At 70.0% G+C, this 53,442-nt stretch carries 61 protein-coding genes, 1 tRNA gene and 1 riboswitch (2 of these 63 cut by a window edge); of the genes, 31 read left to right on the top strand and 31 right to left on the bottom strand.

Going from position 1 to position 53,442, the window contains the following annotated elements; genetic code table 11:
• The 3 genes from JYK17_RS08035 to JYK17_RS08025 all read right to left on the bottom strand — a co-directional run.
• Nucleotides 1–404, bottom strand: the 5' portion of a protein-coding gene (locus JYK17_RS08035; protein WP_108008896.1) for a nucleotidyltransferase family protein. It extends 328 nt beyond the left edge of the window; the window shows 404 of its 732 coding nt (coding positions 1–404); its start codon is at nt 402–404; the stop codon falls past the left edge of the window.
• A gap of 103 nt (nt 405–507) precedes the next feature.
• On the bottom strand, nt 508–963 hold the full coding sequence (locus JYK17_RS08030; RefSeq protein ID WP_108008894.1) for a hypothetical protein: 456 nt from the start codon (nt 961–963) through the stop codon (nt 508–510).
• Between the two features lie 226 nt (nt 964–1,189).
• On the bottom strand, nt 1,190–2,329 hold the full coding sequence (locus tag JYK17_RS08025; RefSeq protein WP_108008892.1) for an ABC transporter ATP-binding protein: 1,140 nt from the start codon (nt 2,327–2,329) through the stop codon (nt 1,190–1,192).
• A gap of 216 nt (nt 2,330–2,545) precedes the next feature.
• Here JYK17_RS08025 and JYK17_RS08020 point away from each other — a divergent pair.
• From JYK17_RS08020 to JYK17_RS08010, 3 genes are all read left to right on the top strand, one after another.
• Nucleotides 2,546–2,619 (top strand) — tRNA-Thr (locus JYK17_RS08020).
• Nucleotides 2,620–3,437: 818 nt separating this feature from the next.
• Complete coding sequence (locus tag JYK17_RS08015; RefSeq protein WP_128802271.1) at nt 3,438–4,751, top strand: NucA/NucB deoxyribonuclease domain-containing protein; 1,314 nt, start codon at nt 3,438–3,440, stop codon at nt 4,749–4,751.
• A 77-nt stretch (nt 4,752–4,828) separates the two neighbouring features.
• A complete protein-coding gene (locus JYK17_RS08010) occupies nt 4,829–5,467 on the top strand; it encodes a DUF6461 domain-containing protein (RefSeq protein ID WP_108008888.1) in 639 nt (212 codons plus the stop codon).
• Between the two features lie 59 nt (nt 5,468–5,526).
• Here the strand turns inward: JYK17_RS08010 and JYK17_RS08005 are convergent, their stop codons facing one another.
• A complete protein-coding gene (locus tag JYK17_RS08005; RefSeq protein WP_108008886.1) occupies nt 5,527–6,951 on the bottom strand; it encodes a condensation domain-containing protein in 1,425 nt (474 codons plus the stop codon).
• A gap of 304 nt (nt 6,952–7,255) precedes the next feature.
• Between JYK17_RS08005 and JYK17_RS08000 the strand changes: the two genes are divergently transcribed.
• The 4 genes from JYK17_RS08000 to JYK17_RS07985 all read left to right on the top strand — a co-directional run bounded on the left by JYK17_RS08000 (nt 7,256) and on the right by JYK17_RS07985 (nt 9,104).
• A complete protein-coding gene (locus JYK17_RS08000; protein ID WP_108008884.1) occupies nt 7,256–7,507 on the top strand; it encodes a hypothetical protein in 252 nt (83 codons plus the stop codon).
• Between the two features lie 175 nt (nt 7,508–7,682).
• The gene (locus tag JYK17_RS07995; protein ID WP_108008882.1) at nt 7,683–8,048 is read left to right on the top strand and encodes a hypothetical protein; all 366 of its coding nucleotides are present in this window, start codon (nt 7,683–7,685) and stop codon (nt 8,046–8,048) included.
• 203 nt (nt 8,049–8,251) lie between these two features.
• Complete coding sequence (locus JYK17_RS07990) at nt 8,252–8,608, top strand: hypothetical protein (RefSeq protein WP_108008880.1); 357 nt, start codon at nt 8,252–8,254, stop codon at nt 8,606–8,608.
• Nucleotides 8,609–8,723: 115 nt separating this feature from the next.
• Nucleotides 8,724–9,104 (top strand): hypothetical protein, encoded by a 381-nt coding sequence (locus JYK17_RS07985; protein ID WP_234548047.1) that lies wholly within the window; start codon nt 8,724–8,726, stop codon nt 9,102–9,104.
• Between the two features lie 77 nt (nt 9,105–9,181).
• On the opposite strand, the gene JYK17_RS07980 is transcribed toward JYK17_RS07985, so the two are convergent.
• The 3 genes from JYK17_RS07980 to JYK17_RS07970 all read right to left on the bottom strand — a co-directional run bounded on the left by JYK17_RS07980 (nt 9,182) and on the right by JYK17_RS07970 (nt 10,599).
• Nucleotides 9,182–9,493: a hypothetical protein gene (locus JYK17_RS07980; RefSeq protein WP_108008876.1), complete on the bottom strand. Its 312-nt coding sequence runs from the start codon at nt 9,491–9,493 to the stop codon at nt 9,182–9,184.
• 189 nt (nt 9,494–9,682) lie between these two features.
• Nucleotides 9,683–9,976 carry a hypothetical protein gene (locus JYK17_RS07975; protein WP_108008874.1) on the bottom strand — a complete coding sequence of 98 codons (294 nt, stop codon included), beginning with the start codon at nt 9,974–9,976 and terminating at the stop codon, nt 9,683–9,685.
• 143 nt (nt 9,977–10,119) lie between these two features.
• Complete coding sequence (locus tag JYK17_RS07970; RefSeq protein WP_108008872.1) at nt 10,120–10,599, bottom strand: hypothetical protein; 480 nt, start codon at nt 10,597–10,599, stop codon at nt 10,120–10,122.
• A 351-nt stretch (nt 10,600–10,950) separates the two neighbouring features.
• On the opposite strand from JYK17_RS07970, the gene JYK17_RS07965 reads away from it, so the two are divergent.
• Together JYK17_RS07965 and JYK17_RS07960 are read left to right on the top strand one after the other, a co-directional pair.
• On the top strand, nt 10,951–11,694 hold the full coding sequence (locus JYK17_RS07965) for a hypothetical protein (RefSeq protein ID WP_108008870.1): 744 nt from the start codon (nt 10,951–10,953) through the stop codon (nt 11,692–11,694).
• 74 nt (nt 11,695–11,768) lie between these two features.
• The gene (locus JYK17_RS07960; protein WP_108008868.1) at nt 11,769–12,056 is read left to right on the top strand and encodes a hypothetical protein; all 288 of its coding nucleotides are present in this window, start codon (nt 11,769–11,771) and stop codon (nt 12,054–12,056) included.
• A gap of 131 nt (nt 12,057–12,187) precedes the next feature.
• On the opposite strand, the gene JYK17_RS07955 is transcribed toward JYK17_RS07960, so the two are convergent.
• Both JYK17_RS07955 and JYK17_RS07950 read right to left on the bottom strand, forming a co-directional pair.
• Entirely contained in the window at nt 12,188–12,673 is a 486-nt protein-coding gene (locus JYK17_RS07955; RefSeq protein WP_222810096.1) for a GNAT family N-acetyltransferase, read from the bottom strand.
• A 9-nt stretch (nt 12,674–12,682) separates the two neighbouring features.
• Nucleotides 12,683–13,603: an aminoglycoside phosphotransferase family protein gene (locus JYK17_RS07950; RefSeq protein ID WP_222810095.1), complete on the bottom strand. Its 921-nt coding sequence runs from the start codon at nt 13,601–13,603 to the stop codon at nt 12,683–12,685.
• On the opposite strand from JYK17_RS07950, the gene JYK17_RS07945 reads away from it, so the two are divergent.
• Nucleotides 13,602–14,258 (top strand): rhomboid-like protein, encoded by a 657-nt coding sequence (locus JYK17_RS07945; RefSeq protein WP_108008862.1) that lies wholly within the window; start codon nt 13,602–13,604, stop codon nt 14,256–14,258. The two genes, JYK17_RS07950 and JYK17_RS07945, sit on opposite strands and share 2 nt — an antisense overlap.
• Before the next feature lie 10 nt (nt 14,259–14,268).
• Nucleotides 14,269–15,675, top strand: coding sequence for an NAD(P)/FAD-dependent oxidoreductase (locus tag JYK17_RS07940; protein ID WP_181362384.1), 1,407 nt, complete (start codon nt 14,269–14,271; stop codon nt 15,673–15,675).
• 17 nt (nt 15,676–15,692) lie between these two features.
• On the opposite strand, the gene JYK17_RS07935 is transcribed toward JYK17_RS07940, so the two are convergent.
• From JYK17_RS07935 to JYK17_RS07925, 3 genes are read right to left on the bottom strand one after another with little or no spacing between them, the layout of a single operon-like run.
• The gene (locus tag JYK17_RS07935; protein ID WP_222810094.1) at nt 15,693–17,189 is read right to left on the bottom strand and encodes an MFS transporter; all 1,497 of its coding nucleotides are present in this window, start codon (nt 17,187–17,189) and stop codon (nt 15,693–15,695) included.
• 56 nt (nt 17,190–17,245) lie between these two features.
• Nucleotides 17,246–18,226, bottom strand: coding sequence for a zinc-binding dehydrogenase (locus tag JYK17_RS07930; RefSeq protein WP_128802269.1), 981 nt, complete (start codon nt 18,224–18,226; stop codon nt 17,246–17,248).
• 42 nt (nt 18,227–18,268) lie between these two features.
• A complete protein-coding gene (locus JYK17_RS07925; protein ID WP_108008856.1) occupies nt 18,269–19,429 on the bottom strand; it encodes an FAD-dependent oxidoreductase in 1,161 nt (386 codons plus the stop codon).
• Nucleotides 19,430–19,570: 141 nt separating this feature from the next.
• Between JYK17_RS07925 and JYK17_RS07920 the strand changes: the two genes are divergently transcribed.
• Nucleotides 19,571–20,314, top strand: a complete 744-nt coding sequence (locus JYK17_RS07920) for a pentapeptide repeat-containing protein (protein WP_222810093.1) — start codon at nt 19,571–19,573, stop codon at nt 20,312–20,314.
• A gap of 42 nt (nt 20,315–20,356) precedes the next feature.
• Here JYK17_RS07920 and JYK17_RS07915 read toward each other — a convergent pair whose 3' ends face one another.
• Entirely contained in the window at nt 20,357–20,857 is a 501-nt protein-coding gene (locus JYK17_RS07915; RefSeq protein WP_108008852.1) for a hypothetical protein, read from the bottom strand.
• Between the two features lie 67 nt (nt 20,858–20,924).
• Between JYK17_RS07915 and JYK17_RS07910 the strand changes: the two genes are divergently transcribed.
• Entirely contained in the window at nt 20,925–22,328 is a 1,404-nt protein-coding gene (locus tag JYK17_RS07910) for a M1 family metallopeptidase (protein WP_308011655.1), read from the top strand.
• Nucleotides 22,329–22,345: 17 nt separating this feature from the next.
• Here JYK17_RS07910 and JYK17_RS07905 read toward each other — a convergent pair whose 3' ends face one another.
• From JYK17_RS07905 to JYK17_RS07885, 5 genes are all read right to left on the bottom strand, one after another.
• A complete protein-coding gene (locus JYK17_RS07905; RefSeq protein ID WP_108008848.1) occupies nt 22,346–22,813 on the bottom strand; it encodes a hypothetical protein in 468 nt (155 codons plus the stop codon).
• 29 nt (nt 22,814–22,842) lie between these two features.
• Nucleotides 22,843–23,367: a GNAT family N-acetyltransferase gene (locus JYK17_RS07900; RefSeq protein ID WP_108008846.1), complete on the bottom strand. Its 525-nt coding sequence runs from the start codon at nt 23,365–23,367 to the stop codon at nt 22,843–22,845.
• Nucleotides 23,368–23,405: 38 nt separating this feature from the next.
• On the bottom strand, nt 23,406–23,975 hold the full coding sequence (locus JYK17_RS07895; protein WP_108008844.1) for a Uma2 family endonuclease: 570 nt from the start codon (nt 23,973–23,975) through the stop codon (nt 23,406–23,408).
• Nucleotides 23,976–23,988: 13 nt separating this feature from the next.
• Nucleotides 23,989–24,816 carry a helix-turn-helix domain-containing protein gene (locus tag JYK17_RS07890; protein WP_128802264.1) on the bottom strand — a complete coding sequence of 276 codons (828 nt, stop codon included), beginning with the start codon at nt 24,814–24,816 and terminating at the stop codon, nt 23,989–23,991.
• 219 nt (nt 24,817–25,035) lie between these two features.
• On the bottom strand, nt 25,036–25,497 hold the full coding sequence (locus JYK17_RS07885; protein WP_128802263.1) for an ATP-binding protein: 462 nt from the start codon (nt 25,495–25,497) through the stop codon (nt 25,036–25,038).
• A 115-nt stretch (nt 25,498–25,612) separates the two neighbouring features.
• Between JYK17_RS07885 and JYK17_RS07880 the strand changes: the two genes are divergently transcribed.
• Both JYK17_RS07880 and JYK17_RS07875 read left to right on the top strand, forming a co-directional pair.
• Entirely contained in the window at nt 25,613–26,467 is an 855-nt protein-coding gene (locus tag JYK17_RS07880) for a helix-turn-helix domain-containing protein (RefSeq protein WP_128802262.1), read from the top strand.
• Nucleotides 26,464–26,646: a DUF397 domain-containing protein gene (locus tag JYK17_RS07875; RefSeq protein ID WP_222810092.1), complete on the top strand. Its 183-nt coding sequence runs from the start codon at nt 26,464–26,466 to the stop codon at nt 26,644–26,646. The genes JYK17_RS07880 and JYK17_RS07875 overlap by 4 nt, the downstream gene beginning before the upstream one ends.
• A gap of 71 nt (nt 26,647–26,717) precedes the next feature.
• On the opposite strand, the gene JYK17_RS07870 is transcribed toward JYK17_RS07875, so the two are convergent.
• A complete protein-coding gene (locus JYK17_RS07870; protein ID WP_108008836.1) occupies nt 26,718–27,293 on the bottom strand; it encodes a TerD family protein in 576 nt (191 codons plus the stop codon).
• 181 nt (nt 27,294–27,474) lie between these two features.
• Here JYK17_RS07870 and arfB point away from each other — a divergent pair, with 181 nt between their 5' ends.
• Complete coding sequence (gene arfB / locus JYK17_RS07865; RefSeq protein ID WP_222810091.1) at nt 27,475–27,912, top strand: alternative ribosome rescue aminoacyl-tRNA hydrolase ArfB; 438 nt, start codon at nt 27,475–27,477, stop codon at nt 27,910–27,912.
• A 119-nt stretch (nt 27,913–28,031) separates the two neighbouring features.
• Nucleotides 28,032–28,913: a sigma-70 family RNA polymerase sigma factor gene (locus tag JYK17_RS07860; protein ID WP_222810090.1), complete on the top strand. Its 882-nt coding sequence runs from the start codon at nt 28,032–28,034 to the stop codon at nt 28,911–28,913.
• A gap of 33 nt (nt 28,914–28,946) precedes the next feature.
• Here the strand turns inward: JYK17_RS07860 and JYK17_RS07855 are convergent, their stop codons facing one another.
• Nucleotides 28,947–29,423 carry a GNAT family N-acetyltransferase gene (locus JYK17_RS07855; RefSeq protein ID WP_108008830.1) on the bottom strand — a complete coding sequence of 159 codons (477 nt, stop codon included), beginning with the start codon at nt 29,421–29,423 and terminating at the stop codon, nt 28,947–28,949.
• Nucleotides 29,424–29,514: 91 nt separating this feature from the next.
• Nucleotides 29,515–30,099 carry a flavin reductase family protein gene (locus tag JYK17_RS07850; RefSeq protein WP_108008828.1) on the bottom strand — a complete coding sequence of 195 codons (585 nt, stop codon included), beginning with the start codon at nt 30,097–30,099 and terminating at the stop codon, nt 29,515–29,517.
• A gap of 308 nt (nt 30,100–30,407) precedes the next feature.
• Between JYK17_RS07850 and cdgB the strand changes: the two genes are divergently transcribed.
• Both cdgB and JYK17_RS07840 read left to right on the top strand, forming a co-directional pair.
• A complete protein-coding gene (gene cdgB, locus JYK17_RS07845) occupies nt 30,408–32,066 on the top strand; it encodes a diguanylate cyclase CdgB (RefSeq protein ID WP_108008826.1) in 1,659 nt (552 codons plus the stop codon).
• 141 nt (nt 32,067–32,207) lie between these two features.
• Nucleotides 32,208–33,167, top strand: coding sequence for a carbohydrate-binding protein (locus tag JYK17_RS07840; protein ID WP_222810089.1), 960 nt, complete (start codon nt 32,208–32,210; stop codon nt 33,165–33,167).
• Here the strand turns inward: JYK17_RS07840 and JYK17_RS07835 are convergent.
• The 3 genes from JYK17_RS07835 to JYK17_RS07825 all read right to left on the bottom strand — a co-directional run bounded on the left by JYK17_RS07835 (nt 33,156) and on the right by JYK17_RS07825 (nt 36,352).
• Nucleotides 33,156–34,085: a 1-phosphofructokinase family hexose kinase gene (locus tag JYK17_RS07835; RefSeq protein ID WP_222810088.1), complete on the bottom strand. Its 930-nt coding sequence runs from the start codon at nt 34,083–34,085 to the stop codon at nt 33,156–33,158. The genes JYK17_RS07840 and JYK17_RS07835 overlap by 12 nt on opposite strands.
• A 114-nt stretch (nt 34,086–34,199) precedes the next feature.
• On the bottom strand, nt 34,200–35,411 hold the full coding sequence (nagA, locus tag JYK17_RS07830; protein ID WP_234548057.1) for an N-acetylglucosamine-6-phosphate deacetylase: 1,212 nt from the start codon (nt 35,409–35,411) through the stop codon (nt 34,200–34,202).
• Complete coding sequence (locus JYK17_RS07825) at nt 35,411–36,352, bottom strand: ROK family protein (protein ID WP_222810087.1); 942 nt, start codon at nt 36,350–36,352, stop codon at nt 35,411–35,413. Before JYK17_RS07825 ends, nagA begins: the two co-directional genes overlap by 1 nt.
• Before the next feature lie 110 nt (nt 36,353–36,462).
• Here JYK17_RS07825 and JYK17_RS07820 point away from each other — a divergent pair, with 110 nt between their 5' ends.
• From JYK17_RS07820 to otsB, 3 genes are read left to right on the top strand one after another with little or no spacing between them, the layout of a single operon-like run.
• Complete coding sequence (locus JYK17_RS07820) at nt 36,463–37,728, top strand: ABC transporter substrate-binding protein (RefSeq protein WP_222810125.1); 1,266 nt, start codon at nt 36,463–36,465, stop codon at nt 37,726–37,728.
• A gap of 60 nt (nt 37,729–37,788) precedes the next feature.
• A complete protein-coding gene (locus tag JYK17_RS07815) occupies nt 37,789–38,022 on the top strand; it encodes a DUF3263 domain-containing protein (protein WP_108009169.1) in 234 nt (77 codons plus the stop codon).
• Nucleotides 38,023–38,050: 28 nt separating this feature from the next.
• On the top strand, nt 38,051–38,920 hold the full coding sequence (gene otsB, locus JYK17_RS07810) for a trehalose-phosphatase (RefSeq protein WP_222810086.1): 870 nt from the start codon (nt 38,051–38,053) through the stop codon (nt 38,918–38,920).
• Nucleotides 38,921–39,319: 399 nt separating this feature from the next.
• On the opposite strand, the gene JYK17_RS07805 is transcribed toward otsB, so the two are convergent.
• Together JYK17_RS07805 and JYK17_RS07800 are read right to left on the bottom strand one after the other, a co-directional pair.
• Complete coding sequence (locus JYK17_RS07805; protein ID WP_108008812.1) at nt 39,320–40,717, bottom strand: alpha,alpha-trehalose-phosphate synthase (UDP-forming); 1,398 nt, start codon at nt 40,715–40,717, stop codon at nt 39,320–39,322.
• Between the two features lie 105 nt (nt 40,718–40,822).
• Nucleotides 40,823–41,767 (bottom strand): glucosyl-3-phosphoglycerate synthase, encoded by a 945-nt coding sequence (locus tag JYK17_RS07800; RefSeq protein WP_128802258.1) that lies wholly within the window; start codon nt 41,765–41,767, stop codon nt 40,823–40,825.
• Between the two features lie 129 nt (nt 41,768–41,896).
• Nucleotides 41,897–42,052, top strand: a riboswitch (SAM riboswitch).
• A gap of 17 nt (nt 42,053–42,069) precedes the next feature.
• Here JYK17_RS07800 and thrC point away from each other — a divergent pair.
• The 6 genes from thrC (at nt 42,070) to JYK17_RS07770 (ending at nt 48,654) form a co-directional block, all read left to right on the top strand.
• Nucleotides 42,070–43,356, top strand: coding sequence for a threonine synthase (gene thrC / locus JYK17_RS07795; protein WP_108008807.1), 1,287 nt, complete (start codon nt 42,070–42,072; stop codon nt 43,354–43,356).
• Nucleotides 43,357–43,444: 88 nt separating this feature from the next.
• Nucleotides 43,445–43,720 (top strand): MoaD/ThiS family protein, encoded by a 276-nt coding sequence (locus JYK17_RS07790; RefSeq protein ID WP_108008805.1) that lies wholly within the window; start codon nt 43,445–43,447, stop codon nt 43,718–43,720.
• A gap of 450 nt (nt 43,721–44,170) precedes the next feature.
• Nucleotides 44,171–44,377, top strand: coding sequence for a cold-shock protein (locus tag JYK17_RS07785; protein ID WP_016436693.1), 207 nt, complete (start codon nt 44,171–44,173; stop codon nt 44,375–44,377).
• A 384-nt stretch (nt 44,378–44,761) separates the two neighbouring features.
• Nucleotides 44,762–46,384 carry a chaperonin GroEL gene (gene groL, locus JYK17_RS07780; RefSeq protein ID WP_108008803.1) on the top strand — a complete coding sequence of 541 codons (1,623 nt, stop codon included), beginning with the start codon at nt 44,762–44,764 and terminating at the stop codon, nt 46,382–46,384.
• 189 nt (nt 46,385–46,573) lie between these two features.
• On the top strand, nt 46,574–47,701 hold the full coding sequence (locus tag JYK17_RS07775) for an NADH:flavin oxidoreductase (protein ID WP_222810085.1): 1,128 nt from the start codon (nt 46,574–46,576) through the stop codon (nt 47,699–47,701).
• A 74-nt stretch (nt 47,702–47,775) separates the two neighbouring features.
• On the top strand, nt 47,776–48,654 hold the full coding sequence (locus JYK17_RS07770; RefSeq protein WP_108008799.1) for a metallophosphoesterase family protein: 879 nt from the start codon (nt 47,776–47,778) through the stop codon (nt 48,652–48,654).
• Between the two features lie 2 nt (nt 48,655–48,656).
• On the opposite strand, the gene JYK17_RS07765 is transcribed toward JYK17_RS07770, so the two are convergent.
• From JYK17_RS07765 to JYK17_RS07755, 3 genes are read right to left on the bottom strand one after another with little or no spacing between them, the layout of a single operon-like run.
• Entirely contained in the window at nt 48,657–49,226 is a 570-nt protein-coding gene (locus tag JYK17_RS07765) for a hypothetical protein (protein WP_108008797.1), read from the bottom strand.
• A 5-nt stretch (nt 49,227–49,231) separates the two neighbouring features.
• Nucleotides 49,232–49,486: a DUF397 domain-containing protein gene (locus JYK17_RS07760; RefSeq protein ID WP_128802252.1), complete on the bottom strand. Its 255-nt coding sequence runs from the start codon at nt 49,484–49,486 to the stop codon at nt 49,232–49,234.
• Complete coding sequence (locus tag JYK17_RS07755) at nt 49,470–50,309, bottom strand: helix-turn-helix domain-containing protein (protein WP_128802251.1); 840 nt, start codon at nt 50,307–50,309, stop codon at nt 49,470–49,472. The genes JYK17_RS07760 and JYK17_RS07755 overlap by 17 nt, the downstream gene beginning before the upstream one ends.
• A gap of 115 nt (nt 50,310–50,424) precedes the next feature.
• On the opposite strand from JYK17_RS07755, the gene JYK17_RS07750 reads away from it, so the two are divergent.
• Nucleotides 50,425–50,817, top strand: a complete 393-nt coding sequence (locus JYK17_RS07750) for a hypothetical protein (RefSeq protein WP_222810084.1) — start codon at nt 50,425–50,427, stop codon at nt 50,815–50,817.
• A 6-nt stretch (nt 50,818–50,823) separates the two neighbouring features.
• Here the strand turns inward: JYK17_RS07750 and murQ are convergent, their stop codons facing one another.
• Complete coding sequence (murQ, locus tag JYK17_RS07745; RefSeq protein WP_108008790.1) at nt 50,824–51,759, bottom strand: N-acetylmuramic acid 6-phosphate etherase; 936 nt, start codon at nt 51,757–51,759, stop codon at nt 50,824–50,826.
• A gap of 73 nt (nt 51,760–51,832) precedes the next feature.
• Nucleotides 51,833–52,768, bottom strand: a complete 936-nt coding sequence (locus JYK17_RS07740) for a MurR/RpiR family transcriptional regulator (protein WP_108008788.1) — start codon at nt 52,766–52,768, stop codon at nt 51,833–51,835.
• A 55-nt stretch (nt 52,769–52,823) separates the two neighbouring features.
• On the opposite strand from JYK17_RS07740, the gene JYK17_RS07735 reads away from it, so the two are divergent.
• Complete coding sequence (locus tag JYK17_RS07735) at nt 52,824–53,207, top strand: DUF8819 family protein (protein WP_108008786.1); 384 nt, start codon at nt 52,824–52,826, stop codon at nt 53,205–53,207.
• On the top strand, nt 53,204–53,442 hold the 5' portion of the coding sequence (locus JYK17_RS07730; protein WP_108008784.1) for a DUF4031 domain-containing protein. The gene runs 25 nt beyond the window's last position; only the first 239 of its 264 coding nucleotides appear in the window; the start codon lies at nt 53,204–53,206; its stop codon lies off the right edge, out of view. Before JYK17_RS07735 ends, JYK17_RS07730 begins: the two co-directional genes overlap by 4 nt.

The raw sequence follows: 53,442 nt of genomic DNA, 5'->3' as shown, positions 1-53,442 counted from the left end.
GCGTGGAAGTCCGCCATGTCGCGCAGCGAGAAGCGGGTCCAGATGTCGCCGTTGGTGGCGTACCAGGGCCGGTCCGGGTGCGGGAGATGGGCGGCGGCGTACTTCAGCCCGCCGCCGCGGCCGAGCGGCTCCGTCTCGACGACCGTGGTCACCTTCACCGGCAGGTCGGCCGACTTCAGCCAGTCCTGCAGCACCTCGGCGAGGTGGCCGCAGCTGACCACCACGTCCGTGACGCCCTCCTCGGCCAGCCACACGAGCTGATGGCCGATGATCGGAGTCCCCGTACCGGGGATCTCGACCATCGGCTTGGGCCGGTCGTCGGTGTAGGGGCGCAGCCGGGAGCCCTGGCCACCGGCCAGGACGACGGCTTGAACGGGGCGGGAGGCGGCGTTCGGATCGGTCATGACCGAACTGTACGGCGCGCCCCGCCCGCGGCCCGAGCCGGCAACCGTTCCTCGGCCGGCCGGTGCCCTCCTCCCGGCCGTCGGCGGGGGAGGAGGGGCCGCGTCAGATGTGTGAAGCCGCGACGCCGGAGGCGAAGGACGTGTCGCAGACCGGGCGGGCGTACGACTGGGCGCGCGTCGGGCCGTAGATGCGGACGGCGGCGCGGCCCAGGGCGCGGGCGATGGACGTGCAGTGCTTCGCGAGCGATGGACGCTCGGCCACGGCCTGCTGGAGGTGCGTGAGCACCACGCCCGGATCGTCCTCCTGGAGCTCGGTCAGGAGCTTGTCGCGCAGCACGTCCTGGGGGGCGCGGTGGGCCGCCTTGGCGTCCGCGGCGATGTCCGAGGCGTCGGACGCGGTGAGGACCGAGCTCGACGGGTTTCCCGACCAGTTGACTCGGGTGACCGCGAGGGTCCCGGAAAGCACCAGGACGACGGGCAGGACGAGGGCGAGGGTGCGGCCGATCCGTCGGGCGGGGCCCCGGCCGCGTCGCTTCTGTTGGTTAGTGGAGTGCTTCACGCGAGTGAGAGTAGCGCCAGGTGATGATTTGGCGACATTTAGTCACCGGTTCGAGGGAAGAAGAGCCGCCCCGGACGAGGTACGGCGTTGACGTACGCTGCTCGAAATGACCGGTCTGCCGGGGTATTTGTCGACAACGAAAAGGGCCCCGCAGCGGTTTGCGGGGCCCTTTTCGTCAACCTGGGTGAATTACCCGGGATGAGATGTTTCCGGGGTGACGTTTGCGTCAGTCGCTGAGGCGCTCACCCGTGGAGGTCGAGAACACGTGGGTCTCGCCCGGACGCGGCACGACGTGCAGCGTGGCGCCCTTCTCCGGCACCCGGCGGCCCTCGACGCGGACGACGAGGTCCTTGCTCTCGCCGCCGACCTGGGCCGCGCCGTACACGTAGCCGTCGGCGCCGAGCTCCTCGACGACGTTGACGGAGACGGCGAGACCGGCCGGCTTGTCCTCGGTGTCCTTGGACAGGGACGAGGTGGCGCCGCCGCCGTTCTCCTCGACGATGTCGAAGTGCTCGGGGCGGACACCGACGGTGACCGTGGTGTCACCCTTGTCGGAGGCGGCCTTGAGGGCGTCGCGGTTGACCGGGACGACGCTGTTGCCGAACTTCACACCGCCGTCGGTGATCGGCACCTCGACCAGGTTCATGGCGGGGGAGCCGATGAAGCCGGCGACGAAGAGGTTGGCCGGGCGGTCGTACATGTTGCGCGGCGAGTCGACCTGCTGGAGCAGACCGTCCTTGAGGACCGCCACGCGGTCGCCCATCGTCATGGCCTCGACCTGGTCGTGGGTGACGTAGACGGTGGTGATGCCGAGGCGGCGCTGCAGCGAGGCGATCTGCGTACGGGTGGAGACGCGGAGCTTGGCGTCCAGGTTGGACAGCGGCTCGTCCATGAGGAAGACCTGCGGCTCACGCACGATCGCGCGGCCCATCGCCACTCGCTGGCGCTGACCACCGGAGAGGGCCTTCGGCTTGCGGTCCAGGTACTCGCTCAGGTCGAGGATCTTCGCGGCCTCTTCGACCTTCTTGCGGATGTCCGCCTTGTTGACGCCGGCGATCTTGAGCGCGAAGCCCATGTTGTCGGCGACGGTCATGTGCGGGTACAGCGCGTAGTTCTGGAACACCATGGCGATGTCCCGGTCCTTCGGCGGCAGGTGGGTGACGTCGCGCTCACCGATGCGGATGGAGCCGGCGTTGACGTCCTCGAGCCCCGCGAGCATCCGGAGCGAGGTGGACTTGCCGCAGCCGGACGGACCGACGAGGACGAGGAACTCGCCGTCCCCCACCTCGATCTCCAGGCCGTCAACGGCGGGCTTCTCGGTGCCCGGGTAGATCCGGGTCGCCTTGTCGAACGAAACAGTGGCCATGGTGAAGGGCCCCCTTCTACCGGCAGGAACGTGCCGGACGATCCGTTGTAGGAAGGTGGTGGTGTAGTCCACACGAGTGAACTGGCTCAGGACGCTACCTGGAGTTCGCCCGATCTGTCAGTACCCGAGGACCAGTGAACTTCGCGGAAATTTTCGACAGGCACCCCCTCGGACCTGGGTACACTGCACGGGCACACACACGAAACACACGTGCATGCCTCCTTAGCTCAGCTGGTCAGAGCGCCGCTCTTGTAAAGCGAAGGTCGTCGGTTCGAATCCGACAGGGGGCTCTTTCACTGCCTGGGACAACGCCCCCGAGATCCTCGATCTCGGGGGCGTTGACGGTAGTTCTTGACGGCAGTGCCCTGTGACGGCGGCGCCTGTGTCACCGCGATCTGCTAGTGCTCGAGGATCTCCATCACGGTCCGGGTGCCGCTCCGGTCGTGAACAGGAGTGCCCGCATCCGTGCCGGGTGTCGCGGAAGCGGACCTGCGGTAAACCTGCGGATTGCTGTGTCAGTCCTTCCTGGCGGTCGCGCGCTGTGCCGCCTGCCGTAGACGCTGCCATCGGAGCGGTGCCACACACATCAGGGGAGTCGGAATCACACGCGCCCGGCGCCTCTGTGGTGTCGAGACAGAGCAGATTGTCACCACGGCGCAGCGTGAGCGACTGCAGCCGTCGACCGCCGAGGAGAAGGACCCTGTTTTGGGGGTCAGGCTGCCCATTCAGATGATGAGCACGGTGGAGCCGGCTCATGCCAGTGTCGTGCATCGTGATCTTCATGCTCGTTGGGTTAAAAGCGAAGAGCGGGCTGGGTCGTTCGGCCGTAGTGGGGCTGAAGATGCCGCTCCTCCGGTGGCGACGGTGTGCAGGGTACGGAGGATCGCTAGCAATCGGCGCCCTTGAGGAGATAGCCACGGGTCCCTGCGCGCATCAGGCGCCAGTGGCTGGTTATGTGCAGATTCTTTGACCTTCCTGTGTGCATCGTGATCGGATCCATCTGGCCCGGCGCGAGATTCATCCGTTCCGGGCCGCTTGGTGTGCGCGCCTGACCAGCGCGTACGGACATGCCAACACGGGAGAACACTTGCGACTCAGACGAGTCCTCATGATGGTGCCCGCGCTCGTCCTCGCGGCGGGTGCAAGTAGCACCGCCGTCGCCGACGACACGGCCAGTTCCACGCGGGCGGCGGCTGTTTCCTCGGCGCCGACTGCCGGATCGGCTGGCTCATCGCAGATCGTGCAGCCGCGCTCGTCAGTCGGCAGCGCTGCGTCATGTGACCGAATACGTGAGCAGGCCGCGGCTGTGGGCCGGACGACGGCGCTGTGCATAGAACCTGTCGCACCGTCACAGGTGCCCAGAAAGATCGCGCGGTCGGCTGCCGCAGGGGGCGGGATTACGTGGTGCGACGGCCAGCAGTCGGGGGTGGTGCACGTGACCCGGACGTCCATCTGCGAGGACCAGGTCGTCAACCTCACACTGTTCGATACACAGAACAAGGAAGTCCTTGGAACGGCCTATCTGACCGTCAAGCAGCAGGTCGATACAAAGAACACCGACACCAGCTTCGGCGAATACTTCTTCCTCCGCGTGCAGGGCGCCACAGCGGCACTGGCCAGCGGTTTCAACGTAGCGGTCAAGGCCAACTGCCTTCCCGCGTGCAAGCAGGGGTCGGGCCCATGGACCGGCGCCGCACCAGTCACCATCCTTTCGGAGAAGGAGGGCACCTGGCAGCGGAACTGGACCAAGAACACGCTGCACGACAACCTGATGCTTGAGTACACCCTCACTGCCTCCTATGCCAACGCGAAGGGCTCCTACACGTGGGGCGTAAACCAGAGCGCCGGGTGGGAAGTTCGCTGCGACAACGAGATCGGCGGTGGCACGACACCCGGTTGCGTGGTGCCCTCCTTCACACCGACCCTCGAAATCCCTGCCAAGTACAGCGAGGCACGGCAGTTCATCGGCATGGCTCAGGCCAGCATGGCCAGCCACCCCGGCTGGGAGGGCAGGGGGCAGCCCTTGCACCGAGAGGCAAATGAGACGACCGCTCGCAAGAACCGCGAGAAGGTGTGCGACAGCACGTTCAAGGCCGATGCGAGCACGCCCAAGCCGGCCCAATGCGACGAGTACCCATTCGCCAAGTCCAAGGAGAGCGGCGCTCAGCAGGGGGTTACCTCGGGCAAGACATGCCAGCAGTACATGGTGGTGTCCGAGACGATCGACGGCAAAAGGTATCTGTCGTTGACCTGGCCCGGTTTCAGCCAAGGCAAGATGCCTCCTGCGAACGCGCAGTGCGCTCGCGCCAGCATGCCCAAGGCCCAGAATGAGGGCGTCGGCGGGGACCTCGGGCGCAAGACCAAGCAGTGGCGTCTTCTCGACGGCGACGGATACTGGGTTGACGCCGGGAACAAAAAGTAACCTCCGCACGCCACTGCGCTGCCCAGCCGTTGTGGCCGGGCAGCCAGCGGACGTGCGATGAAACATCCGCCGAGGCCATGATGAGCAACGAAACCTTTCCGAACATGCGGCTGTACCCGTTCGGGTACTGCGCGATCTTCGTCAAAGGTGCTTCCCCGACAGAGCTCCTCGCGCGAGCGGCCGGCACTTCCGCGCAGCCGATCGCATTGAGCCGGGCCGAGGCCGACATCATCACGATGCGTGGGGATGACATCGGCGCAGACGACCTGCCCGGCCTGGACACCGATGGACTCCGCGAGGCAGGGCTTCTTGAGGGACACGGCACCGTGCTTCGCGCCGGCAGGCACGGAGACTGGTCCTTCGCCGTCGAGGCGGAGGGCGTCCACCTGGCTGCCGATGAGATTCTTGCCGCCATGTCTCGCGACACGGTCGCCTTGTCCCTGCGGGAGAGCGACTCGGGATCGTCCTGGATTGCCTATGCGGAAGACGGGGACATCCTGTCCTCCTTCGACCCGCTCTTCCCCGACGACGACTATGGAAATAACACTGCCCGATTGGAGCAACTCACCCGGTATCGGGAAGCCATCAGCGGCGGCCAACGCGCCGACGCCTTCGTCAACGCCGTACGCGCCATCCAGCATGCACTGAGGTGCACGGTGCCCGCCGAGTTGGACGAGCATCGAATGCCGGCGATCGGAATCGCCGACGGTGACTGACGTTCGGAGCGGACGGCAGGCTCGCCCCCCGGTGGGGGCGGGCCTGCCGTGGTGTGGGGTCATCCGGCCAGGTCGGCCGGGGCGAGTTCGGCGGTGTGTTGTTCGCGGGCCACGGTGAGGATGACGTCGCGCAGGCGCTCGACGTAGAGCCGCATGTTCTTGTACGCGGCGTCGGTGTCGGGGTAGCGGCAGGTGAACCACAGGCCCTCGTGGAGCCGGTTCAGCCAGACGCAGACCTGGTCGCCGTAGGAGACCCTGACGAGGCCGTAGGCGCTCAGCTCGTCCCAGCGCTCGGAGCCGGGGATGCCGCGGGCGTCAACGTACGACACGATCGAGTACAGGTCGGGCGAGGTGGGGCGGAAGTCGGCGCCGAGCAGGCGCAGCACCCGGGCCAGCGGCATGCGTGCCAGTGACCTGTTGGCCTGCAGTTCGGCGCGCACCGTCTTGACGGCAGCCAGGAAGTCGGGTGCCTGGTCGACCGCCACCTCGATGGGGGCGCCGCCGACGTACCACCCCACGGAATTGGACCACTTGGACTTCACCCGCGTGTGGAAGGGGACGACCGCGCGGTAGACGGGCTGCCCGCCGATCTCGTGGACGATCAGGCTGGTGGCGGCCAGGATGCCGACGAGGCTGCCGCCGAAGGGCCGGCAGTACGACTCGAAGGCCGCGGCGGTGTCCGCGTCGACGAGCATCTCGCGCATCAGCTTCTGGGTGGGCAGCGGGCCGCCGGGCTCGAGGCCCAACTCCACGGGGAAGTTGGGCAGTTTGCCGTCGCACCGCACGATGAAGTCGCGCCAGCGGCTGACGATCTCGTGGGTGGCGTCGATGCGGTCGGCGTCCGCGCGCTCGATCTCGCAGAAGTCGACGTAACTGCCCACCGGCGCCGCCTCGGTGGGCCGGCCCGCGACGGCCGCCGCGTAGAGCTCGTGGATCTCGGCGGGGATACGTTGGATGGAGTAGGCGTCGACGTTGCTGTGGTCGAAGCCGACGTACACGCTGGTGCAGTCGTCCCTGATCACCGCCGCGTAGAGGAAGTTGGGCCAGCACAGCGCGTTCGCGCAGGTGTCGAAGCGGTCCTGGAGGTGCTGGACGAGCCGGTCCGCGTCGGCGAACTCACCGACGTCCGCCCGCTGCAACGACACCGCCTCGGGTTCGAGGGTGAAACGGTGCATCTCGTCGCCGTCCCAGCGGAAGCCGCTGCGCAGCGTCTCGTGCCGCAGCGTCCAGCCGCGCAGCGCCTGTTCCAGCGCGTCGAGGTCGACGGTGCCGGGGATGTCGAAGGCGGTGCCGAGCCAGGTCGGCACGAACAGCCCGTCGTCCCGGACGGTCTTGGCGGTCCTGATGTGTCCTTCCTGGACGTACGCCGGCGGCCGGGGGTCGGCCGGCAGGTCCGCGGCGGCAGCGACGGTCGCCGGACTGAGCGCCCACTCGACGAGCCGTCCGGGCCGGACCTCGCAACGCTGGATGTCGGTCATTCGCACGGGCGTCTCCGTTCGCAGTTGGAGCCCGGATCGGGCGGACCCGATCAAGGGAATGCCGCGACCGCGAAAGGAGATGCCCGGAACATGATGTGTTCCCACTTTTGAGTGGATTGAGTGATCGGCGGTTGTGAGCCAATCGGTCTGCCGGGCATCACGCGGCGCTTGATACGGCGCAACTCCCTTGTCCACGTTCGGACACGGGGCATTGGGCAGCACGGAATCCCCTTTTGTGACTGATAGTGTTCGTCCAGTCACAGTAGGCAATCAGCCTCGATTTACCGGCGAATGAAGGACCGAGGGTTCCATGCGCAAGCTTCAACAGGCCATGATCGCAGCGGCAGTGGCGGCCGGCGGTCTGTCCGCCATCGGCGCCGGCACCGCCTATGCCGGTGGCTACGGCTACGACGACGCGCCGAAGGCGACCGAGCACTACCGCCCGTACCAGGAGTGCAGCCCGCAGACGGCCGCCGAGGGCGATCTGCCGATCAGCGTGCTGGGTCTGTCCGAGACCTACGACACCACCTGCGGCCAGTTCAACAACGCCTTCACCGACTGAGGCCGGCAGCCCAGTCCTGCGCGACGCTCTCCCGCGGGCCCCTCGGGGTCGACCCCCGACGGGGCCCGTTCGTGTGCTGCGGCCCGGAGTGCGAGGCCGCCCCCAACTTGTGGCCCGGCGCGGCCGGTTCGCGGCGCGAGGCGTACGGGCGCCCCTCTCGAAGGAAACGGATCACATGTTCAGTGGAAAGAAGACCGCGGCCGTCTCCGGGCTGCTGTGCGGCCTCATCATGACCGGCGCCGGCGTCACCCAGGCACACGCCGCCGCGGACCCGGGCGCCTGCTCCGTCGACCTCCAGGGCAACGTCACCTGTGTCCAGCGCATCACCGGTGAAATGCCCGCGGGCGACGGGGGGTTCGCCGTCCGCAAGTCGACGACCTGTGTGCCGGTGCAGCCCATGAAGCTTCCGGTCATCCCCCTGCTGAACAACGGGGCCACGCGGATCGGTCCCGAGGTGACCTGTAATCCGGACGGTTCCACGGCGCCCAAGAACGACCAGAACGACGACGGTTTCGAGCTTCCCGGTGGCCTGCTGGGCTGACCCTCTGTCATGTGTGAACGGCCGGGCCGGGGTTATTCGGACCGGCCGTTTTCCATGGTGATGAATAAGAAAAATGTTTATCACCATAAACCGACACGGTGCTGAGAGAGCCAATAGATCCCAAATGACTACGTTTCGTCTGTATATGCTCACATTAAGTAGTCAAACCAGGGCGTCAAGCCCAGCCAGGGAAGGGTCTCAATATGCGCAAGTTTCAGCGGGCCGCAGTCGTAGCGGCTGCGGTCGCGGGACTGTCCGCTCTCGGTACCGGCGTCAGCATGGCCGACGGCTTCGGCGGAGTCACCGCGGTGGCCTCCTCGCAGGCCAACGCCGTGGCCGGCTGGGGCGCCCCGTCCGCTCCGCAGGCGGCTCCGCAGGCGGCCCCGCAGGCCGCCCCGTACTTCGCGCCGACGAACGGTTTCAACTACATGCCCCAGGCGGGCTACGCGGCACCCCAGGCGGGCTACGCGGCCCCGCAGACCGGCTACGCCACGCCCGAGGCCGGCTACGCCGCTCCGCAGACGGGCTACGCCACCCCGCAGGCCGGCTACGGCCAGTAAGGCGCCCAGCAGGGACGCACGCAACATCCTCACAGAGCAACAAGCAGCCCGGACGCGCGGCAGAACCCTTCAGGGTGCGCGCCCGGGCTGCATCAATTGCAAAGGAAAGCAGCGCATGTTCAGTCGAAAGAAAATGGCCGCCGTCTCGGGGCTCGTCGGAAGCATCGCCGTGATCTACGTCGGCGGCGCGCAGGCGTACGCCGCCGACTCCTCGGGGGACTGCAAGACCACCGCCGCCGGGGAGACGACCTGCGTGCACAAGAGCGAGGTCGTCCACAAGGACAAGCGCGGCACCTTCGTCGTCAAGCAGGACCAGAAGTGCTCGACGACCTACCGGCCGCAACTGGTGCTGACCGACGACGAGATGCTCACCCGCCCCGGCACCACGACGGTCGGGCCCAAGGTGGAGTGCTCGAACACGACGCCGGTACCGAAGGGTTTCAAGCGCCCGCACATCGAGCGCCCTCGGATCGAGCGCCCGCACATCGAGTTCTGACGTACCGGGTTTTCCGGCGAAACAAAAACCTCGGTGCCCCGGCCTTTCGACCGGGGCACCGAGGGAGTTCTACGGCCTTACTTGCCGACGCTGTTGTTGCAGCCCATGTCCGAGCCCAGCGAGGTCTGCTGCGCTCCGGCGTTGCCCTCGCCGTTCAGCAGGTTGCCGCCGAGGCCGTTGAGGATGCCGACCTGGCCGAGGACGTCGACGTTGGCGTCGTGTGAGCGGCAGGTGGTGCTCTGCAGGACGCTGAAGCTGGAGGTCCCGCGGTGCCCGTCCTCGCCGCCCGAACCCCAACCGCCCTGGTCGGCCTGCGCGGCGCCGGCACCGAGGAGCCCGACGCTGCTGATGGCGGCGACCAGGACGGCAGCCTTGCGAAGCTTGTGCATGTCATCTCCGGTGGAGTGAAGTGGATGCGACCTGTCACAGATCGACTTCGTGCAGTTACGGAGGCTAATACGAAATATCTGTGCAAATACGTACGGCACGCCGAATTCGGGCAATCCTCACCGGCTTGGTCGACAAAAAGGTCCCGGCGCCGAGTCGGGCTCGGTGCCGGGACCTGATCGCCGCGTGAATCAGAAGGCGCTGTTGTTGCAGCCCATGCTCGAGCCGATGTGGGTGTCCTGGGCGCCCGGGTTGCCCTCGCCGTTGAGCGCGTTGCCCAGCAGGCCGTTGAGCAGGCCCACCTGGCCGAGGACGTCCAGGTTCAGGTCGTGCGACTTGCAGTTGGAGCTCTGCAGGACGCTGGTGCGCTGGTCGCCGCCTTGGCCCCCGTGGCCACCCTCGCCGGCCTGGGCGGTGCCGGCGCCGAGGAGCCCGACGGTGCTGATGGCGGCGACCAGGACGGCAGCCTTGCGAAGGTTGTACATGTCATCTCCGGTGGAGTGAAGTGGATGCGATCTGTGGCAGATCGACTTCGTACAGCCACGGAGATTAGTAAGAAATATGAGCAAATCGGGCATCGACGCGCCGAATCCTGTGATCTTGTCGTAACGGCGGCCCGGTATGGGTGCTAGTTGGACTGTGCCTTGGCCAGGGCGTTCGCCTGGTTGTTGGCCTGGCCGCAGTCGACGCCCTTGGTCTCGGCGGCGGCGAGCAGGGCGACCGGGACGTTGGCGTTGAGCAGGTTCTGCGGGCTGCACTCCTGGTACGGGCGGAAGAGGTTGTTCTGCTCCACTGGACCGGACTGCGCCGAGGCGGGCTGCGGGCTGAGCTGGGGGCTGAGCTTGGGGCTCACCTGCGGGTTGAGCTGAGGGCTGACCTCGGCGCCCTGCGTGGGCAGCGACATCCGCTGCGGAGCGGCGGCGGGCGAGCCGTAGCTGTGCGACGTGGCCTGCGAGCTGCTCAACGCCGCGGCCTGGGCGTCCTGTTGTGGAGCGGGCGGCGGAGCGGTGTACGCAATGGGGGCGTCGGCGAAGCTGGGGGCGACGCCGATGGCGGACAGGCCCCCGGCTGCTGCTGCGACGAGCGCGACGTGCTGGAACTTGCGCATGGAACCCTCGGTCCTTCATTGACCTGTGCATGGGACGTACGGAAATGCTGGATGGACCATTGCTCTGGCCCTGTGGCAACGACCTGTCCGACGGCCCGGTCACGGGAGCCGGGACCCCGTCACCCATTTGCCGGGGGGCGTACGGCAATTGGGCCGGTAATCCGATCAATGGCAAACGGGTGACGGGTTTTTCGACCCCGTGACCGGCCCGGCGGAAATGTCGTTGCCAGCAGGGAGAGGGCAGTGGACAGGTATCGGAGAGAGGGATCACGCAATCCGCTGTCGGCTCCGGCGTGACTGCGCTGAATACAACGGATTTCCCTGCACAGGTATTGAAGGGCCGAGGGTTCCATGCGAAAGCTTCACAAGGCCGCGCTCGTCGTAGCGGCGGCCGGCGGTCTGTCCGCCATCGGCGCGGGCGCCAGCCACGCCGAGACCATGAGCGGGTACTACCCGAGTGCCGCTCCTGCACCGGCGCCCTACTACCCGGCACCTCAGTACCAGGCGCCCCCGGCTCCGGCCCCGCAGTACTACGCGCCTCCCGCGCCGCAGTACCAAGCACCCCCGGCACCCCAGTACTACGCGCCGCCGGCCCCGCAGTACTACGCGCCTCCCGCGCCGCAGCAGAGCGCTCCGCAGGCCTCGGCCGCGACCACTTCGGCGGGCATGGCGCAGGCCGCTCCGCAGTACGTGCAGCCGGCGATGCAGGCCGCTCCTCCGGCGCCGCCGCAGGTCGGCCAGGCCTCCGCCTTCGCCTCGTCGAACGGTGCCGCGCAGGCCGGTTCGCCGTCGTACGCCCCGCAGCAGCAGGCCGCTCCCCAGCCGCAGGCGGCCCAGGTCGTGCCGCAGGTCGCACCGCAGACCGCGCCGCAGGTCGTGCCGAAGGTGGCCCCGCAGGTCGACATGCCGCAGGTCTTCAACCCCGAGCCGGCGCCGCACGTCGCGCCTCAGGTGAACCCGCAGGTGAACCCCGAGGTGAACCCGTTGATCAATCCGCTGATCTCGCCGGCCAGCGCGCCGCAGGTGCCCGGGCTCGGCCTCGGGCAGGTCGCGGCGCCTCCCGTCGGGCAGTTGGGTCTGCCGCGCCTCGGCTGACGGCCCGTCCGTAGTTGTCCACCGCTTCCACCCGATCTGCTGCAGATCACACCCGCTCGATCAATGGAGAAGAAATGCGCAAGCTTCAGAAGGCAGCCGTCGTGGGTGCCGCCGTCCTCGGCAGCATCGGTTCCTTCGGTGCCGGTACCGCCTTCGCACACGGTGAGGCGGGGGCGCACGACGGCGGCTTCGACATCTCGCAGGGCATCGAGTGCCGCTCGCACGACATGAACATCGACGTCCTCGGCAGCGTCGGCGCCCTCAACGGCGTGCTGGGCAACGCGCTCAACGGTGAGGGCAACCCGGGTGCGCAGGACCACCACCTCGGTTCGGACATGGGCTGCAACAGCAAGGCCCTCTGAGCAGTCGCGTCACCGCTTCTCCGCAGCACCCTCCCCGGCTCCCCCTTCAGGGGTGCGAAGGCCCAGGTCAGGAGCGATCCTGCCTGGGCTTTCGCATGTCCCGGGCCTTTCATGTCCCGGGCTTTCGCATGTCATGACGGACGGTGGTCGGCCAGCGCCCTGAGGGGTTCGTCGGTCAGCCGGTACACCGTCCACCCGTCCTGCGGGCGGGCGCCGAGGGACTCGTAGAAGGCGATGGAGGGAGTGTTCCAGTTCAGGACGGACCATTCGAGGCGCTCGTAGCCGCGGGTGGCGCAGATGCGGGCCAGTTCGGTGAGCAGGGCCTTGCCGTGGCCGGTGCCGCGGGCGGTGGGGCGGACGTAGAGGTCCTCCAGGTAGATGCCGTGGACGCCGCGCCAGGTGGAGAAGTTCAGGAACCACAGGGCGAAGCCGACCGGGTCGCCGGTGGTGTCGTCGGCGGCGATGTGGGCGAAGGCGGCGGGGTGCTCGCCGAAGAGTGCCTCGTGGAGCTGGGCCTCGGTGGCCCTGGCCTCGTGCGGGGCCTTCTCGTACTCGGCGAGTTCGCGGATCAGGGTGTGGATGACGGGGATGTCGGCGGGGGTCGCGGCGCGGATCATGGGGTGAGGCTAACTGGCGGGGTCGCGCAGGCGGCGGGCGATCTCCAGGTGCTCCGGGAGCGGGGGCCGGTTCTCCTGCAGTTGCCAGACCGAGTTCTGCAGCACCCTGCCCAGCGTCCAGGCGCGTGCCCGGGCGCGGTCGAGGCCGAGGACGTTCGTCATGGCGTCGAACCGCCACCGCACCTCGTCCGCGTCGAAGCGGTTCCACAGCGCCGGGAAGAGGTCGAAGCCGGGGTCGCCCGCCAGCGGCTTGGGGTCGATGGCGAGCCAGGGCGCGCGGTCGGCGCCGAGGACGTTCTCGAAGTGCAGGTCCCAGTGCAGCAGCCGGTCGCCGGGCTCGTCGGCGACCTCGCGTACGGCTGCCGCGCAGTCCGCGAGCAGCCCTCGCTCCGGGCCGGGGACACCGGGCAGCGCCACCGCGGTCCGCTCCAGGAGCCGCGTCGCGATGTCGCCGAGCTGTCGCAGCCCCGCCGGCGCCGTGGTGGCCGTCAGCCGGGCCAGCAGCCGGGCGACGACCAGGGTCGCCTCGCGGGAGTCGGGCAGGTCGTCGAGGAGGCGCCCCGGGTCGAGTCGTTCGAGCAGCAGGCTGCCCGTCCCCTCGTCGCACTCCAGGAGCCGTACGGCGCCGTCGCCCCGCCAGGTCCGCAGCGCGAGCGGTTCTCCGGCGGTCTCTTCGTCCACGTCCTGGAGTTTGAGCACCGCGCGTGTCCCGTCGGCCCGCAGCACGGGCAGGACCAGCGCGCAACGGCCGTACATGGACGGGCCGTCCGGCCGTAGCCGCCACAGCTCCAGCAACCGCGCGGCCCGCGCCGGGAGTCCGGCGACGAACGCGCGGCCCGCCGCGCCGCCGAACCGCTCGTGCCGGGCGATGAACGCCTCCGGAATGTCGATCACGCGGGCGACGATACTTGCGTGCGTGAATCGCCTCATGCGAATTGAGCGGGGGCTCGGCGAGAGGGTGTGGGCCTACGTCCGCAGTGCGCCCGGCACGTACGTGTGGCTGGCGATTCTGTTCGTCACCACGGTCGCCCTGCACCACATGTCGCCGCAGTTCGAGCAGGACTTCCTGCGGCAGCGGTCCACGAACATCCATGAGCTGTCGAACGACCCCACGCGGGTGCTGGTGCAGAGCGCGATGTGGATCGACGGCGGCCACTGGGTGCCGTACGCCGTCCTCTACACCCTCTTCCACGCGCAGGCCGAGCGCTGGCTCGGGACGCTGCGCTGGCTGATGGTGTGCGTGGCCGCGCATGTGCTGGCCACGCTGATCAGCGAGGGGGCGCTGCTGATGGCCGTACGGGACGGGATGGCGCCGTACTCGGCCATCAACACCCTGGACATCGGGGTGAGTTACGCGCTCGCGGGGGTGGTGGCCGTGCTGACGTACCGGATCGCGACGCCGTGGCGGTTTCCGTATCTCGGCGTCGTGCTGGTCGTGTACGGGGGGCCGCTCGCCGCGACGCCCACTTTCACCGACTTCGGGCACTTCCTCTCCGTGCTGATCGGGCTCGCCTGCTATCCGCTGGTCAGAGGGCGTGGAGAAGCGTGGAGTCCGAGGGAGACATGGGCTGCCCCGAGGCATTAACTTTCCGGCCATGAGCAGCTCGGCGAGCAATGTCGTGAACGGTGGAATCTCCTTCTGGTACGCGGACGACGGGCTCCCGGCGGCGCGCCGGCCGCTCGCCGGCGACGCCTCCGCGGATGTCGTGATCGTGGGCGGCGGATACACGGGACTGTGGACCGCGTACTACCTGAAGAAGGCCGCGCCCTTCCTGCGGATCACCGTCCTGGAGCAGAAGTTCTGCGGATACGGCGCCTCCGGGCGCAACGGCGGCTGGCTGTACAACGGGATCGCCGGGCGCGACCGGTATGCCGAGCTGCACGGCCACGAGGCCGCCGTGCGGCTGCAGAAGGCCATGAACGACACCGTCGACGAGGTCGTCCGGGTCGCCGGCGAGGAGGGCATCGAGGCCGACGTCCACAAGGGCGGGGTGCTCGAAGTCGCCACCACACCCGCGCAGTTGGCGCGGCTGAGGGCCTTCCACGAGCACGAGCTGTCGTACGGCGAGAAGGACCGTGAGCTCTACGACGCCGGTGAGACGGCCGAGCGGATCAAGGTCGCGGACGCGGTCGGCGCGAGCTGGACGCCGCACGGGGCGCGGCTGCACCCGGCGAAGCTGGTGAAGGGGCTGGCGGCGGCCGTCGAGGCGCTCGGGGTGACGATCCACGAGTCGACGCCGGTGACGGAGATCAGGCCCAAGCACGCGGTGACGCCGTACGGGACGGTACGGGCGCCCTATGTGCTGCGCTGCACGGAGGGGTTCACCGCGGGCCTCAAGGGGCTGCGGCGCACCTGGCTGCCGATGAACTCCTCGATGATCGCCACCGAGCCGCTGACCGACGCGCAGTGGGAGTCCGTCGGCTGGGAGGGCCGCGAGACGCTGGGCGACATGGCGCACGCGTACATGTACGCGCAGCGCACCGCCGACGGGCGGATCGCGCTCGGCGGGCGCGGGGCGCCGTACCGCTTCGGGTCGAGGACCGACAGCGACGGGCGGACGCAGCAGGCGACGATCGAGGCGCTGCGGGAGATCCTGGTGCGCTTCTTCCCGTCGCTGGCCGGTGTGGGGATCGCGCACGCCTGGTCGGGGGTGCTCGGGGTGCCGCGGGACTGGTGCGCCACGGTGACGCTGGACCGGTCGACGGGGATCGGCTGGGCCGGTGGTTATGTCGGCTCGGGCGTGGCCACGACGAACCTCGCGGCGCGCACGCTCACGGACCTGGTGCAGCTCGACTCCGGGCAGGGCGGCCGCACCGAGCTGACCGATCTGCCGTGGGTCGGGCACAAGGTGCGCAAGTGGGAGCCGGAGCCGCTGCGCTGGCTGGGCGTGCAGGGCATGTACGCCACCTACCGGGCCGCGGACCGGCGCGAGCGGCGCACGCACAGCGCTCGGTCGTCGCGGCTCGCGCGGGTCGCGGACCGGGTGGCGGGGCGGCACTGAGAGCGGGGCGCCTGCGCCTACGCCACCGGTTCCGGTACGGGATCCTCCGCTCGCGCGCCGTGCCGGGGGGCCTTCGCCGTCACCATGAGGCCCGCGACCAGGCCCGCCAGGAGCATGATGTCGGCGGCCCACCAGATGGCGACCGTGTAGCCGTGCACCACACCCTCCTTGAGGATGAGGGCCTTCTGGGCGGGGTTGTGGAGATGGGCGGTGACATAGGCCGCGCTGCTGGTGGTGGCGATCGTGTTGAGCAGGGCCGTACCGATCGAACCGCCCACCTGCTGCGCGGTGTTGATGGTCGCCGAGGTCACGCCGGAGTCCTGCGGGGCGACGCCCGCGGTCGCGGTGGCGAAGACAGGCATGAAGGTCAGGCCCATGCCGAGGCCCATCAGGAGCAGGGCGGGCAGGATCTCGGTGGTGTACGACGAATCGATTGTCATCCGGGTCAGGAGCATCATGCCGCCCGCCGCGAGGATCATGCCGGGGACCATCAGCATGCGCGGCGCCGCGATGTTGAGCAGCCGGGCGGAGATCTGGGTGGAGCCGACGATGATCGCGACGGTCAGCGGCAGGAAGGCCAGGCCCGTCTTCACCGGCGAGTACCCGAGGACCACCTGCAGGTAGTAGGTCATGAACAGGAACAGGCCGAACATGCCGATCACGGCGAGCCCCATGGTCAGGAAGCAGCCGGCGCGGTTGCGGTCCTTGACGATGTGCAGCGGGAGCAGGGGCATGCGGGCCCGGGACTGCCACCACACGAAGGCCACGAGGAGTACGACCCCTGCCGCGAACAGCGTCAGCACCAGCGGGTCCGTCCAGCCGCGCGGCTCGGCCTCGCTGAAGCCGTAGACGATCGCGACCAGGCCGCCGCAGCCCAGCACCGCACCCGGCACGTCCAGGCGGGCGCTCGAGTGACCGGGACGGTCGTGCAGCAGGGCGAAGGCGCCGAAGACGGCGGCGATCGCGATGGGGATGTTGACGTAGAGGCACCAGCGCCAGTTCAGGTACTCCGTCAGCAGACCGCCCACGATGAAGCCGATCGCCGAGCCGCTGCCGGCCAGGGCGCCGTAGATGCCGAACGCCTTGCCGCGCTCCTTGGGGTCGGTGAACGTCGTGGTCAGCAGGGACAGGGCGGAGGGGGCGAGGACGGCGGCGAAGGCGCCCTGGAGGGCGCGGGCGCCGAAGAGCATGCCCGAGCCGGTGGCCGCGCCGCCGAGCGCGGAGGCGCCGGCGAAGCCGATCAGGCCGATGATGAACGTCCGCTTGCGGCCGACCAGGTCGGCGATGCGGCCGCCGAGCAGGAGCAGACCGCCGAAGGCGAGCGTGTAGGCCGTGATGACCCACTGCCGGTTGCCGTCGGACATGCCCAGGTCGTGCTGTGCGGAGGGGAGCGCGATGTTCACGATGGTCGCGTCGAGCACGACCATGAGCTGCGCGAGCGCGATGATCACCAGGCCCCACCAGCGGCGGGGATCGGCGGTCGGGGGAGATTCACCTGTCCGGGTGATACCCATCTGGCCAGAAGACCACGAATCGGTGCGTATGGCATCTTCGGGCGCCTTGTGCCTGGTCACGGCTCCAGTACCACCTTTCCTATCGTTGCGCGTGTCTCGAGTGCCCGGTGTGCGGCGGCCGCGTCCGCGAGCGGGAAGCGCTGCACGGTGGGCGTGAGGCGTCCTTCGGCGGCCTCGGCGAGCGCGCGCAGTTCGAGGGTCTGGATGGGGTTGGGGCCGCCGGCCTTGCGCATCATCGCGGGGCCGAGGACCTGTTCGGACACGCCGTCGACGAGGTACGGCCGCCCGCCGCGGATGCCCTCGGCGGACCAGCCGAAGACAAGGTGTTTGCCGCCGGGGCCGAGGAGGCCGGTGGCGTGGCGGGCGACGTCGCCGCCCACGCCGTCGAAGACGACGGTGGCCGCCCGTCCGCCGAGGAAGGCGCGGACCTTGTCGGGCCAGGCGGGGTCGGTGTAGTCGGCGGCGAGATCGGCGCCGTTCGCCTGCACGCGCGCGACCTTCTCGGGGCCGCCCGAGAGTCCGACGACCACGGCGCCGGCGTTCTTCGCGTACTGCACGAGGAGGGTGCCGATGCCGCCCGCCGCGGCCGGGACCACGGCCACGGATTCCGGGCCGAGTTCGGCGAACTGCAGGATGCCCATCGCCGTGCGCCCCGTGCCGATCATGGCGACCGCCTGGGCACAGTCCAGGTTGGCGGGGATCTCGTGCACGCGGTCGACATCGGTGACGGCCAGCTCGGCGTAGCCGCCGGGCGCGAAGCCGAGGTGCGCGACGACGCGCCGGCCGAGCCAGAGTCCGGCGACGCCCTCGCCGAGCGACTCGACGACACCGGCGACCTCGCGGCCCGGGATGGTGGGCAGCGCGGTGGGCTCGGGCAACGGCCCCTTTTCGCCCTCTCTGAGGGCGGTGTCGAGCAGGTGCACTCCCGCCGCCTCGACGGCGATACGGATCTGACCGGGGCCCGGTACGGGATCGGGCGCCTGCTCGTAGCGGAGGTTCTCGGCGGGGCCGAAGGCGTGCAGACGGATGGCGTGCATGGTGAATCCCCCAACGGTTCGTGAGGTGCCCACTCTTCAACCTCAAGCTTGCTTGAGGTCAAGTGTGCGGTGGCCGAGTGCCAGCGCCACCGCGGTGAGCGCGCTGGTGAAGGACACCTCCGACAGGACGCCGGGGGCCGCGACCTGGTCACCCGCGAGATACACGCCGTCGCCCCGGTCGACGGCGGGCCGGTCGCGCCAGCTGGTGCCGGGCAGGTCCACGGCGCCCGTCCGGCCGTTCGCGACGGACTCGCTGCGCCAGGTGACCCGCTCGCGCCAGCCCTCGAAGGCAAGGTCGAGCAGCTCCTCGGCGCGGGCGACGCCGTCGGCCTTCTTCTCGTACGGGGCGATGGGGATCTGCCCCTGGATCAGCTGCTCGCCGGCCGGGGCGAGGGTGCGGTCCTGCGCGGTGAAGCGTTCCAGCCAGCCGGGGGAGTCGAGGTCGGACACCGCGAAGGCGTCGCCGCGCCGGGTCGTCAGGGCCAGGTCGATCAGTGTCGTACGGCCGCTGGTCCAGGTCAGGGAGTCGTCGCCGAGCAGGCGCCGGGCGGCGTCGAGGGAGGTGGCGACGACGACCGGGCCGCCGGTGGGGAGGGTGTCGACGCGCGACAGGGTCTCCATCCGCACGCCGAGGTTCCAGGCCCGCGCGGCCATCCGGTCGATGACGCTCGCCCAGCCGCCGCGCGGGTAGTGCGCCTCGGGTGGGAGCTTGGTGGCACGGCGCAGCCGCTCCTGCACGAACGCCGCGGACAGGGCGCCGGGGTCGTGGTGGAAGAGGGCGACGGCGGAGTAGTGGGCGGCGGCTCGGGCGGCTTCGTCGCCCGCGATCCGGGTGGCCCAGGTCATGAAGTCGCTGTCCACGGGCGCCTGTTGGATGCCCTGGCGCAGCAGCTTCAGCATCGCGAAGGGTGGGGTGCGGCGCAGTACGCCGTGGTGACGCAGCCGCATCCGGGCCGCCTCAAGCGCCGGGATCGGGGCGAGCGGGCCGAGCAGACCGCGCTGCTTGAGCCAGGTCCAGTGCGGGCCGCCGCTGTAGAGGGCGTGCGGCCCGTCGTTCGTACGGTACGGGCCCTCCGCCGTGCGGGCCCTGCCGCCGAGCGTGTGGTGGGCCTCGTACAGGGTCACTTTGGCGCCCGCCTCGGCAGCGGCGACGGCGGCGGTCAGTCCGGCGAAACCGCCGCCGATGACGGTGATGCGATGCATGGGTGGGGGTCTCCCTCGGGTCTGGGGTCGCCTTTTGCCCATACGACGGTTGCCGGCGCCCGAAGTGTGACAGCGGTCGGGGTTTTTGCAGGTCAGGTGGCTGTCATGGGGATTGTCAGTGGCGGGGTGCAGGATGAGGTCATGGCGAGGAGAGCGGCGGGTGGGGCGGGGAGTGGTTCGAGTGGGGCGGGTGGTTCGGGTGCGGGGAGCGGTGGGGGTGGTGCTCGTGGGCGGGCGGTGAAGGGGGCGCGGCGGCCGGAGGTGCGGCTGCCCGCGCTGGAGCCGTTCGAGGGCGGGGAGCTGGAGCCCGACGGGGACTACGACGGGCTGGAGTTCCGGGAGGTGGACCTCGCCGGGCAGGACGGCGGGGGAGCGCGCTTCATGGACTGCGCGCTGACGGGGTGCGCGCTGGGTGAGACGGGCCTGCGCAGGGCCCGGATCCTCGACTCGGTCCTCACGGGGCTGAGAGGCGTCGGCACGGACCTCGCCGAGGCCACCCTGCGCGACGTCGAGCTGCTCGACGCCCGCCTCGGCGGGGTGCAGCTGCACGGCGCGGTCCTGGAACGGGTCGTCGTGCGTGGCGGCAAGATCGACTACCTGAACCTGCGCACGGCCCGCCTCAAGGACGTCGTCTTCGACAACTGCGTCCTGGTGGAGCCCGACTTCGGGGGTGCCGTGCTGGAGCGCGTGGAGTTCGTGGACTGCGTCCTGAGGGAGGCGGATCTGACGTCGGCGGTGCTGAAGGACGTGGATCTTCGGGGGGCTGTGGAGCTGGGGATCGCGCGGGGGGTGGACCGGCTGAGGGGGGCGGTGATCAGTCCGGCGCAGCTGATGGATCTGGCGTTGGTGCTGGCGGGGGAGATGGGGATTCGGGTGGAGGGGTGAGTCTCCGGACCGGGCTTCGAGAGCAGACGTGTGGTCCGCGTGTCAGGGCAGACGGGGGAAGCGGGACTGGAGGGTCCAGATGGCTGGGTTCTCGGCCAGGGCCTCGTGCATGTCCGTCAGGTCGGCGATCAGGTCGTGCAGGAAGTCGCGTGCCTCGCGGCGGAGTTCGGTGTGGGAGAAGGTGAGGGGCGGTTCCTCCGCCGGCATCCAGTCGGCCTCCACGTCCACCCAGCCGAAGCGGCGCTCGAAGAGCATGCGGTCGGTCGACTCGGTGAAGTCGAGTTCGGCGTGCTGCGGGCGGGCGGCGCGGGACCCGGCCGGATCGCGGTCCAGCTGCTCCACGATGTCGCACAGCGCCCACGCGAAGTCGAGCACCGGCACCCATCCCCAGGCTGTGGACAGTTCCCGGTCCGCCTTGCTGTCGGCGAGATAGACGTCGCCGCAGAACAGATCGTGGCGCAGCGCGTGGACGTCCGCGCGGCGGTAGTCGGTCTGCGGGGGGTCCGGGAAGCGGTTGGAGAGGGCGTAGCCGATGTCGAGCACGTACGAGATGGTGTCACGCCGTCGCGGACGCGCGAGACCGAGCACCGGTCGCCCTAGGATCGCAGCCGTGCCCCGATCCGTACCGGTTGTCCTGGCTGTCCTGCTCGCCCTCGCCCTCACCCTGACCGCGTGCGACGGCGGAGTCCACGGCACCCCTGGCGGCTCGGGCGTGCACGACCCCTACTTCCCCAGGGCGGGCAACGGCGGGTACGACGTCGGGCACTACGACCTGAAACTGGCCTACGACCCGGCCGGCGCACACCGTCTCACCGGCACCGCGACCCTCACCGCCCGCGCCACCCAGGACCTCACCGCCTTCGACCTCGACCTGGACGGGCTGCACGTCGACGGGGTCACCGTCGAGGGCCGCAGCGCCCGCTGGAACCGCGCCGGGCAGGAGCTGACCGTCCGCCCGCACGACGACCTCCGCGACCACGAGACCTTCCACGTCACCGTCCGCTACTCCGGCACCCCGCAGACCCTCACCGACCCCGACGGCTCCCACGAGGGCTGGCTGCGCACGGCCGACGGCGCGCTCGCGCTCGGCGAACCCGTCGGCTCCATGACCTGGTTCCCGGGCAACGACCACCCCTCCGACAAGGCGACGTACGACATCGCGATCACCGTGCCGAAGGGGCTGCAGGCCGTCTCGAACGGGGAGTTGACGCGCGAGACGAACAGCAGCAGAGGACGGACGACCTTCACGTGGCACACCGCCGAGCCGATGGCGAGCTATCTCGCCACGGTCGCCGTCGGCCACTACGACATCAGCCGCTCCACCATCGGCAAGGACCGGCTGCCGGCGTACGTGGCCGTCGACCCGGCGCAGACGAAGGCGAGCCGCAAGGTGCTCGCCAAGCTCCCCGAGATCATCGAGTGGGAGGAGCACACCTTCGGGGCGTACCCCTTCTCCTCCACCGGCGTGATCGTCGACCGCCCGCAGGACGCCGAATACGCCCTGGAGACCCAGAACCGGCCCGTCTTCCCCGGCGCCCCCGACACCACGACCCTCGTGCACGAACTCGCCCACCAGTGGTACGGCGACTCCGTCACACCCAGCACCTGGCGGGACATGTGGCTCAACGAGGGGTTCGCCACCTACGCGGAGTGGCTGTGGGCGGAGGACCACGGCGGCGACAGCGCGCAGAAGACCTTCGACACGCTCTACGCCCACGGCGAGGACGACCACCCGCACCTGTGGTCCTTCCCGCCGGCAAAACCGAGCAGCGCCGCCCACATCTCCGACGACCCGGTCTACGTCCGCGGCGCGATGGTCCTCCACAAGATCCGGCAGAAGGTCGGTGACCCCGCCTTCCACCACATCCTCCAGGGCTGGGCCGCCGCCCACCGCCACGGGAACGCCGACACCGGCGATTTCACGGCGTACGTCGAGAAGCAGGCGCCGGATGAGGACTTCGGCTCGATCTGGAGGGACTGGTTGTACGGGGACGGGAAACCGGAGACCCGATAGCCCGTGGGGCAGCGGGGTCAGACGCGGCGTTCCAGGTCACGGCGCATCGCCGCCCGCGCCGCCCAGACCGCCCGCCCGTGCCTCAGCCGGTGCTCCTGGAACTCGGGTGAGTCCGGCGGCGGGTCACCGGCGGCGAACATCTCCTGCAGTTCGCGCAGGGTGGCGTAGACGGCTTCGAGCAGGTCCGACAGTTCCTGGGGCGCGCAGATCAGCGCCGACTCGCGGACCTCGTCGCAGCCCGAGGTCCGGAACGCCTCCCGTACGGCCGCGTCGAGCGTGTCCCGGTCCCGGTGCGTCGTGGCGGCCGCGTGCATCAGCTCGTATGCCTGCCGGTACTTCGTCAGGCAGGTCACGTAGATGTCCCGGCGCTCCTGGTGGTCGCGCGCGGCCGCGTCCCGTCGCCAGCGGGCCCGGTCGGCGAGCAGGGTCGAGCCGACGCCGATCAGCGCGCCGAGACCGGTTGCGGCCAAGGTCGTCCATTCCACGTCGGAATCTTGCCCGGCTGCCGGGCGGATCAGGTGGTCGGGGTGGGGAGTTCCTTGCGCAACACCGTGCAGGGGCGGCCCAGTTGGAGGTCGGTGCGGCGGTCGATGGGCTCGTAGCCGAGGGCGGTCCAGAAGGCCAGGCCCTTCGGGTTGTTGTCCAGTACGGCGATACGGACGGCGTTCCGGCCCGTCGTACGGAAGCGGTCCTCGACGAGCGTCGCCAGGCGGCGGCCGAAGCCTTGGCCCTGCAGGCTGGCGTCCACCATCATCAGGCCGATCCACGGGTCCGGGTCGGACGGGTCGGGGTGGTGGGCGAGGGTGATGGCGATGCCGGTCAGCAACCCCTCGCTGCGGGCGAGCAGCACCTCGACGTCCGGGTTCACGAACTCGTCCGCCAGCGCGGTCGCGACCTGCTCGGGGCGGATGTCGTCCGGGTCCGGGAAGTCTCCGCTCAGGGCGTGGAACTCGCGGTTGGAGGCGTAGAGGGCGGTGAGTTCAGTGAGCAGTTCACCGGGGAGGGCGCCGTCTGTCGGGGCGAGCCGTTCGAGGAACATGCCCGGACCGTATACGCCGCGAGGCCCTGGGGGTTCGTTCACTCCGGATAACGCGGCAGGTGGGCGGTAGAGATCGTCCAGTCGGCGATGGTGATGTCCTCGCCGTAGACGAAGTCCTTTCGGGTGGCGTAACGGGGGCCGTCGGGGGTGGGGTGGATGTCGGTGAGGACGGCGCCCTTGCCTGTGCGGGGGTCGAAGACGGCGTAGACGGGGATGCCCATCAGGGGGTAGTCGCGCATCTTGGTGATCCAGTCGTTGTCCGGATTGGAGCGGGACACGACCTCGATGGCGGCGATGACAGTGCGGGGATCGAAGGAGCCCGGGACGTCCATGTCCTCCATGGTGATCACCATGACGTCAGGGCGGCGCATGAGGCCCTGGGACTCGTCCTCGACATCCGGTTCGCCCGTGTGAGCCACGATCTCTTCCGGCATCACCCTTTCCAGGCGCCTCCGCAGGTGCACGGTGGTCAGCTCATGAGGGCCGACAGGCGACAACGGGTCATGGACGAGCCCTTCCTTGGTGATTTCGAACTTCCCGGGGAGGGAGTCGTCCAAGGACTGAATGAAGGACCGCAGGGCCCGGTACCGGTGCAGCGCGGCGTTCACGTTAGGCGGGCTCTTAGCGCGCGAAGCGGCAGTCGCGGCAGTGGCCCGGTTCTGGGGCGCGGAAGGCGCGGTCGCAGCCGTCGCAGTTGCGGAGGGGGTGCTGGGGTGGCGGGGGTGGGGTGCGGAAGGGGGGTGGGGGCGGTAGGTGCGTGGTGAGGCGGTGGGCCAGGAGGGACGCGGGGCGGCAGAGGGGTTCGCGGGGGAGGTCTGCGGTCAGGGCTTCGCGTACGGCGGTGGGGGTGACCTCGCGCTCCAGCCAGGCGGCTACGCCGGGCGCCAGATGGGCTGCGTCGCGTTCGCTGAGCAGCAGGCGTCGGTCCTGGCGGTGGAGGTCCGCCAGGAGGTCCGTGGCCTGCCGGATGAGGGTGGGGGAGGGGTAGGACGGGGTGGGCACCGGCGGCAGGGGCTTGGGTGTTGTCTTGTTCGGGCGCGGCGTGCTGCGGGGGTGTTGCGTGTGCGCGCCCCTGGCGTGGCCCGGCTGGTTGCAGGACACCGTACGGGTGACGATGCGGCCGTTTCCGGTGCGTTCGCGGGTGCGGCGCAGGTAGCCGTGGGTCTCCAGCTCGCGCAGGGCCGCGGCGATACGGGTCGTGCCCTCCGGGAAGCGGGCGGCGAGGGTCCTGATGTCGACGCGGGCGCCGGCCGGGAGCGACTGGATGTACACGGCCAGTCCGATGGCGAGGCCCGACAGCTCCGGGTGCTGGGCGAGGTGGTTGCCGATGACCGTGAAGCGGGACGTGTGGCGGACGTTGTCGTGAATGAGGCCACCCGCGTGAGGGTGGTTTTTACCCGCGATACGGGACTGGGTGCGCGAGGGCGCGCTAGGGTTTCCGGTGTCCATCGGGAAGGGTCTTCTTCCTTGGTGGTCAGGCCCTCGCATTGGGATGCCAGCCCTGCGAGGGCCGTTGCATGCGTGCTGCATGTCAGCGGTCGTGTTGCGGCGAGCGTAGAGCAAGCAACCGGGCCGAAATCCAGCTGAGTTGGTGATGTTCACCCTGGCGGGTGAGATGCACTTCGGCGGCGGCCGCGGGAGGAGGGGTGGGGTTTGGCGGGGGTTCTTTCACCGTCGTGTTTCTTGGACAAGACCGCCCGTGGCGCCGAAGTCAGGGTTCTTGGCGTGCGGTGAGAGACCCACTTCGGCCCAGACCGTCTTGCGTGGTGACAGGCCCGGTGCGACGCCCCACTTGTCCGCGAGTGCGTCCACGAGTACGAGGCCACGGCCCGACTCGGAGTCCGGCAGCGGGAGTTGGGTTTGAGGCAGGCGGTCACCCCGTGTGTCCGTCACCTCGATGCGCAGGGTGTCTGCCACCACGTAGAGCGTGAGGCGGAAGTCGCGTCCCGGTACGCGCCCGTGCGTGGCCGCGTTCGTCGCCAGCTCGGCCACGATGTGCTCCGCCGGGTCGAACGGCAGTCCCCACATGCGGAGTTGCTCCCTTGCTAGCAGCCGGGCCAGACGGGCTCCACGTGGCGTGCAGGAGAGCTGGACCGTGAAGTTTCGGATGACGGCGGTTTCTTGGTTCACATCACTCAGAGTGGCGGCGCGTGCTTACTGTGAACAGTGACGGATCCGGTACGTACGGTGACTGTCCGGAGCTTGTCCGGTGCTGTCCGGGCTGTCGGCGATGGAGGCGTGTGCGATGAGTGTGGACGGCGAAGTGGTCGAGCCTGGGTGGGAGGTCGACCCGGACGACGAGTGGGGGGTGGCGGTGATTGCCACCGTCGGGCGGCAGTTGAAGCTACGGCGGGAGGCTGTGGGGATGCGGGCCGCCGAGTTCGGGGAGGCGGTCGGATACGGCGAGGACCTGGTCTACAAGGTCGAGGGCGGGAAACGGATTCCCCGGCTGGAGTATCTGGACAGGGCCGACGAGGTGCTGGGCGCGGGCGGGCTCATCGCGGCCATGAAGGAGGACGTGAGGAAGGTCCGGTATCCGAAGAGGGTTCGCCAACTGGCCAAGTTGGAGTCCCAGGCGGTTGAGATCGGCGTCTACGAGTGCAACAGCGTGCATGGGTTGTTGCAGACGCCGGACCATGCGCGGACCCTTTTCGAAGCGGCGCAACCGCCGTATTCGCAAGAGGACGTGGAACGCATGGTTGCTGCGCGTCTGGCCCGGCAGTCGGTCTTCGACCGTGACCCGGCTCCCTCCCTCCACTTCGTCCTGGAGGAGGCGGTGGTCCGTCGACAGGTCGGAGGCACAATGGTGTGGCGACAGCAGCTCGAACGCCTGCTGGAGGTAGGGAGGTTGCGCAACGTCACGCTTCAGGTCATGCCGACGAACAGTGATGCCCACCCCGGCCTCGACGGCAGGATCGAGCTGTTGAAGTTTCCGGACGGTACGGCGGTGGGGCGCTCGGACGGCGCTTTCAGCGGCCGCCCCATCACCGATCCGAAACAACTCCGCGTCCTTGAGCTGCGGTATGGCACCATCCGGGCTCAGGCTCTCCCGTCCCGAGAGTCGCAGGCCTTCGTCGAGCAACTGCTGGGAGAGACATGATCCGCAAACTGGTGTGGTTCAAGAGCAGCTACAGCAGCGGCACCGATGGCAACTCCTGCGTCGAGATCGCGATAGCGCCCCGCACGATTCACGTCCGCGATTCCAAGAACACCTCTGGGCCTCGTCTCACCTTCGCCCCCACCGCGTGGGCGACCTTCCTGCCGCACCTCAAGGACTGAAGGGAACTGAACGCCAAAACCCCCGGCCGCAGTTGACTGCAGCCGGGGGCCTGCGCTCAGCGCAGCGTGTCTCAGACGTTGACGCCGAAGTCCTGGGCGATGCCCGACAGGCCCGAGGCGTAGCCCTGGCCCACTGCGCGGAACTTCCACTCCGCGCCGTTGCGGTAGAGCTCGCCGAAGACCATGGCCGTTTCGGTGGCCGCGTCCTCCGAGAGGTCGTAGCGGGCGATCTCGGTGCCGCCGGCCTGGTTGACGATGCGGATGTAGGCGTTGCGGACCTGGCCGAAGTTCTGCGAGCGGGTCTCCGCGTCGTAGATCGAGACCGGGAAGACGATCTTGTCGACGTCGGCCGGGAGGGCCGCCAGGTTGACGTTGATCGCCTCGTCGTCGCCCGCGCCCTCGCCGGTGCGGTTGTCGCCGGTGTGGACGATCGTGTTGTCCGGGGTCTGCTTGTTGTTGAAGAAGACGAAGTGGGCGTCCGAGTAGACCTTGCCCTCCGGGTTCACCGCGATCGCGGAGGCGTCGAGGTCGAAGTCCGTGCCGGTGGTGGTGCGGACGTCCCAGCCGAGGCCCACAGTGACGGCGGTCAGGCCCGGAGCCTCCTTGGTGAGCGAGACGTTGCCACCCTTGGACAGGCTTACAGCCATGGTTGGGAGTCCTTTCCCTCGTTGTGTACAGCAGTGGTACCGCACGGGCAGTACGGCACGAAGCTACAGCTACCCCTATGAACGCCAAGAGGGGTACGGAAGGTTCCGCGCTCCTTTACTTTCTTTACCGAACTCCCGGTGAACGTTATTCACGTGACGTGTGCGGGTCAGCCAGGGGACGATGGGGCACATGTCCGGTCCCTATGTCATCCGCGGCTCCGTCTCCCTGCCCGAGGCCGAGCTCATGTGGCGCTTCTCGCGGTCGTCCGGGCCCGGCGGACAGCACGTCAACACCAGCGACTCACAGGTGGAGCTGCGCTTCGACCTGGCAGGCACGGAGGCGCTGCCCGAGGTGTGGAAGCGGCGCGCGCTGGAGAAGCTGGCCGGCCGGCTCGTCGACGGCGTGATCGCCGTGCGTGCCTCCGAGCACCGTTCGCAGTGGCGCAATCGCGAGACCGCGGCGGTGCGGCTCGCCGCGCTGCTCGCCGAGGCGACGGCGCCGCCGCCCAAGCCGCGCCGCCCGACCCGTATCCCGCGGGGCATCAATGAGCGGCGGCTGCAGGAGAAGAAGCAGCGTTCGCAGACGAAACGGGGACGGTCCGGCCGCGACTGGCACTGAGCGCTAGTGGCACTGAGAAAGCGCGTGCATTCGGGTCGTCGTAGAACGTTCCCTGTCACATCCGCGGCCTCTCGTACGTCAAGTCGTCGACAGGGGAACGCGTGCGAGGAGCTGTGGCGATGAACGACAACGGAATTCCCGTGGGGGACGGCGTCCGGAATGCGGCGGACAAAGAATTTCTCGCCCGGCGATTCGAATCGCACCGAAGTCATCTGCGTGCCGTCGCCTACCGCATGCTCGGTTCGGGGGCCGAGGCCGACGACGCGGTGCAGGAGGCGTGGTTCCGGCTGAGCCGTTCGGACACCGCTCAGGTGGAGAATCTCGGGGGCTGGCTGACGACGGTGGTCGGGCGGGTCTGCCTGGACATGCTGCGCTCCCGCAAGTCGCGCGCGGAGGAGCCGCTGGAGACCACCGTGCCCGCGGACGCCGCCGTGGCCGGGCCCGAGCAGGACGCGCTGCTCGCGGACTCCGTGGGCGCCGCGCTGATCGTCGTCCTGGAGACGCTGTCGCCCGCCGAGCGGCTGGCGTTCGTGCTGCATGACCTGTTCGCGGTGTCCTACGAGGAGGTCGGGGAGATCGTGGGGCGCAGCCCGGTCGCGGCGCGGCAGCTGGCCAGCAGGGCGCGGCGCAGGGTGCAGGGCGCCGACGCGCCCGACCGGGTCCAGGTGCGGCAGCGGGAGGTCGTGAACGCGTTCCTGGCGGCGGCCCGGGAGGGCGACTTCGAGGCGCTGGTGAAGCTGCTCGACCCGGACGTCGTCGCGCGCACCGACGTGGGCGTCACCGTCGGCGCGCAGGCCGTGGCCAAGGGCGCGTCGAGCTTCGCGCACTTCGCGTACGTGGCGCGCGACGCCCTGGTGGGCGGCGCGACGGGCCTCGCGGTGTTCCTGGAGGACCGTCTGGACCGGGCCCTGTCCTTCACGTTCGTACGGGACCGCATCGCCGTGATCGAGATCGTCACGGACCCGCAGCGGGTGGCGGCCCTGGACGTGGAGCTTCTCTAGCGGGAGCTTCTCCAGCCGGGGCTCCGGGACCGGTCAGGACCGGTCGAGATCCAGGACGCCCACCGTCTGACCTCCGCTCTCCTCCCCGGTGACCCGGAAGCCCAGCCTCTTGTAGAAGCCCTCCGGGCCGTCGGGGCCGGGGTGCCAGGTGACGTAGAGCCGGGTGCCGCCGCGGCTGCGGATCTCGGCGGCGACGGACTCGACGGCGAAGCGGCCGTAGCCGCGCCCCTGTTCGGCGGCGGCGATGTTGAGCCGCCACAGGCCGGAGCGGCGCAGGGTGCCGTCGCCGGGCCAGTCGATGTCGAGGAACGCCATCAGGAAGCCGACCGCGCGGTCGCCGTCGACGATCAGACGGGGCCAGGCGACCCCCGGGGGCCGCACGTACGCCTCGGCCAGCGAGTGCGCCACGGGCTCGACCGCGTGTTCCTGGTCGGGCCTGATGCGGATGCCGAGCGCGGCTTCGAGGTTGAGCGGGGTGACTTCCTCGAGGTGAGGCTCTGGCGTTGTCATGTGCGCACGTTAGAAGGCGGGCACGCGTGCGTGCCACGTATTTCCCCGGTCACCATTCCCCGGTCACCATTCCCCGGTCACCATTCCCCGGTCACCCCAACTGCCGGTACCGCCCCCGGAAGTACGCCAGAGGCCCGCCGTCCGCGCTCGGTACGGAGGCTGTCAGGACGCGGCCGATGACCAGGGTGTGGTCGCCGGCCGTGACGCGTTGCTCGGTGCGGCATTCCAGGGTGGCCAGGGCGCCGCCGACCAGGGGGGCGCCGCTGACCGTGCCGCGGACGTAGGGAATGTCCTCGAAGAGCAGGCGGTCGCTGATGCGGCCCTTCATGGCGAAGCGGCCGGCGATGTGGCGCTGGCTCTCGGCGAGGACCGAGACCCCCCACAGGGGCTGTTCGTCGAGCAGGTCGTCCATGCGGGAGCCCTCGCGCAGGCCGACCAGGACCAGAGGGGGGTCGAGGGAGACCGACATGAAGGACGTCGCCGTCATGCCGACGTCCTCGCCGCCGGGCGCCGACGGGTCGTCGGGGTCCAGCGGCGGCTCCTGGGCGGTCACCAGGACCACGCCCGCGGCCAGCCGGGACATGGCGGCGCGGAACTCGTCGTTGCTCACCCCCTCAGCATGCCCGGAGGCGGTCGGAGCAGTGATCGGGAATGCGGCAAGGCGAGTGTTCGGCACGCCGGAAACGCTAATGTCCGCTGTGCACGGGTCGCATCGGGCCCGGGTCCGAGATCGGGCCTAGGACCACCGACGGAGCCGGGTCTCCACAAACCCACAAAGTTTGCATTCAGTAAACGCACAGGGAAAACGCAGAAACCCCACTCAATTGTTCATGTTTAGCTGTGACTTGAGTCACAAGGGCCATTAATTGTTGACCCTGTGTACCGAGTGGGCAGCGCGCTGTGATTCAGTGGCTGGGAAGCTGCCAGAACGATACGCCGATGAGAACCCTTGATTCGCTGCGAGGTCTCGGGGGGAGGGCGAGCATGGAGACCGAGTCGGAGCCCTACGTCCGTCTTGCCACCCTGCGGCAACTGCACCAGGTCATGGCTGACATGAACACGGCCCGCAGTCTGGCGGACACACTGCAGACGGTCGCGGAGGGCGTGGTGAACGGCCTCGGCTACGAACTGGCGGCCGTCAACCTCGTCCGCCCCGACGGCGACCTCGTGGTCGCCGCCTTCGCCGGCAACGCGGCGGCCGAGGCGCTCATCACCGGCCGCGTCGGCCCCCGACCGTCCTGGGACCGCCGCCTGGGCATGGGCGAGCAGTGGGGCGACCTGGTCTTCATACCGCACACCGAGGGCTGGGTCCTCGACGACGACGACGTCCCGCAGTGGTACACCGAAGGGCCCGCGCCCCGCTTCGAGGACGAGTGGCACCCCGCCGACCGCCTCTTCGCGCCCATGTACACCCCCGGCGGCCCGAGCGCCTCCCGCGGTGAGCTGATCGGCGTGCTGTCCGTGGACCGCCCGCGCAACGGCCGCAAGCCGGGCGCATGGGGCCGCGAGGCGCTCCAGATGTACGCGTTCCAGGCCGCCATCGCGATCAGCAACGCCCGCCTGCGCGCCAACATGCAGCGCGCGCTGGTCCGGCTCGAAAGGGAGCAGCAGGCCCTGCGCGCCAGCGAGGAGAGCTTCCGGCAGGCCTTCGAGTACGCCCCCTCCGGCATGGCCATCGCCGAGATGGGCGGCGACCAGCACGGCCGGATCCTGCGCACCAACGACGCCCTGTGCCGGCTGCTGGGCCGCCCCGCCTCCGCGATGCGCCGCTACTCCTTCTCCGACCTGGTCCACCCCGAGGACATCGGCACCCTGCTGCGGACCTCCGCCGAAGGCGGCCGCGCGGAACTCCGGCTCGGGCGCCGGGACGGCACGTACGTCTGGGTGTCGCTGCGCAACAGCGTCGTCGCCGACGCCGCCGACGGCCCCCGCTTCCTGCTCACCCACGTCGAGGACATCGAGGAGCGCAAGCGCCGCGAGCTGCAGCTCGCCCACCGCGCCTCGCACGACTCGCTCACCGGCCTGCCGAACTCCGCCGAGCTGCGCTCGCGGCTGTCCTCGCGGCTGTGCCAGCGCCCCACCCTCCCCGGCGCCCTGGAGTCCCTGGACGCGGCGTACGGCCACCCGGCCTTCGACGCGAACGGCCACGGCTTCGACTTCCGGCCGGGCGGCGACGTCGAGGTCTTCGAAGGCTTCGACCACCATGTGCACACCATCGCGCCGGACGGGGAGCACGACGACGGCACCAAGGGGCTCGCGGTGCTCTTCTGCGACCTCGACGGCTTCAAGTCGATCAACGACCGGTTCGGGCACAACGCCGGTGACGCCGTCCTCATCGAGGTCGCCCGCAGGCTCTCGCGCGGGGTGCGCGACGGGGACACGGTGGCGCGGCTCGGCGGCGACGAGTTCGTGGTGCTGGCCGACGGGCTGGGCCGGGCGGACGCCCAGGACCTCGCCGTACGGCTGCGCAACGAGATCATCCAGCCCATCCGGGTCGACGGACGGGCCATGCGCGTCGGTGCCAGCTTCGGCATCGGCTGGGCGCACTGCGGAATGACCGCGGACGAAGTGTTGAAGTCCGCCGACGAGCGGATGTACGTAGAGAAACGATCTCGTCCCAAACAACACAGGCGCGCGGGCTGATCTCCAGGTCAGCGAGCCGGGTGTGGCCCGATGCGATCCGAGTCACCCGTTTGGCACAGCGGGAGCGGGTAGGCTCGCCAGTCCGACCCCATGCATCGCAACGCATCGCACCCGACCCGCACCGCTGAGGAGTACCAAGGGATGACGTCCGGCAACAACGGCGCCAGTACGCCCGAGGACGAAGACCCGTTCGGCTACCTCTACGCCGACGGGCAGGCCAACGGAGCCCAGCCGCCGTCCGGTGGTGGCTACGGCTACCCGAACTCGGTCAACCGGGTGCGCGCGGTCGGCCAGCGGCAGTACGGGCAGCCGGGGCAGCAGACGGCCGCCTACGGCCAGATCCCGCAGCAGCAGGGCGCCTACGGCCAGCCGAACGCCCACTACGCCGCGCCGGAGACACTTCCCGGCGGCGGCGCGCCCACCGCCCCGCAGCAGCCCGCCTACAGCGGCGGCGCCGGCGGCCGCGGCCGAGGCCCCAACACCAAGGGCCTGCTGATCGGCGCGATCGCCGTGGTCGCCGCGGTCGTGATCGGCATCGGCGTGGCGATGATGAACGGCGACTCCCAGAACGACAAGGCGAGCGACGGCGCCTCCAGCACGCCGTCGGCCCAGCAGAGCTCGGAGCCGAGCCCCTCCAACAGCAACAGCGCCGCCGCGCAGGACGACCTGCCGACGATCGACGCGAAGGCGCTGCGCCTGGACGGCGGGACGACGACGGCGTCGGACGTGAAGGGGGCGCAGGCGGACGGCGGCGTCTATGTGACGGGCTTCAACGCGGTCGGCGCGTCGCTCACCTGGACCGTCAACGGCATCCCCAAGTCCGGCAAGTACAGCGTGTACGTCGGCTACAGCGTGCCCGGCAAGGACGCCACCGCCACCCTCACGGTCAACGGCACAGCGTCCAAGAAGCCCGTCGACCTGAAGAACTGGGCGAACGCCTCCGGCGGTGACTACGAGAAGGGCTGGACGAAGACGTACAACTACGTCCAGCTCAACAAGGGCACCAACACCATCAAGCTGTCCTGCGAGCAGGGCAACCAGTGCGATGCCCTGCTGGACCAGATGTGGCTGGTCAAGGGCTGGGTCGGATCAGGCGGCTGACGCCTCCTGGGTCACGGTGACCCGTTCCGCCAGTTCCTCGTACGTCCGCCGGTCGAACTCCCCGGCCGTCGGTGACGCGACCGTCGCCGCCGACAGGGCGACGGCGCGGGACAGGCGGTCCGGCCACGGGAGTTGTTCCACCAGGCCCGACAGCAGGCCCGCCACCGCCGAGTCGCCCGCTCCCGTCGGGTTGCCGTGCAGGCGGGACGGGGGTGTGGCGCGCCAGCGGCCTTCCGGGGTCACCGCGAGGAGGCCCTCGGTGCCCAGTGAGGCGACCACCGCGCGGGCGCCCCGGCGGCGGGTGTCCTGGGTGGCGCGCAACGGCTCGTGGGAGCCGGTGAGTTCGGCCAGTTCGTCAACGTTCGGCTTCACGATGTCCGGGCGGGCGGCGACCCCGCGGCGCAGCGGCTCCCCGCTGGTGTCCAGCAGGACGGGAACGGCGGCGGCTCTGGCGGCGCGCACCAGGCCCGCGTACGCCCCCACCGGCACCCCCGGCGGCAGGCTGCCGCACAGCGCCACCGCGGACGCCGACGCGACCAGGTCCTCGTAGGCCTCCTGGAAAGCGGCCCACTCGGCGGGCGTGATGGTGGGGCCGGGTTCGTTGAGCTGCGTGGTGTCGCCGGTGCGGTCGTCCACCAGCGCGATCGTGCGGCGGGTCGGGCCCTCGACCGGGACGAGCGCGTCCACCAGATGCGGAACGGCGGTCAGGCCCTCCTGGACCGTGCGGCCCGTCGCGCCGCCCGTGAAGCCCGTCACCGTCACTTCGTGGCCCAGCGCCGCGAGTACCCGTGCGACGTTCACGCCCTTGCCGCCGGGCCGCTCGGTCACCTCGGTGACCCGGTGGGTGGCGTGCGGTTCGAGGACCGGCACGCGGTACGTGATGTCGAGAGCGGTGTTCAGCGTGACCGTGAGGATCAACCGCGCCGACCTCCCCCGAAGATGCATCTGTCCGTCCGGAAAGGCGATCATGCCAAACGGACGGCGGCCGTCCCAGTCTCCCAGCACAACCGCCGTCCTCAACAGGCGGACAGATCATCCCAGTTGGGGATCGACCACCCATTCCCCTCGGCGCATCACGCCCTTGAGTTCGAACCGCTCGTCCAGGATCACCAGATCGGCGTCCTTGCCGGGCTCCAGCGAGCCGACGGTGTCGTACATACCGAGCAGCTTGGCCGGGTTGGCCGAGATCGCCGCCACCACGGCCTCCACCGGCAGCCCGTCCACGGTCGCCGCCCGCTTGAACGCGCGGTCCAGCGTCAGCGTGGAGCCCGCGATCGAGCCGCCCTCCACCAGCCGCGCCACTCCCTCGCTGACCTCGACCTCCAGCGGGCCGAGCATGTACCTGCCGTCGACAAAGCCGGCCGCGTCCATCGCGTCGGTGATGAAGGCGACCCGGTCCGCGCCCGCGTGATGGAACGCCAGCTGGAGCGCGGCCGGGTGCAGGTGCGTGCCGTCGTCGATCAGCTCGACGGTGATCCGCTCGTCCTCCAGGAGGGCCGTGATCGGGCCGGGGGCCCGGTGCCCGATCGACGGCATCGCGTTGAACAGGTGCGTCGCGACCGTGGCGCCGGCCTCGATCGCCTCCACCGTCTGCTCGTACGTCGCGTCCGTGTGCCCGATCGCCGCGATCACACCGTGCTCCGCCAGCAGCCGTACGGAGTCGACGCCGCCCGGCAGTTCGGTGGCGAGCGTGACCATCTTCGCGTGGCCGCGCGCCGCGTCGATCAGCTTGCGCACCTCCGCCGGGTCCGGGTCGCGCAGCAGCGGCTCGGAGTGGGCGCCCTTGCGGCACGGCGAGATGAACGGGCCCTCGAAGTGGATGCCGGCGATGTCCCCCTGCTCCGCGAGCTCGCTCAGCAGCCCCGCCCGCTGGGCGAGGAAGTCCATGTCACCGGTGACCGTCGAGGCGACGACGGTGGTCGTGCCGTGCAGCCGGTGGGTGTGGATGCCCTTGAGGACCTCCTCGACCGTGCCCGAGGTGAAGGAGGCGCCGCCGCCACCGTGGTTGTGGATGTCGATGAAGCCGGGGACGACGTAGTGCCCGGTGACATCGATGACCTGGGCGTTCTCGGGAGCCGCGGCGGTGATACGGGTGCCCTCGACGATGACGCGGCCGTCGGGCACCGTGCCGGTGGGGAGGACCACCCGGCCGCCGGAGAGTACCTGCGGGTGCGTCGTGGCTGGTCGCGCCCCGCGACGGAGTCGCAAATCGGCGCTGTCCCGCGCCCCTGGGTGGGCTGCCATCAGGTGGTTACCTCCGTGCGGTCAGTTGTAGTGAGGAGGTCCCAGGCCAGGAGGCCGGCGCCGAGGCAACCTGCCGTGTCGCCCAGGGCCGCGGGAACGATCTGCGGCAGTTTCTGGAAGGTGACCCGGCGGCGGACGGCGTCCCGCAGGGGTGTGAACAAGGTTTCCCCCGCCTCCGCGAGGCCGCCACCGATGATCAGCGTGCGCGGGTCCAGCAGGGTGAGGGCGGTGACCAGGCCGTCCGCCAGGGCGTCGACTGCCTCCTGCCAGACTCGGACGGCGTTCGGGTCACCGGACGCGACAGCCTTCGCGCAGTCCGCGGCGTCCGCCTCGGGGTCGCCGCAGGCCGCCGCCCACGCCTCGCTCACGGCCGCGGCGGAGGCGTAGCGCTCCAGGCAGCCGGTCTGCCCGCACGGACAGGGGCTGCCTCCCGGCCGTACGACGATGTGGCCGATCTCGCCCGCGAAGCCGTGCGCGCCCGCCTCCACCCGGCCCTCGATCCCGATGGCGCCCGCGATGCCGGTGCCGAGGGGCACGAACATGAAACGGTCGGCGCCCTTGCCCGCCCCGATCCGGCCCTCCGCGAGGCCGCCGGTGCGCACGTCGTGGCCGAGGGCCACCGGGACGCCGAGCTTCGCGTACAGCCGGTCGCGCAGGGGGACGTCGCGCCAGCCGAGGTTGGCCGAGTAGGCGGCGACGCCCCGCTCGGCGTCGACGATGCCGGGGACGGCGACCCCGGCCGCGGCCGCGGGCTCGCCGAGATGCTCGGCGCCGTACGCGCTCAGGTCGGCGGCGAAGTCGAGGATGCCCTCGACGACGGCGTCCGGCCCGCGCTCGCGCCCGGTCGCCCGGCGGGACTGGTGCAGCAGCTCGCCGTCGGCCGCGACCAGAGCGGCCTTCATCCCGGTGCCGCCCACGTCGAGGGCGATGACATGTCTCACGGGGGACAGTGTGACCCCAGGACCCGCGAGAGGTCTAGTCCACTCACGTGGTGTAGACCTATTGTGTCCATATATTGAACGGTCAGACAGCAGGGTTGGGGTCACAAGCAGTGCAGCGGCGCAGGACAGGAACGATCGCGGCAGTGTCCGCACTGGGCATGACGGCGGTCCTCGGCGGCTGCGGCGTCACCGGCGGATCGGGGGACGTCACCCTGAAGCTGATCGCCGCCGACTACGGCGACTCCGCCGCGAACAGCTCCCAGAAGTACTGGGACCACCTCGTCGACGAGTACGAGAGCAAGCACCCCGACGTGAAGATCGACGTCAGCGTCTACTCGTGGAACGACGTCGACCGCAAGGTCAAGGAGCTGGTCGACGCGGGCAAGGAGCCCGACATGGCGCAGATCGGCGCCTACGCCGACTACGCCGACAAGGACCTGCTCTACACCGCCGACGACCTGCTCTCCATCACCGCGCAGGCCGACCTCGCCTCCCAGCTCGCCACCGCGGGCCAGGTCAAGGGCGTGCAGTACGGGATGCCGTTCGCGGCCTCCACCCGGCTGCTCTTCTACAACAAGACCCTCTTCAAGCAGGCCGGCATCACCCCGCCGAAGACCTGGAACGAGCTGGCCGGCGACGCCAGGGCGCTCAAGGCGCAGGGCGTGAAGTACCCGTACGCGCTGCCGCTCGGCCCCGAGGAGGCGCAGGCCGAGACGATGCAGTGGCTGCTGAGCGGCGGCGGTGGCTACACCGACGACGTCGGCACCTACGGCATCGACTCCGCGCAGAACGTCTCCACCTTCAACTGGCTCAAGGACGACCTGGTCGACAAGGGCCTGACCGGTCCCGTCGCGCCCGGCAGGCTCAACCGTGCCGACGCCTTCGCCGCGTTCGCCAAGGGCGACGTCGGCATGCTCAACGGCCACCCCTCGCTGATGAAGATCGCCGCGAAGAAGGGCGTGAAGTACGGCATGGTGCCGATGCCCGGTGTGGACGGCAAGAGCAAGAACACCATGGGTGTCGCCGACTGGATGATGGCCTTCAAGAAGAACGGGCACGCCAAGCAGGTCGGCGACTTCCTCGACTTCGTCTACAGCACCAAGAACGTGCTCGCCTTCTCCCGCGAGTACGACCTGCTGCCGGTCACCACCTCCGCGTCCGAGGTGATGAGCAACGACAAGCAGGACGCCGACCTCAAGCCGTTCCTGGACCAGCTGCCGCTGTCCGAGCTCTACCCGGTCGGCGACACCTCCTGGGCCCAGGTCGCCGCGGCCGTCAAGAAGGAGATAGGCGGGGCCGTCGCCCCCAACGGCAGCCCCGCGGGCACCCTCGCGCAGCTCCAGTCGACGGCCACCATGGCGGAGAACGCGCAGTAGGCGCTGTGATGTCAGTGGCGAGGCGCTGCGCTGTCAGTGGCGGGGGCTACCGTGCATGGCATGGATGAGGAGCAGCTGGGGGAGCGGGAGCGGGCCGTCCTCGCCCTGGAGCGCCGGGGCTTTCCGGGGCCGGGCGCGAAGGAGCGCGCCATCCGCGAGGAACTGGGCCTGGCCCCGGTCCGCTACTACCAGCTGCTCAACGCCCTCCTGGACGACAGAAGGGCCCTCGCCCACGACCCGGTGACCGTGAACAGGCTGCGGCGGGTGAGGGAACAAAGACAGGCGGAACGCTGAGAGGGGCGCTCGCCGTTAAGGTCGCCGTATGGGCACCCCTACGGATACGGACTCGACGCACTCCATGGACCCCCTGCCGACGCCTGCCACACAGGCGGGACGCGACGGACTCGCCGCGCTGCTCGCCAACCCCGGGAAAGCCGTCGTCGGCCTCGACTTCGACGGCACCCTCGCCCCGATCGTGGCGGACCCCGAGCAGGCCCGCGCGCACCCGGAAGCGGTGCCGGCGCTCGCCGCGCTCGCCCCGCGGATCGCCTCCGTCGCGGTGGTCACCGGCCGCCCGGCCGGGGTCGCGGTGCGCTACGGCGGCTTCGCGGGCGTGCCGGGCCTGGAGCACCTGCTCGTCCTCGGCCACTACGGCGCCGAGCGCTGGGACGCCGTCAGCGGCGAGGTCAGCGCACCCGCCCCGCACCCCGGCGTGGCCGCCGTCCGGGCCGAACTGCCCGGCGTGCTCGACCGCGTCGGCGCCTGGCAGGGCACCTGGATCGAGGAGAAGGGCCGCGCCGTCGCGGTCCACACCCGCCGCGCCCAGGACCCCCAGGCCGCCTTCGAGGCGCTGCGAGCCCCCCTCACCGACCTCGCCCACCGCCACGGCCTGATCGTCGAACCCGGCCGCCTGGTCCTGGAACTGCGCCCCCCTGGCATGGACAAGGGCGTGGCCCTGCTGGAGTACGTCCGCGAGATCGGCGCCTCGTCCGTCCTCTACGCCGGCGACGACCTCGGCGACCTCCCCGCCTTCGACGCGGTCGACGAACTACGCACCGAAGGCGTCCCCGGCCTCCTGGTATGCAGCGGCAACAACGAGGTGACCCGCCTGCGCGACCGAGCAGACCTGGTGGTGGACGGCCCACCGGGGGTGGTGGCGCTGCTACGGGGGCTGGCGACTCGACTGGGCTGACCGGTCAGGGCGTTCAGCTGGTTCGGGAACCACTGTGCGGGCGGCTGCGGGAGTCGTCCGGCCGCTGCTGGGCATGGCGGCTCGGCTGGGCTGAGCGGTTTAGTGCGCGGTCGGTGGCGCGGTCGGCCGCGTCGGCCGGTTGCGGGTCGGCGGCGTCACGGGTCTGCTCGTCGCGGGGCTGCGGGAACGCGGAGGCGTCGTGGTGGTCGGACCTGCGGGAATCGTCCGCTGGCGCGGGCCTTCGTGACTCAGCTTGGCTGACCGGTCCACTGCGTGGGCGGCGGCGCGGTGGCCGGCTGTCGTCGGCCGGCTGCGCGTCGGTGGCGTCCCGGGGCTGCTCGTTGCCGGGCCGCGGGGACGTCGTGGTGGGCGGACCGGTTGCTGCGTCGCCCCGTCGGCTCAACCAGCCTGCCCCGTCAGGGCGTTCAGCTGGTCCAGGAACCATTGGGCCGGCGGTAGCGCGGTCGCCGCTGCTGACAGGCGCTTGGCGCGTTCCGCTCGTTCCTCCGCGGGCATGGTCAGGGCCTCGTGCAGGGCGTTGGCGGTTTCCACGATGTCGTAGGGGTTCACCGTGATCGCGTCCTCGCCCAGTTCCGCGTGGGCGCCTGCCTCGCGGGAGAGGACCAGGGCGCATCCGTTGTCGGAGACCAGTGGCACTTCCTTGGCGACGAGGTTCATGCCGTCGCGGATCGGGTTGACGAGGGCCACGTCGGCCAGTCGGTAGGCGGCGAGCGAGCGGGCGAAGTCGTCCTTGAGGTGCAGCACGACCGGGGTCCAACCCGGGGTGCCGTAACGGGAGTTGATCTCGTCCGCCACTCGCTGCACCTCGGCCATGTAGTCCCGGTAGACGGCGAGGTCCTGCCGGGAGGGGTAGGCGAAGGCCACGTGCACGACGCGCTCGCGCCACTCGGGGCGGGAGTCGAGCAACTGACGGTACGCCAGCAGCCCGCGCACGATGTTCTTCGACAGCTCGGTGCGGTCGACCCGCACGACCGTCCTGCGACCCTCCCCGATCTCGTCCCGCAGCGCCGCCATCCGCTCCGTCACGTCGTCCCGGTGCGACCGCTCGCGCAGGAAGTCCGCGTCCGCGCCGAGGCCGTGCACCCCGACCTCCGTGCCGCCCAGACCGCCCACGAAGGCCGTACAGCAGGCCGTGAAGGCGTCCGCCCAGCGCCGGGTGAGGAAGCCGAGCCGGTCGGCGCCCAGCATTCCGCGCAGCACCTGCTCGGCGATGTCGTCGGGCAGCAGCCGGAAGTACTCCACGGGCGCCCACGGCGTGTGCGAGAAGTGCCCGATCCTCAGGTCGGGCCGCAGCTCCCGCAGCATCCCCGGCACCAGGCACAGGTGGTAGTCCTGCACCAGCACCGCCGCGCCCGGCCCCGCCTCCTCGGCGAGCGCCTCGGCGAAGGCGCGGTTGTAGGTCTCGTACGACGCCCACTGCCGCCGGAACTCCGCGTCGAAGACCGGCTCCAGCGGGGTCTGCCACAGCAGATGGTGGACGAACCAGAGCACCGAGTTCGCGATGCCGTTGTAGGCGTCCGCGTGCACGTCGCCCGGGATGTCCAGCATCCGCACGCCGTCCTCGCCGATCCCGCGCCGCACCGCCTCCCGGTCGCCGTCGGACAGTGCCGAGCACACCCAGAGCGCGCCCGCGTCCGGACCGATCGCCGACAGCCCGGAGACCAGCCCCCCGCCGCCGCGCTTCGCGGCCAGCGAGCCGTCGTCCTGCACCTCGTACGAGACCGGTCCGCGATTGGACGCGACCAGCACCTGATGAGCGCCGTGCGTGGAAGCCATAAGCCTCAACCTAGCCCGGCCTGGAAACACTCAAACGTCCGGTCGCCCCTCGTGGGCGGACCGTTTACGGCGCGTCATGCGGCGTCATACGGCGCGTCGCCGTGCTCAGGCGACCCTTCGCTCGGCGTACTCGGCGATCTCCGCCATCGGCGGCCGCTCCTCGGTGTCCACCGCGTAGGTGCGCGGCTCGAAGCCGTCCTCGCCCCGCTCGAACTGGATCAGCGACGGCCGCACGAGATGTCCGCGGGCCAGTCTCAGCTGCGCGGTGCGGTAGATCGCGGCGGCCATCCGGCCCAGCGCCTGCCCGTCCTGGTGGCGGTGCCTGCGCACGCCGACGTCGACCTGGGCGAGCCCGTCCAGGCCCACCAGGTGCAGGGCGTCGACCAGCATGCCCAGCTCCACGCCGTAGCCGACCGGGAAGGGGAGCTGTTCCAGCAGGCCGCGGCGGGCCGCGTACTCGCCGCCGAGCGGCTGCACGAAGCCCGCCAGCTGCGGCCAGTGCATGTTCAGCAGCGGGCGCGCCATCAGCTCGGTGACCCGGCCGCCCTGCCCCGCCGCCCCGGCGAGCGGCCGGTCGTACATGGCCTTGACCAGGTCGATCCCGGGGTCGGTGAGCAGCGGGCCGACGATCCCGGAGACGAAGCCGGAGGAGAACTCCCGCAGGTCCGCGTCGACGAAGCAGACGATGTCGCCGCTCGTCACGAGCAGCGAGCGCCACAGAACCTCGCCCTTGCCGGGCACGGCCGGGATGCGCGGCAGGATCGCGTCCCGGTGCACCACCCGCGCCCCCGCCTCGGCGGCCACCTTCGAGGTGGCGTCGGTGGACCCCGAGTCGACGACGACGATCTCGTCGACCAGCGGAGCCTCCTCCACGAGGTCGCGCCGGACGGTGGCGACGATGTCGCCGACCGTCTCCTCCTCGTTGAGCGCGGGCAGGACGACGGAGACCGTCTGGCCCGTACGCTGCTTGGCGGCGAGGATGCGGTGGAGCGGGCGGTCGGCGGCGGACCAGGAGCGCGTGCGCAGCCAGCGCTCGACTTCTTCCAGCACGGTCGGCGGCTCCTCACGGTCGTCTCGCGTTACGGACGGCCCTCTCAACTGTCGTGGCCGTCGGTTACAGTCTTGAACAACGCGGATGACGATCGCTGTGCGGGGTCGCCGCGACTCACAATCGAATACAGCTCATCCAGAGGGGCAGAGGGAAACGGCCCGTTGAAGCCCCGGCAACCCTCCAGCCGGTACTCGTCGATCAGTGTTGATCATCCGCGAGGCTCCCCGGCTAGGGAAGGTGCCAAATCCGTCTCACGGCGAGATGCGCCGTGAGGAAGATGAGGAGAAAGGGCCTCGCCTCCATGGCTGCGCAGACTGCTGCAAGCACCACCGACTCCACGACCGTCGACCTCGGCCCCGCCGCCGCCCTCAGCTGCCGCGAATGCGGGCACCGCGTACCGCTCGGACCGGTCTTCGCGTGCGAGGAGTGTTTCGGCCCGCTCGAGATCGCGTACGACTTCTCGGCCTACGAGCCCGAGGACCTCCGCAAGCGCATCGAGGCGGGCCCCGCGAACATCTGGCGCTATGCGCCCCTGCTGCCGGTCCCCGCTGACGTGGCGGACAAGCCCAACATCAACCCCGGTTGGACCAAGCTCGTCAAGGCCGACAACCTCGCCCGCGAGCTGGGCGTGACCGGCGGTCTGTACGTCAAGGACGACTCCGGCAACCCGACGCACTCCTTCAAGGACCGCGTCGTCGCGCAGGCCCTGGAGGCGGCGCGCGTCTTCGGCTTCACCACCCTCTCCTGCTCCTCCACCGGCAACCTCGCCGGCGCGGTGGGCGCCGCCGCGGCCCGCGCCGGCTTCCGCAGCTGCGTGTTCATCCCGCACGACCTGGAGCAGGGCAAGGTCGTCATGGCCGCGATCTACGGCGGCGAACTCGTCGGCATCGAGGGCAACTACGACGACGTGAACCGTTTCTGCTCCGAGCTGATCGGCGACCCGGCCGGCGAGGGCTGGGGCTTCGTCAACGTCAACCTGCGGCCGTACTACGCCGAGGGCTCCAAGACGTTGGCGTACGAGATCTGCGAGCAGCTCGGCTGGAAGCTGCCGGACCAGCTGGTCATCCCGATCGCCTCGGGCTCGCAGCTCACGAAGATCGACAAGGGGCTGCAGGAGCTGATCAAGCTCGGGCTCGTCGAGGACAGGCCGTACAAGATCTTCGGCGCACAGGCCGAGGGGTGCAGCCCTGTCTCCGTCGCGTACAAGGCGGGGCACGATGTCGTCCGGCCGCAGAAGCCGAACACCATCGCCAAGTCGCTGGCGATCGGGAATCCGGCGGATGGGCCGTATGTGCTCGACATCGCGCGTCGCACCGGGGGTGCGGTGGAGGACGTGAACGACGAGCAGGTCGTTGAGGCGATCAAGTTGCTCGCCCGGACCGAGGGGATCTTCGCTGAGACGGCGGGGGGTGTGACCGTCGGCGTGACGAAGAAGCTCGTTGAGAACGGGGTGTTGGATCCGAGCCTGACCACGGTGGTGCTCAACACCGGGGATGGGTTGAAGACTCTTGACGCGGTCGCCGGGACTGGGCTCACCGCGACCATTCGCCCCAATCTTGAGTCGTTCCGTGAGGCTGGGCTGGCGTAGTCGGTAGTTGTTTGTCTGCGGGCTGGTTTGGGCTGGTCGCGCAGTTCCCCGCGCCCCTGAGGGGCACACACCTGACCGGAGGTTTCACGTGAGCGTCAACGTTCGTATCCCTACCATCCTGCGTACCTACACCGGCGGGCAGGCCGAGGTTGCTGCTGAAGGGGCGACCCTGGCCGAGGTCATTGCCGATCTGGAGAAGAACCATGCGGGGATCGCTGCCCGTGTGCTCGACGATCAGGGCAAGTTGCGGCGGTTCGTGAACGTGTATGTGAACGACGACGACGTGCGCTTCGAGCAGGGCCTGGAGACGGCGACCCCGGACGGTGCGGGTGTCTCGATCATCCCGGCCGTCGCCGGAGGCTGACGAACAGGTCGCGCGCCCCGATTATTACCGTGGGTAAGGTCGGTTACGAAGAGTTCATGCAATTGCCCCCTCCGTGAGAGAAGCGGAGGGGGCAATTCTGCATGGTTGAGCACGGTACAGTTGGGGAACTGGCCCGGATCTGCTTGCCGCACGCATATGAGTTCTGGCTTCTCGGACAACAATAAGCGGCCAAAGTGTGCAGGTTTTTTGCGTCTTATGCTCCTTTTATGGGGCCCGACTTGCCCTGAATTCGGGGGAATTCTCAGTAAATTCCCGACCGGTCGTGCCCGGAATTCTCGTCCGATTGACCTGTTGCAGACGGCAGTTGGGCAGATACATTCAGCCGCGGTCGACGCGTTCCGGCGCACGCCCCCAACCGTGGGGGGTGAGGTCTGACCCGGATCCGCGAAGTGCGGGTCCGTGCAAGGGCCAGTAATAGGGGAGTTAGGCATGGCTCAGGGCACCGTCAAGTGGTTCAACGCGGAGAAGGGGTACGGCTTCATCGCGGTCGACGGTGGTGCGGATGTTTTCGTCCACTACAGCGCGATTCAGATGGACGGATACCGCACCCTGGAAGAGGGTCAGCGGGTCGATTTCGAGATCTCGCAGGGCCAGAAGGGGCCGCAGGCGGACATGGTCCGACTGGCGGCCGGCTGAAGCACGCGCCGGGTCAATCGCAGCGACGTTCTTCCGTTCTTGATCGAAGGGTCCGCGCCCTGGGTGCGGGCCCTTCGGCATGTCCGGGATCGGCATCGACCGCGGCCCGCACCCTCCGCTCGGTCCCTGGGAGGCGCTTGCGCCCGCCCGTCGCCCGACCACCACCCCTCAACGAGCCCGCTCCGCGGGCGCACCTTGCACTCTCATGGGGCGAGTGCTAATCATTGGCGTTAGCACTCTGAAGGTGAGAGTGACAAAGAAGGACCGGGTCGGTGAGGCCCGCAGGCCGGGTGGGGCAAGGAACCACGAGGCATGCGTGCCGTCCGTCGCGGGCGCGGGCGCGGTCCGAAGGAATCACCCCCAGTCCTGGAGGGACCACTTCACATGGCCAAGATCATCGCGTTCGACGAGGAGGCGCGGCGCGGCCTCGAGCGCGGCATGAACCAGCTCGCGGACGCCGTGAAGGTGACGCTCGGCCCCAAGGGCCGCAACGTCGTCCTCGAGAAGAAGTGGGGCGCCCCCACGATCACCAACGATGGTGTCTCCATCGCCAAGGAGATCGAGCTCGAGGACCCGTACGAGAAGATCGGCGCCGAGCTGGTCAAGGAAGTCGCCAAGAAGACGGACGACGTCGCCGGTGACGGTACGACCACCGCGACCGTTCTCGCCCAGGCCCTGGTCAAGGAGGGCCTGCGCAACGTAGCCGCCGGTGCCAACCCGATGGCCCTCAAGCGCGGTATCGAGAAGGCCGTCGAGGCCGTCTCCGGTGCCCTGCTCGAGCAAGCCAAGGACGTGGAGACCAAGGAGCAGATCGCTTCCACGGCCTCCATCTCCGCCGCCGACACCCAGATCGGCGAGCTCATCGCCGAGGCCATGGACAAGGTCGGCAAGGAAGGCGTCATCACCGTCGAGGAGTCCCAGACCTTCGGTCTGGAGCTGGAGCTCACCGAGGGTATGCGCTTCGACAAGGGCTACATCTCGGCGTACTTCGCCACCGACATGGAGCGGATGGAGGCGTCGCTCGACGACCCGTACATCCTGATCGCCAACTCCAAGATCGGCTCCGTCAAGGACCTGCTCCCGCTCCTGGAGAAGGTCATGCAGTCGGGCAAGCCGCTGCTGATCATCGCCGAGGACGTCGAGGGCGAGGCCCTGTCGACCCTGGTCGTCAACAAGATCCGCGGCACCTTCAAGTCCGTCGCGGTCAAGGCCCCGGGCTTCGGCGACCGCCGCAAGGCGATGCTGAACGACATCGCCATCCTCACCGGCGGCGAGGTCATCTCCGAGGAGGTCGGTCTCAAGCTGGAGAACACGACCCTCGACCTGCTGGGCCGCGCCCGCAAGGTGGTCATCACCAAGGACGAGACCACCATCGTCGACGGCGCCGGCTCCACGGAGCAGGTGCAGGGCCGCGTGAACCAGATCCGCGCCGAGATCGAGAACAGCGACTCGGACTACGACCGCGAGAAGCTGCAGGAGCGCCTGGCGAAGCTCGCCGGCGGTGTCGCGGTCATCAAGGCCGGTGCCGCCACCGAGGTGGAGCTCAAGGAGCGCAAGCACCGCATCGAGGACGCCGTCCGCAACGCGAAGGCCGCCGTCGAGGAGGGCATCGTCGCCGGTGGTGGCGTCGCGCTCATCCAGGCGTCCACCGTCTTCGAGAAGCTGGACCTGGAGGGTGACGAGGCGACCGGCGCCAACGCCGTGCGCATCGCGCTCGAGGCCCCGCTGAAGCAGATCGCCGTCAACGCCGGCCTCGAGGGCGGTGTCGTGGTGGAGAAGGTGCGCAACCTGACCCCGGGCCACGGCCTGAACGCCGCGACCGGCGAGTACGTCGACCTGGTCAAGGAAGGCATCATCGACCCGGCGAAGGTCACGCGCTCTGCCCTGCAGAACGCCGCCTCCATCGCCGCGCTCTTCCTGACCACCGAGGCCGTCATCGCCGACAAGCCGGAGAAGGCCGCCGCGCCCGCCGGTGGCGGCATGCCGGGCGGTGACATGGACTTCTGATCGACCCCGGTCGATCCGCGTCCTTACCGAGGGCGGCACTTCCTGCCAGGCGCAGGGGGTGCCGCCCTTCGGTGTGTCCGGGGTCGGGTTCGGGGTGTGTCCGGAGTCATGGCAAAGTTCGTTCAGAGGGTGCAACAATGCATGCGCACATACCATCCGGTTAGCACCAGCACCCCGAGGAGCCCCCGCGTGACCGTCACCGAGTCCCCCACCTCCCGAGCGGCCCAGATCCTGTCGCGTCCGATCTCGCTGGGCGGTCTGACCGTCCCGAACCGGATCGTGATGGCGCCGATGACGCGCATGTTCTCCCCGGGCGGCATCTCCGGCGAGGACGTGCGCTCCTACTACGCGCGCCGTGCCGCCGCCGGTGTCGGCCTGATCGTCACCGAGGGCACCTACGTCGGTCACGCCTCCGCCGGGCAGAGCGACCGCGTCCCGCGCTTCCACGGCGAGGAGCAGCTCGCGGGCTGGGCGAAGGTGGCCGAGGACGTGCATGCCGCCGGCGGCACGATCGTCCCGCAGCTGTGGCACATCGGCATGGTCCGCAAGCAGGGCGAGCCGCCCTTCGCGGACGCCCCCGCCGTCGGCCCCTCCGGCCTGGTGACCGCGGGCGCCGAGCAGACCGGCAAGGCGATGACCCAGCAGGACGTGGACGACGTCGTCACCGCGTTCGCCGAGGCCGCGGGCGCCGCCGAGCGCATCGGCTTCGACGGCGTGGAGATCCACGGCGCCCACGGCTACCTCCTCGACCAGTTCCTGTGGGCGGGCACCAACCGCCGCACCGACGCCTACGGCGGCGACCCGGTGGCCCGCGCCCACTTCTCCGCCGAGATCGTCGCCGCCGTCCGCGCGGCCGTCTCCCCGGACTTCCCGGTGCTCTTCCGCTACTCGCAGTGGAAGCAGCAGGACTACACCGCGCGGCTCGCCGAGACCCCGCAGGAGCTGGAGGCGATCCTCGCGCCGCTGGCCGCCGCCGGAGTCGACGCCTTCCACGCCTCCACGCGCCGCTACTGGCTGCCCGAGTTCGACGGCTCGGACCTGAACCTGGCCGGCTGGACGAAGAAGCTCACCGGCAAGCCGGTCATCACCGTCGGCTCGGTCGGCCTCGACGGTGACTTCATCAAGGGCTTCCAGGGCGAAGGGGCCCCGGTCAAGGGCATCGACGACCTGCTCGACCGCCTGGAGGCCGAGGAGTTCGACATGGTCGCGGTCGGCCGGGCGCTGCTGCAGGACCCCGAGTGGGCCGCGAAGGTCCTCGCCGGGCGGTTCTCGGACCTGAAGCCGTACGACGCGGCCGCGCTGCGCTCGCTGAGCTGAGCCGAGCCCGGTGCGGGGCGTCGGCCGCCTGACACTCTGGTTGCGAACGTCAACTCCGGCTAGCGTGCTGGAGCATGAGGATTCTGCACCTCTCCGACACCCACGTCGAACGTACCGACGCCCCCAACCGGCACGGCGTCAACCCGACCGAATCCCTGCGCCTCATGCTCGACGGGCTCCGCCACCAGCGGGACGTCGACGCGATCGTCGTCACCGGTGACATCGCCAACGACGGGGCCGTGGAGGCGTACGCGACCGTACGGGAGCTGCTGAGAGAGTTCGCGCTGCCGCTGGACGCGCCGGTGTTCTGCACGACCGGGAACCACGACGAGCGCGAGGCGTTCGGCAAGGTGCTGGGCAGCGGGCATCTGGCGGCCGACGGCAGCGAGCGGGCCGAGACGGTGCTGCGGTCCGCCGCCGGGGAGCGGGCCGCGGTCAGCACCGTCGCCGGATGGCGCTTCGTCACGCTGGACTCGCTCGTGCCCGGCAAGGTGCACGGCTGGCTCAGCACCGAGCAACTGGCCTGGCTGCGCGGCGTTCTGGCCACGCCCGCGCCCAGGGGGACCGTGCTCGCCCTCCACCATCCGCCGATCAGCCTGGACGTCGGCACCCAGCGCGTCTTCGGCCTGCGCAACCCGTCGGCCCTGGCGGACGCCGTCCGCGGCACCGGCGTACGGGTGGTCCTCGCCGGCCACTTCCATCTGCAGCTCTTCGGCATGCTGGAGGCGGTCCCGGTGTGGGTCACCCCCGGGGTGGTCACGCGCATGGACCTGACCACGCGGCCCGGCACGGAGCGTGCCGTGCGCGGGGCGTCGGCCTCGCTGATCGAGCTGGGCGACGGCTCGACGGGACCGATGTTCCACACCCTCCACGCACGCGACCCACGGGCCCACGAGACGGTGTACGAGATCGACGAGGAGCAGACACGGGCGCTGATCCAACGGTTCGGTTAGTTCTACAGGTTCCCGAGCGGCTCGATGTCGACCTTCACCGGGGTGCCCCACACCCGCAGCACCTCGTAGTCGGTGAACTCGTGCACCAGCCGGTACGCCATCGCGGGGCGCGGGCCGCGGCGCTGGGCGTTGAGATACCGCTCGGCCTCGCGCCGGTCCCGCCGTGGCGTCCCGCACAGCTGCCACTCCCGGCCGTTCCACGACTCCGGCAGCCAGCGCTGCTGGGGCTGCGGGCGGTCGGCGCTGACGCCGTAGCGGGACGGCACGGTCTCGGTGACCAGCGGGGGCACGGGACCGCCGTTGTACTCCGCCCTGCGCGCCGCCCTGCGCCTGGTCTCGCAGAGCAGGCACAGGTCGTGCGCGTTCTCGTCCACGGGGCCGTTCGGATGCTCCGGGCACCGCGTCGCCGGGGCGGCGCCCGCCACACTCTCGTCCAGCAACTCCAGGGCCCGGCGCAGATCCGCCTTGACCTCATGCAGCTTGCCGTCCGGCGTATCCCCGTTGAGCGCCTCGCCGTGCTCCCCGAGCAGCCGGAGAGCACGGCCCAGAGCGGTGAGCTGGGCGTGGTTCATGAGTATCAGTGTGCGGGGTCCTTGAGCCCGGTGACGAACGCGGCCCAGGTCTCCGGGAGGAACGTGAGCACTGGGCCTTTGGGGGTCTTGGAGTCCCGGATGGGTACGAGGGTGGGGTGGTCGTCGGCTACTTCCAGGCACTCGTTACCGCCGCCGCCGCTGTATGTCGACTTGCGCCAGCGGGCGACTTCTAGGCAGTTGTTGCCGCCACCGCCGCTGTAGCTCGACTTGTACCAGGTGGGTTCAGGGATGCTCCTCATGGGCGTAATCCTGCGCCACCGACTCGATCAGGGCTAGAGACTTCTGCGGCGAGAGGGCGACGGCGGCGAGGAGTTCGAACGTGAACCTCAGTCGGGCGACGGTTGCCGGGTCGTCCTCCAGTCGTCCGGTGCCGGGTCCCTCGAAGTAGACCAGCGCAGGGGCATCCTCGAAGTCCATCAGGCGCAGCGAGCCCGCCATCGAGTTGTGCGCCCCCGCGTTGAAGGGCAGCACCTGCACGATGACCCGGCCCCGGCGGCCCAGGGCCGCGACGTGGCGCAAGGCTTCCGCCATCACCGTCCGGCCTCCGGTCTCCCGGCGCAGCGCCGCCTCGTCGAGCACCGCCCACAACAACGGCTTTGCCGGATCGTCCAGCAAGCGGGTCCGTACGATCCTGCCGTCCACCCACTCGTCGATGGTCTCCTCCGTCGCCGTGGGGTCGTAGGCGCGGTTCACGGCACGTGCGTACGCGGGCGTCTGGAGCAGCCCGGGGATCAGCATCGGTGCGTACTGGCGAATCGCCGTTGCCGTCACCTCCGCTTCCGCCGCCTCGGCGAAGTGCTCCGGGTACCGGGACTTCGCAGCCGCCCTGCAGTTCCGCAGGAAAAAATCCTCCGTACCCAACACCTCATCCAACAACCGCGCATACTCCGGCTGCATCCGACGCGTCCCCGCCTCCAACTGCCCCACGAACGACCCGCTCACGAACAACCGCAGCCCCAACTCCTCCTGGCTGAGCCCGGCCTTCTCGCGCGCGTGGCGCAGTTCCGCGCCGAGGAGGGCGCGCGGCGATGACGACGGGTCGAGGTCCTTCGGTCCCGGCATGGGCAACTCCCTGTCCGACAAACGCGGTTGTTGTGTCCTCCCGTATGGCCAGGTTAGAGCCTTGTTGAACACTCTGTGTGGTGAATCAGCAACTCACCGTGGAGGTAGGAGCGCCGTGCGACCGACCGAAGAAGTAGTGGAGACCCTGCGGAGCGCCCTCGTGGGCGTCGGCGTCGTCCTGCCCTCCCCCGGCGTCGACCCCGTCACGGGCGCGAGCGACGAGCCGTTCGCTCTGGTCGACCTCGGCCGCTGCAACACCCGTACCGCCGAGCGGCTGGCGTCGGTGCTGCGTGGGGAGCGCCCGCCGGTCGGTGCGCATGCCGTGGACGTACGGGACGGGCGGGTCGGGGAGGTGATGGGACATGTCGGAGGGCGGGTCCAGCTGCGGCCCGTGGCCGGTGGGCGCGAGTGGGACTGCCCGCCGGAGTCGACCCAGGCCGCATCGCCGGAGGAGGTGATGCGGGCACGGGTGCGCAAGGCCAACAGCCAGGGGCGGCTGCCGTGTTGAGGTCGGTCAGCCCGCCGCGGCCGCCAGCGCCGCTCGCAGGTGGCCGTCGGAGTCCTCCAGGAGCCGGGCCGCCGTGGGGCCGTCGACGCCCGCCAGGATGGCCAGGATGGCGTTCTTCACCTCGCCGTCGGTGGCCGCGAGGGCCCGCTCGATCTCGTCGTCCGGCGCTCCCGTGGCGAGGGCGACGATCCGGCGGGAGCGGGCGCGCAGCTTCTCGTTGGAGGCGCGTACGTCGACCATCAGGTTCCCGTACGTCTTGCCGAGCCGGATCATCGTGATCGTCGAGAGCATGTTGAGCACGAGCTTCTGGGCCGTGCCCGCCTTGAGGCGGGTGGAGCCGGTCAGCAGCTCGGGCCCGACGACGACCTCGATGCCGTGCTCGGCGGCCGCGGCGAGCGCGCTGTCGGGGTTGCAGGCCAGGCCCACGGTCAGCGCGCCCAGCGCGCGGGCGTGCTCGACGGCGGCGATGGCGTAGGGCGTGCGGCCGGAGGCGGAGATGCCGACGACGGTGTCGGCGGCGATCAGGCGCAGCTGGTCGAGGTCGTCCCGGGCGAGCTGGGCGGAGTCCTCGGCGCCCTCGACGGAGGTGACCATGGCGTCGGGGCCGCCCGCGATCAGGCCCACGACCTGGTCGGGATCGGTGTTGAAGGTCGGCGGGCACTCGGAGGCGTCCAGGACGCCGAGCCGGCCGGCGGTCCCGGCACCGGCGTAGATCAGCCGCCCGCCGCGCGCCATGCGCTCCGCGACGGCGTCGATGGCGGCGGCGATCTCGGGCAGCCGCTCGGCGACGGCCGTGGGCACGGTGGCGTCCTCGCCGTTCATCAGCCGGGCGATCTCCAGGGTGGGGAGCCGGTCGATCTCGGCGAGGTCGGGTCGGAAGGCCTCGGTGGTCAGCGTTTCCAACTCGGCGCGCAGTTCACGGGGGTTGGAGGTGGAGGTCATGAGGGCGTGACTCTTTCGACGGACGGTTCGGTGAGGGTTGTGCCCTGTTCTGTCCGGTGGCGGGGGCAGGGGGCTACCGCCGGTGCCGGTGCGCCAGTGCCTCGTAGGACGCGGCGAGTGCGGGCCCCGCCGACTCGTACGTCCGCTGCGCCACCCCCACGAACAAACAGTCCACGACGAGGAGTTGGCTGGTCCGGGACGACATCGCGGCGGGCCGCAGTTCGCTCTCCCGGGCGACGGACGTGGTCAGCACATGATCGGCGTACTGGGCGACCGGTCCGTCCGGCCGGCCGGTGATCGCCACCGTCGTCGCCCCGTGCTCGAAGGCGACGCGCAGCGGCTCGATGACGTCGCCGGTCGACCCGGAATGGGTGATCGCGATGGCGACGTCGCCGCCGCGCAGCTGCACGGCGTTGGTCACGGCCAGGTGCGGATCGCCGTGCGCGTGGGCTATCAGCCCGATCCGCAGCAGCTTCTGCGCCAGGTCCTGCGCGACCAGGCCGGACGCCCCGACGCCGTACACATCGATCCGCCGTGCTCCGGCCGCCGCGCTCACCGCGGCCCCCAGCTGCACCGTGTCGAGCCCGGCCGCGGTGTCCGCGAGGGTCTGCTGCTCGTCGTAGGCGAGCTTCGCCACCACGTCGGCGATGGGGTCGTCGACCGCTATGTCGGTGGTGATGGCGGGCGCGCGGCCGGACTGCTGCTGGGCGGCGAGTCCGGCGAGGGCGAGGCGCAGATCGCGGTATCCGGGGTAGCCCAGCAGCCGGGCGGTCCGTACGACCGTGGCCTCGCTGGTGCCGGTGAGCTCCGCGAGACCGGTGACTGTGAGGGCCGCGCAGCCTGCCGGGTCGCCCGCCACGGCCTCGGCGACGCGCTGCATGGAACGGGTCATGGACGGGCCGAGGGTGCGCACCTTGGCGGCGAGGGCAGCCGGTGCGGGGGGCGCGGGAGCGGCGGCCTGCGTGCCCGCACCCGAGGTGGCGAAAGTTTCCTTCACTTCTGGGGTCACATATGAAAGATATTTTCGGCTCGGTGTCGCGGTCAAGAGTGCGCACAATAGGGGCATGCACCCCATCAGTCCCCTGGAGCAGACGTTGCACGCGGCACGCGCCCTCGTCCTCGCCGACCTCGCCGCCGGCGAGGTCACCGCGGCGGACGTCGTGTCGATGGTCGAGGAGTCCGTCGTACAGCGGCGCTGGTGGGTCGAACAGTGGCCGGAGGGCGCGGACTACGTGGCGGGACTGGTCGCGCAGGACGTCCAGGACGCGCTGCTCGAATCGTACGGCCGCTGGCCGCTGTGCCCGGTCTGCGGTGGCGGCGACCCGCACGCCCTGGAGGTGGAGCCCGAGCTGGGGCCCGCCCCGCACTGGGTCTGCCACAAGGCGGGCGTGAAGGTCGCGCCGCTGGGCGCGCTGGGCCGGGCCACCGGCAGAGAGACGTCCTCATGACCGTCTACATCGACCCGCCCACCTGGCCCGGCCACGGCCGGATGTGGTCCCACCTGGTCAGCGACATCTCCTACGACGAACTGCATCAGTTCGCCGAGAATCTGGGCGTCCCCCGACGCGCCTTCGAACGCGACCACTACGACGTCCCCTCGCACCGCTACGCGGACGCCGTGCGCGCCGGCGCGGTCGAGGTCAGCAGCCGCGACGTGGTGCGCCTGCTGACGGGGGCGGGGCT

This window comes from Streptomyces plumbidurans, assembly GCF_019857225.1.
Classification (GTDB): domain Bacteria; phylum Actinomycetota; class Actinomycetes; order Streptomycetales; family Streptomycetaceae; genus Streptomyces; species Streptomyces plumbidurans.
Note: the sequence above shows the minus strand (reverse complement) of the source record. Positions and strands in the feature narration are given on the sequence as shown.

Bases quoted from the DNA above. Each gene is read 5' to 3' on its own strand.
- JYK17_RS07880 (WP_128802262.1), top strand. From the start codon at position 25,613: ATGAGTGTGGACGGCGAAGTGGTCGAGCCTGGGTGGGAGGTCGACCCG.
- JYK17_RS07900 (WP_108008846.1), bottom strand. From the start codon at position 23,367: ATGTTCCTCGAACGGCTCGCCCCGACAGACGGCGCCCTCCCCGGTGAA.
- JYK17_RS07960 (WP_108008868.1), top strand. From the start codon at position 11,769: ATGCGCAAGCTTCAGAAGGCAGCCGTCGTGGGTGCCGCCGTCCTCGGC.
- nagA (WP_234548057.1), bottom strand. From the start codon at position 35,411: ATGGCAGCCCACCCAGGGGCGCGGGACAGCGCCGATTTGCGACTCCGT.
- JYK17_RS07815 (WP_108009169.1), top strand. From the start codon at position 37,789: ATGGATGAGGAGCAGCTGGGGGAGCGGGAGCGGGCCGTCCTCGCCCTG.
- JYK17_RS07925 (WP_108008856.1), bottom strand. From the start codon at position 19,429: ATGCATCGCATCACCGTCATCGGCGGCGGTTTCGCCGGACTGACCGCC.
- JYK17_RS07860 (WP_222810090.1), top strand. From the start codon at position 28,032: ATGAACGACAACGGAATTCCCGTGGGGGACGGCGTCCGGAATGCGGCG.
- otsB (WP_222810086.1), top strand. From the start codon at position 38,051: ATGGGCACCCCTACGGATACGGACTCGACGCACTCCATGGACCCCCTG.
- thrC (WP_108008807.1), top strand. From the start codon at position 42,070: ATGGCTGCGCAGACTGCTGCAAGCACCACCGACTCCACGACCGTCGAC.
- JYK17_RS07890 (WP_128802264.1), bottom strand. From the start codon at position 24,816: ATGGACACCGGAAACCCTAGCGCGCCCTCGCGCACCCAGTCCCGTATC.
- JYK17_RS07935 (WP_222810094.1), bottom strand. From the start codon at position 17,189: ATGGGTATCACCCGGACAGGTGAATCTCCCCCGACCGCCGATCCCCGC.
- JYK17_RS07770 (WP_108008799.1), top strand. From the start codon at position 47,776: ATGAGGATTCTGCACCTCTCCGACACCCACGTCGAACGTACCGACGCC.
- cdgB (WP_108008826.1), top strand. From the start codon at position 30,408: ATGGAGACCGAGTCGGAGCCCTACGTCCGTCTTGCCACCCTGCGGCAA.
- JYK17_RS07970 (WP_108008872.1), bottom strand. From the start codon at position 10,599: ATGCGCAAGTTCCAGCACGTCGCGCTCGTCGCAGCAGCAGCCGGGGGC.
- JYK17_RS07950 (WP_222810095.1), bottom strand. From the start codon at position 13,603: ATGAGGCGATTCACGCACGCAAGTATCGTCGCCCGCGTGATCGACATT.
- JYK17_RS07785 (WP_016436693.1), top strand. From the start codon at position 44,171: ATGGCTCAGGGCACCGTCAAGTGGTTCAACGCGGAGAAGGGGTACGGC.
- JYK17_RS07875 (WP_222810092.1), top strand. From the start codon at position 26,464: ATGATCCGCAAACTGGTGTGGTTCAAGAGCAGCTACAGCAGCGGCACC.
- JYK17_RS07855 (WP_108008830.1), bottom strand. From the start codon at position 29,423: ATGACAACGCCAGAGCCTCACCTCGAGGAAGTCACCCCGCTCAACCTC.
- JYK17_RS08025 (WP_108008892.1), bottom strand. From the start codon at position 2,329: ATGGCCACTGTTTCGTTCGACAAGGCGACCCGGATCTACCCGGGCACC.
- JYK17_RS07920 (WP_222810093.1), top strand. From the start codon at position 19,571: ATGGCGAGGAGAGCGGCGGGTGGGGCGGGGAGTGGTTCGAGTGGGGCG.
- JYK17_RS07940 (WP_181362384.1), top strand. From the start codon at position 14,269: ATGAGCAGCTCGGCGAGCAATGTCGTGAACGGTGGAATCTCCTTCTGG.
- JYK17_RS07755 (WP_128802251.1), bottom strand. From the start codon at position 50,309: ATGCCGGGACCGAAGGACCTCGACCCGTCGTCATCGCCGCGCGCCCTC.
- arfB (WP_222810091.1), top strand. From the start codon at position 27,475: ATGGGGCACATGTCCGGTCCCTATGTCATCCGCGGCTCCGTCTCCCTG.
- JYK17_RS07760 (WP_128802252.1), bottom strand. From the start codon at position 49,486: ATGAGGAGCATCCCTGAACCCACCTGGTACAAGTCGAGCTACAGCGGC.
- JYK17_RS08015 (WP_128802271.1), top strand. From the start codon at position 3,438: ATGATGGTGCCCGCGCTCGTCCTCGCGGCGGGTGCAAGTAGCACCGCC.
- JYK17_RS07805 (WP_108008812.1), bottom strand. From the start codon at position 40,717: ATGGCTTCCACGCACGGCGCTCATCAGGTGCTGGTCGCGTCCAATCGC.
- JYK17_RS07930 (WP_128802269.1), bottom strand. From the start codon at position 18,226: ATGCACGCCATCCGTCTGCACGCCTTCGGCCCCGCCGAGAACCTCCGC.
- JYK17_RS07840 (WP_222810089.1), top strand. From the start codon at position 32,208: ATGACGTCCGGCAACAACGGCGCCAGTACGCCCGAGGACGAAGACCCG.
- JYK17_RS07945 (WP_108008862.1), top strand. From the start codon at position 13,602: ATGCGAATTGAGCGGGGGCTCGGCGAGAGGGTGTGGGCCTACGTCCGC.
- JYK17_RS07985 (WP_234548047.1), top strand. From the start codon at position 8,724: ATGTTCAGTCGAAAGAAAATGGCCGCCGTCTCGGGGCTCGTCGGAAGC.
- JYK17_RS08000 (WP_108008884.1), top strand. From the start codon at position 7,256: ATGCGCAAGCTTCAACAGGCCATGATCGCAGCGGCAGTGGCGGCCGGC.
- JYK17_RS07990 (WP_108008880.1), top strand. From the start codon at position 8,252: ATGCGCAAGTTTCAGCGGGCCGCAGTCGTAGCGGCTGCGGTCGCGGGA.
- JYK17_RS07870 (WP_108008836.1), bottom strand. From the start codon at position 27,293: ATGGCTGTAAGCCTGTCCAAGGGTGGCAACGTCTCGCTCACCAAGGAG.
- JYK17_RS07965 (WP_108008870.1), top strand. From the start codon at position 10,951: ATGCGAAAGCTTCACAAGGCCGCGCTCGTCGTAGCGGCGGCCGGCGGT.
- JYK17_RS07765 (WP_108008797.1), bottom strand. From the start codon at position 49,226: ATGAACCACGCCCAGCTCACCGCTCTGGGCCGTGCTCTCCGGCTGCTC.
- murQ (WP_108008790.1), bottom strand. From the start codon at position 51,759: ATGACCTCCACCTCCAACCCCCGTGAACTGCGCGCCGAGTTGGAAACG.
- JYK17_RS07980 (WP_108008876.1), bottom strand. From the start codon at position 9,493: ATGCACAAGCTTCGCAAGGCTGCCGTCCTGGTCGCCGCCATCAGCAGC.
- JYK17_RS07955 (WP_222810096.1), bottom strand. From the start codon at position 12,673: ATGATCCGCGCCGCGACCCCCGCCGACATCCCCGTCATCCACACCCTG.
- JYK17_RS07995 (WP_108008882.1), top strand. From the start codon at position 7,683: ATGTTCAGTGGAAAGAAGACCGCGGCCGTCTCCGGGCTGCTGTGCGGC.
- groL (WP_108008803.1), top strand. From the start codon at position 44,762: ATGGCCAAGATCATCGCGTTCGACGAGGAGGCGCGGCGCGGCCTCGAG.
- JYK17_RS07735 (WP_108008786.1), top strand. From the start codon at position 52,824: ATGCACCCCATCAGTCCCCTGGAGCAGACGTTGCACGCGGCACGCGCC.
- JYK17_RS07975 (WP_108008874.1), bottom strand. From the start codon at position 9,976: ATGTACAACCTTCGCAAGGCTGCCGTCCTGGTCGCCGCCATCAGCACC.
- JYK17_RS08010 (WP_108008888.1), top strand. From the start codon at position 4,829: ATGATGAGCAACGAAACCTTTCCGAACATGCGGCTGTACCCGTTCGGG.